Annotated in this window: 50 protein-coding genes, 1 pseudogene and 1 riboswitch (2 of these 52 cut by a window edge); of the genes and pseudogenes, 29 read left to right on the forward strand and 22 right to left on the reverse strand. The window is 47.5% G+C overall.

Annotated elements, in window-relative coordinates; all coding sequences use genetic code 11:
* Nucleotides 1–771: the 3' portion of an EamA family transporter RarD gene (gene rarD, locus OA57_RS09005; protein ID WP_034616616.1), read on the forward strand. 96 nt of this gene lie to the left of the window's left edge; only the last 771 of its 867 coding nucleotides appear in the window; the start codon falls outside the window, past its left edge; it ends in the stop codon at nt 769–771.
* 53 nt (nt 772–824) lie between these two features.
* On the opposite strand, the gene dnaJ is transcribed toward rarD, so the two are convergent.
* Nucleotides 825–1949, reverse strand: coding sequence for a molecular chaperone DnaJ (gene dnaJ, locus OA57_RS09010; protein WP_034616619.1), 1125 nt, complete (start codon nt 1947–1949; stop codon nt 825–827).
* A gap of 231 nt (nt 1950–2180) precedes the next feature.
* Nucleotides 2181–4094 (reverse strand): molecular chaperone DnaK, encoded by a 1914-nt coding sequence (gene dnaK / locus OA57_RS09015; protein WP_034616622.1) that lies wholly within the window; start codon nt 4092–4094, stop codon nt 2181–2183.
* 279 nt (nt 4095–4373) lie between these two features.
* Here dnaK and OA57_RS09020 point away from each other — a divergent pair, with 279 nt between their 5' ends.
* From OA57_RS09020 to bioB, 7 genes are all read left to right on the forward strand, one after another.
* Nucleotides 4374–5792: a YdgA family protein gene (locus OA57_RS09020; RefSeq protein ID WP_034616625.1), complete on the forward strand. Its 1419-nt coding sequence runs from the start codon at nt 4374–4376 to the stop codon at nt 5790–5792.
* Between the two features lie 257 nt (nt 5793–6049).
* Nucleotides 6050–6502 (forward strand): RrF2 family transcriptional regulator, encoded by a 453-nt coding sequence (locus OA57_RS09025; protein WP_034616628.1) that lies wholly within the window; start codon nt 6050–6052, stop codon nt 6500–6502.
* Between the two features lie 9 nt (nt 6503–6511).
* Nucleotides 6512–7327 (forward strand): PPK2 family polyphosphate kinase, encoded by an 816-nt coding sequence (locus OA57_RS09030; protein ID WP_034616631.1) that lies wholly within the window; start codon nt 6512–6514, stop codon nt 7325–7327.
* Nucleotides 7328–7372: 45 nt separating this feature from the next.
* A riboswitch (TPP riboswitch) is annotated at nt 7373–7488 on the forward strand.
* Between the two features lie 56 nt (nt 7489–7544).
* Nucleotides 7545–8543, forward strand: coding sequence for a thiamine ABC transporter substrate binding subunit (thiB, locus tag OA57_RS09035; RefSeq protein WP_052122458.1), 999 nt, complete (start codon nt 7545–7547; stop codon nt 8541–8543).
* A 9-nt stretch (nt 8544–8552) separates the two neighbouring features.
* Nucleotides 8553–10166 (forward strand): thiamine/thiamine pyrophosphate ABC transporter permease ThiP, encoded by a 1614-nt coding sequence (gene thiP, locus OA57_RS09040; RefSeq protein ID WP_034616634.1) that lies wholly within the window; start codon nt 8553–8555, stop codon nt 10164–10166.
* Nucleotides 10138–10770: a thiamine ABC transporter ATP-binding protein gene (thiQ, locus tag OA57_RS09045; protein ID WP_034616637.1), complete on the forward strand. Its 633-nt coding sequence runs from the start codon at nt 10138–10140 to the stop codon at nt 10768–10770. The genes thiP and thiQ overlap by 29 nt, the downstream gene beginning before the upstream one ends.
* A gap of 77 nt (nt 10771–10847) precedes the next feature.
* Entirely contained in the window at nt 10848–11858 is a 1011-nt protein-coding gene (bioB, locus tag OA57_RS09050; protein WP_034616639.1) for a biotin synthase BioB, read from the forward strand.
* A gap of 80 nt (nt 11859–11938) precedes the next feature.
* On the opposite strand, the gene OA57_RS09055 is transcribed toward bioB, so the two are convergent.
* Nucleotides 11939–12541 carry a peroxiredoxin C gene (locus tag OA57_RS09055; protein ID WP_034616641.1) on the reverse strand — a complete coding sequence of 201 codons (603 nt, stop codon included), beginning with the start codon at nt 12539–12541 and terminating at the stop codon, nt 11939–11941.
* Nucleotides 12542–12831: 290 nt separating this feature from the next.
* Between OA57_RS09055 and metC the strand changes: the two genes are divergently transcribed.
* On the forward strand, nt 12832–14034 hold the full coding sequence (gene metC / locus OA57_RS09060) for a cystathionine beta-lyase (RefSeq protein WP_034616644.1): 1203 nt from the start codon (nt 12832–12834) through the stop codon (nt 14032–14034).
* Nucleotides 14035–14101: 67 nt separating this feature from the next.
* Here metC and OA57_RS09065 read toward each other — a convergent pair whose 3' ends face one another.
* The 4 genes from OA57_RS09065 to pspB are packed head-to-tail and all read right to left on the reverse strand — an operon-like array spanning nt 14102 to nt 17266.
* Nucleotides 14102–15196 (reverse strand): TIGR01620 family protein, encoded by a 1095-nt coding sequence (locus OA57_RS09065; RefSeq protein ID WP_052122459.1) that lies wholly within the window; start codon nt 15194–15196, stop codon nt 14102–14104.
* A gap of 15 nt (nt 15197–15211) precedes the next feature.
* Nucleotides 15212–16633 carry a YcjX family GTP-binding protein gene (locus OA57_RS09070; RefSeq protein ID WP_034616648.1) on the reverse strand — a complete coding sequence of 474 codons (1422 nt, stop codon included), beginning with the start codon at nt 16631–16633 and terminating at the stop codon, nt 15212–15214.
* A gap of 11 nt (nt 16634–16644) precedes the next feature.
* Entirely contained in the window at nt 16645–17019 is a 375-nt protein-coding gene (gene pspC / locus OA57_RS09075; RefSeq protein WP_034616650.1) for an envelope stress response membrane protein PspC, read from the reverse strand.
* A gap of 10 nt (nt 17020–17029) precedes the next feature.
* Complete coding sequence (pspB, locus tag OA57_RS09080) at nt 17030–17266, reverse strand: envelope stress response membrane protein PspB (RefSeq protein ID WP_034616652.1); 237 nt, start codon at nt 17264–17266, stop codon at nt 17030–17032.
* A 138-nt stretch (nt 17267–17404) separates the two neighbouring features.
* On the opposite strand from pspB, the gene OA57_RS09085 reads away from it, so the two are divergent.
* The 5 genes from OA57_RS09085 to OA57_RS09105 are packed head-to-tail and all read left to right on the forward strand — an operon-like array spanning nt 17405 to nt 22872.
* Nucleotides 17405–19114 (forward strand): ABC transporter substrate-binding protein, encoded by a 1710-nt coding sequence (locus tag OA57_RS09085; protein ID WP_152596743.1) that lies wholly within the window; start codon nt 17405–17407, stop codon nt 19112–19114.
* A gap of 2 nt (nt 19115–19116) precedes the next feature.
* A complete protein-coding gene (locus tag OA57_RS09090) occupies nt 19117–20082 on the forward strand; it encodes an ABC transporter permease (RefSeq protein WP_034616654.1) in 966 nt (321 codons plus the stop codon).
* Nucleotides 20072–20965 carry an ABC transporter permease subunit gene (locus tag OA57_RS09095; RefSeq protein WP_034616657.1) on the forward strand — a complete coding sequence of 298 codons (894 nt, stop codon included), beginning with the start codon at nt 20072–20074 and terminating at the stop codon, nt 20963–20965. The genes OA57_RS09090 and OA57_RS09095 overlap by 11 nt, the downstream gene beginning before the upstream one ends.
* An 11-nt stretch (nt 20966–20976) precedes the next feature.
* Entirely contained in the window at nt 20977–22032 is a 1056-nt protein-coding gene (locus OA57_RS09100; RefSeq protein ID WP_034616660.1) for a peptide ABC transporter ATP-binding protein, read from the forward strand.
* Nucleotides 22033–22035: 3 nt separating this feature from the next.
* Complete coding sequence (locus tag OA57_RS09105) at nt 22036–22872, forward strand: peptide ABC transporter ATP-binding protein (RefSeq protein WP_034616663.1); 837 nt, start codon at nt 22036–22038, stop codon at nt 22870–22872.
* A 109-nt stretch (nt 22873–22981) separates the two neighbouring features.
* Here OA57_RS09105 and OA57_RS09110 read toward each other — a convergent pair whose 3' ends face one another.
* Nucleotides 22982–23275, reverse strand: coding sequence for a YfcZ/YiiS family protein (locus OA57_RS09110; RefSeq protein WP_034616666.1), 294 nt, complete (start codon nt 23273–23275; stop codon nt 22982–22984).
* 221 nt (nt 23276–23496) lie between these two features.
* On the opposite strand from OA57_RS09110, the gene OA57_RS09115 reads away from it, so the two are divergent.
* The 3 genes and pseudogenes from OA57_RS09115 to OA57_RS12975 all read left to right on the forward strand — a co-directional run.
* Nucleotides 23497–24804 (forward strand): porin, encoded by a 1308-nt coding sequence (locus OA57_RS09115; RefSeq protein WP_034616669.1) that lies wholly within the window; start codon nt 23497–23499, stop codon nt 24802–24804.
* 80 nt (nt 24805–24884) lie between these two features.
* On the forward strand, nt 24885–25412 hold the full coding sequence (locus OA57_RS09120) for a methylated-DNA--[protein]-cysteine S-methyltransferase (protein ID WP_034616673.1): 528 nt from the start codon (nt 24885–24887) through the stop codon (nt 25410–25412).
* 183 nt (nt 25413–25595) lie between these two features.
* Nucleotides 25596–25694: pseudogene (locus tag OA57_RS12975) on the forward strand (hemagglutinin); the annotation flags it as partial.
* Nucleotides 25695–26126: 432 nt separating this feature from the next.
* On the opposite strand, the gene rlmC reads toward OA57_RS12975, so the two are convergent.
* The 5 genes from rlmC to hinT are packed head-to-tail and all read right to left on the reverse strand — an operon-like array spanning nt 26127 to nt 29938.
* Nucleotides 26127–27341 carry a 23S rRNA (uracil(747)-C(5))-methyltransferase RlmC gene (gene rlmC, locus OA57_RS09130; protein ID WP_034616679.1) on the reverse strand — a complete coding sequence of 405 codons (1215 nt, stop codon included), beginning with the start codon at nt 27339–27341 and terminating at the stop codon, nt 26127–26129.
* Complete coding sequence (gene nagZ, locus OA57_RS09135) at nt 27334–28371, reverse strand: beta-N-acetylhexosaminidase (protein ID WP_034616683.1); 1038 nt, start codon at nt 28369–28371, stop codon at nt 27334–27336. The genes rlmC and nagZ overlap by 8 nt, the downstream gene beginning before the upstream one ends.
* Entirely contained in the window at nt 28371–29195 is an 825-nt protein-coding gene (locus tag OA57_RS09140) for a phosphotransferase (protein WP_034616686.1), read from the reverse strand. Before OA57_RS09140 ends, nagZ begins: the two co-directional genes overlap by 1 nt.
* A gap of 4 nt (nt 29196–29199) precedes the next feature.
* Nucleotides 29200–29562, reverse strand: a complete 363-nt coding sequence (locus OA57_RS09145; protein ID WP_034616689.1) for a YcfL family protein — start codon at nt 29560–29562, stop codon at nt 29200–29202.
* 25 nt (nt 29563–29587) lie between these two features.
* Complete coding sequence (gene hinT / locus OA57_RS09150; protein ID WP_034616692.1) at nt 29588–29938, reverse strand: purine nucleoside phosphoramidase; 351 nt, start codon at nt 29936–29938, stop codon at nt 29588–29590.
* A 382-nt stretch (nt 29939–30320) separates the two neighbouring features.
* Here hinT and focA point away from each other — a divergent pair, with 382 nt between their 5' ends.
* The 9 genes from focA (at nt 30321) to purA (ending at nt 41891) form a co-directional block, all read left to right on the forward strand.
* A complete protein-coding gene (gene focA / locus OA57_RS09155; RefSeq protein ID WP_034616694.1) occupies nt 30321–31175 on the forward strand; it encodes a formate transporter FocA in 855 nt (284 codons plus the stop codon).
* An 80-nt stretch (nt 31176–31255) separates the two neighbouring features.
* A complete protein-coding gene (gene pflB / locus OA57_RS09160) occupies nt 31256–33538 on the forward strand; it encodes a formate C-acetyltransferase (RefSeq protein ID WP_034616697.1) in 2283 nt (760 codons plus the stop codon).
* 120 nt (nt 33539–33658) lie between these two features.
* Nucleotides 33659–34399, forward strand: coding sequence for a pyruvate formate lyase 1-activating protein (pflA, locus tag OA57_RS09165; protein WP_034616700.1), 741 nt, complete (start codon nt 33659–33661; stop codon nt 34397–34399).
* Between the two features lie 160 nt (nt 34400–34559).
* On the forward strand, nt 34560–35492 hold the full coding sequence (locus OA57_RS09170) for an aminoimidazole riboside kinase (protein WP_034616703.1): 933 nt from the start codon (nt 34560–34562) through the stop codon (nt 35490–35492).
* A gap of 18 nt (nt 35493–35510) precedes the next feature.
* Nucleotides 35511–36962 (forward strand): glycoside hydrolase family 32 protein, encoded by a 1452-nt coding sequence (locus OA57_RS09175; protein ID WP_034616705.1) that lies wholly within the window; start codon nt 35511–35513, stop codon nt 36960–36962.
* A 17-nt stretch (nt 36963–36979) separates the two neighbouring features.
* A complete protein-coding gene (locus OA57_RS09180) occupies nt 36980–37999 on the forward strand; it encodes a substrate-binding domain-containing protein (protein ID WP_152596746.1) in 1020 nt (339 codons plus the stop codon).
* Between the two features lie 213 nt (nt 38000–38212).
* The gene (gene hflK / locus OA57_RS09185; protein ID WP_034616710.1) at nt 38213–39535 is read left to right on the forward strand and encodes an FtsH protease activity modulator HflK; all 1323 of its coding nucleotides are present in this window, start codon (nt 38213–38215) and stop codon (nt 39533–39535) included.
* Nucleotides 39535–40422, forward strand: a complete 888-nt coding sequence (gene hflC, locus OA57_RS09190; RefSeq protein ID WP_034616713.1) for a protease modulator HflC — start codon at nt 39535–39537, stop codon at nt 40420–40422. The genes hflK and hflC overlap by 1 nt, the downstream gene beginning before the upstream one ends.
* A 173-nt stretch (nt 40423–40595) precedes the next feature.
* Nucleotides 40596–41891 (forward strand): adenylosuccinate synthase, encoded by a 1296-nt coding sequence (gene purA, locus OA57_RS09195; RefSeq protein ID WP_034616715.1) that lies wholly within the window; start codon nt 40596–40598, stop codon nt 41889–41891.
* Nucleotides 41892–41980: 89 nt separating this feature from the next.
* Here purA and OA57_RS09200 read toward each other — a convergent pair whose 3' ends face one another.
* From OA57_RS09200 to OA57_RS09225, 6 genes are all read right to left on the reverse strand, one after another.
* Nucleotides 41981–43486: a PTS transporter subunit EIIC gene (locus tag OA57_RS09200; RefSeq protein ID WP_034616717.1), complete on the reverse strand. Its 1506-nt coding sequence runs from the start codon at nt 43484–43486 to the stop codon at nt 41981–41983.
* A gap of 107 nt (nt 43487–43593) precedes the next feature.
* Nucleotides 43594–44472: an N-acetylneuraminate lyase gene (gene nanA / locus OA57_RS09205; protein WP_034616720.1), complete on the reverse strand. Its 879-nt coding sequence runs from the start codon at nt 44470–44472 to the stop codon at nt 43594–43596.
* Between the two features lie 19 nt (nt 44473–44491).
* Nucleotides 44492–45358, reverse strand: a complete 867-nt coding sequence (locus OA57_RS09210) for a MurR/RpiR family transcriptional regulator (protein WP_034616723.1) — start codon at nt 45356–45358, stop codon at nt 44492–44494.
* Between the two features lie 23 nt (nt 45359–45381).
* Nucleotides 45382–45852, reverse strand: a complete 471-nt coding sequence (nanQ, locus tag OA57_RS09215) for an N-acetylneuraminate anomerase (protein WP_034616726.1) — start codon at nt 45850–45852, stop codon at nt 45382–45384.
* The gene (locus OA57_RS09220) at nt 45852–46745 is read right to left on the reverse strand and encodes an N-acetylmannosamine kinase (protein WP_034616729.1); all 894 of its coding nucleotides are present in this window, start codon (nt 46743–46745) and stop codon (nt 45852–45854) included. The genes nanQ and OA57_RS09220 overlap by 1 nt, the downstream gene beginning before the upstream one ends.
* Nucleotides 46746–46761: 16 nt before the next feature.
* Nucleotides 46762–47448, reverse strand: coding sequence for an N-acetylmannosamine-6-phosphate 2-epimerase (locus OA57_RS09225; protein WP_034616732.1), 687 nt, complete (start codon nt 47446–47448; stop codon nt 46762–46764).
* 231 nt (nt 47449–47679) lie between these two features.
* Here OA57_RS09225 and ansA point away from each other — a divergent pair, with 231 nt between their 5' ends.
* Together ansA and OA57_RS09235 are read left to right on the forward strand one after the other, a co-directional pair.
* Complete coding sequence (gene ansA, locus OA57_RS09230) at nt 47680–48690, forward strand: asparaginase (RefSeq protein WP_034616734.1); 1011 nt, start codon at nt 47680–47682, stop codon at nt 48688–48690.
* 127 nt (nt 48691–48817) lie between these two features.
* On the forward strand, nt 48818–50254 hold the full coding sequence (locus tag OA57_RS09235; RefSeq protein ID WP_034616737.1) for an alanine/glycine:cation symporter family protein: 1437 nt from the start codon (nt 48818–48820) through the stop codon (nt 50252–50254).
* A gap of 162 nt (nt 50255–50416) precedes the next feature.
* Here the strand turns inward: OA57_RS09235 and lpdA are convergent, their stop codons facing one another.
* From lpdA to aceE, 3 genes are all read right to left on the reverse strand, one after another.
* Complete coding sequence (gene lpdA, locus OA57_RS09240; protein ID WP_034616739.1) at nt 50417–51841, reverse strand: dihydrolipoyl dehydrogenase; 1425 nt, start codon at nt 51839–51841, stop codon at nt 50417–50419.
* Nucleotides 51842–51928: 87 nt separating this feature from the next.
* Complete coding sequence (gene aceF, locus OA57_RS09245; protein ID WP_034616741.1) at nt 51929–53815, reverse strand: pyruvate dehydrogenase complex dihydrolipoyllysine-residue acetyltransferase; 1887 nt, start codon at nt 53813–53815, stop codon at nt 51929–51931.
* 23 nt (nt 53816–53838) lie between these two features.
* Nucleotides 53839–56502, reverse strand: coding sequence for a pyruvate dehydrogenase (acetyl-transferring), homodimeric type (gene aceE / locus OA57_RS09250; protein ID WP_034616744.1), 2664 nt, complete (start codon nt 56500–56502; stop codon nt 53839–53841).
* 407 nt (nt 56503–56909) lie between these two features.
* Here aceE and rimO point away from each other — a divergent pair, with 407 nt between their 5' ends.
* On the forward strand, nt 56910–57671 hold the 5' portion of the coding sequence (gene rimO, locus OA57_RS09255; protein ID WP_034616746.1) for a 30S ribosomal protein S12 methylthiotransferase RimO. The gene runs 576 nt beyond the window's last position; only the first 762 of its 1338 coding nucleotides appear in the window; its start codon is at nt 56910–56912; its stop codon lies beyond the right edge, outside the window.

Raw genomic sequence — 57671 nt, forward strand, 5'->3', positions numbered from 1 at the left:
TCGCTCGGTTTCCGTATTTTATTTATGTTTCCCGCCGTATTGCTCGTGCTGTTTTTATTTAAACAACGGCAACGGGTTATCACGCATGTACAACGCTTCAAACAACAACCGTGGTTATGGCTGGTTGTGGTGTTCAATGCCTCAATGATGGGCTTCCAAATGTGGCTCTATCTGTGGGCGCCGAATAACGGAAGTGCGGTTGAAGTCACCGTCGGGTATCTATTATTGCCTTTGATACTGGTTGCCTTCGGCAAATTTCTGTTCAAAGAATCAATTTCCCGTTACAAAGCGTTAGCCATTCTATGCGCCGCACTGACGGTACTGTCGAATATTCTGCTGACCGGAAAAATGTCGTGGGAAAGCCTCGCTGTCGGCTTGGGCTATGCATTGTATTTCGTCAGTCGAAAATGGTTTAAGATGAACGATCTGGCAACATTTACTTTAGAAATGGCACTGTTATTTCCGATCTGCCTGTATATGGTCTTACACGTCAATATTGATTCGGCTGCAAAGCTGAATCCGCATATTTATCTACTGATTTTTTTACTCGGCATGATCAGCAGTGTCGCCTTTATTGCTTACATTCTCGCCAGTAACTGGCTGCCGATTAATTTATTGGGGCTTCTCGGTTATGTCGAAACCGTTGCCATGCTGTTTATTTCACTCTATATCGGCGAAAGGATACCATCGGCGTCTTATCCGCTGATTCTGGGCTTGTCGATGGCAATGCTGTTGCTGATGTATGACGGGTTTAGTGCGGTGAAAAAGTAAAAGTGCGGTCGACTTTCGTTAACCGCACTTCACCTTAGCAAGATCGAAATACTCTATTTCGTCAAATCATCAAAAAACTTCTTCACGCCGTCAAGAAAAGTGGAAGATTTAGGGCGATGTGTGCCGGCGCCTTCCAGACTCTCTTCCAGTTGTTTCAACAAGGTTTTCTGTTCTTCGTTTAATTTGACCGGAGTTTCGATAATCACTTTACAAATTAAATCCCCTGCATAGTGGCTACGGGTCGAGGTCACGCCTTTGCCGCGCATTCTGAACAGCTTACCGGTTTGCGTTTCCGCCGGAATTTTCAGTTTCACCCGTCCGTCCAGTGTCGGCACTTCAATTTCACCGCCCAATGCCGCCATGGTGAAGCTGATCGGCACTTCACAATACAGATTGTTGCCGTCACGCTCAAAAATCTGATGATCCTTAACATGAATCACGACATACAAATCCCCTGCCGGCGCACCGTTTTCTCCCGCCGCCCCTTCGCCGCTCAAGCGCAATTGGTTGCCGCTGTCGACACCCGGTGGAATTTTGACCGATAAACTTTTAGCTTTATGTACTCGCCCGTCGCCATGGCATTTACTACAAGGTTTTTCAATTTTTTTACCGCTGCCGTGACAAGTCGGACACACTTGTTCCGTAACAAAAAAGCCTTGTTGACGGCGGACCCGCCCCGCACCGTGGCAGGTCGGGCAGGTTTCCACTTTGGAACCTTCCTGCGCCCCGCTGCCGTGGCAGCTGTCACATTCCGCCAAGGTGTTGATTTTAATATCTTTGGTTGTGCCTTTAACCGCTTCTTCCAGCGTAATTTCCAGATCATAACGCAGATCATCACCACGCACGACTCGCTGACGGCCGCGTCCGCCGCCGCCAAACATATCACTGAAAATATCGCCGAAAATGTCGCCGAAATCCGCACCGCCAAAGCCGCCGCCCGCACCGCCTCCCTGTTCAAAAGCGGCGTGCCCGTATTGATCATAAGCCGCTCTTTTTTGTGCGTCGGTCAACACTTCATAGGCTTCTTTGACTTCTTTAAATTTGCCTTCGGCGTCTTTGTCATCGGGGTTGCGGTCAGGGTGATATTTCATCGCAAGACGTTTATACGCCTTTTTGATCTCTTTCTCTTCGGCATTGCGGGCAACACCCAATACTTCATAATAATCACGCTTTGACATAATAATTCCGTTCGTTTGTCTCAGTTTTCTGTGTAATTTAAATTCGCAAAAATAAGGCGCTGAAACGCTGCCTTTTCACCGTTGCGATAGCCTCAACCGCACTTTCGTGTGGATGTTGCGGTACAGTTTATCTACAATATTCTTATTTATATGTGCAAAAGGGCGATGATTACTCGTCGCCCTGAGTTATTTAAAGAAAAGGGTTTTTCCTTTCTTTCCGTGTCATACAAGTTACTTGTCTTTCACTTCTTCGAATTCGGCATCGACCACATCGTCGCCGCCTTTGCCTTGTTCAGCTTGGGCTTGAGCCTGTTGCTGTCCGGCTTGCGCTTGGCTTTGTGCCGCCGCAATCAATTTTTCGGAAGCTTGGATTAAGGCTTGTGTTTTCGCTTCGATCACATCTTTGTTTTCGCCTTTCGCTGCGGTTTCCAGTTCGCTGACCGCACTTTCGATCGCCGCTCTGTCTTCGGCACCTAAAGCTTCACCGGCTTCTTCCAACTGTTTACGGGTTGAGTGAACCAGATGATCCGCCTGATTGCGAGCCTGTACCAATTCTTCAAATTTACGATCCGCTTCGGCATTCGCTTCGGCATCACGCACCATTTGTTGAATTTCGTCATCACTCAAACCGGAAGAGGCTTTGATCGTAATTTTTTGCTCTTTACCCGTGCCTTTGTCTTTGGCGGAAACGTGTAGGATACCGTCGGCATCAATGTCGAAAGTCACTTCGATTTGCGGCATACCGCGCGGTGCCGCCTGAATTCCTTCCAGATTGAACTGCCCCAGCGATTTATTGTCACCGGCACGTTTACGTTCACCTTGCAATACATGAATGGTCACCGCACTTTGATTATCTTCCGCTGTCGAGAACACTTGGCTGTGTTTGGTCGGAATCGTGGTGTTTTTCTCGATCAGTTTGGTCATCACGCTGCCCATGGTTTCGATACCCAATGACAACGGTGTCACGTCAAGCAACAATACGTCCTTCACATCACCGGCCAATACACCGCCCTGCACCGCCGCACCGATTGCCACCGCTTCATCCGGATTCACGTCTTTGCGAGGTTCTTTACCGAAGAATTCCGCCACTTTTTGCTGAACCAACGGCATACGAGTTTGTCCGCCGACTAAAATCACATCATCAATTTCAGACACGCTCAAATCGGCGTCTTTCAACGCAATACGCACCGGCTCTAGAGAGCGCTGTACCAACTCTTCTACCAAAGATTCCAATTTGGCACGGGTCAATTTGATGTTCAAGTGTTTCGGACCGGTCGCATCTGCGGTGATATACGGCAGGTTGACATCGGTTTGTTGAGCGGAAGACAATTCGATTTTCGCTTTCTCGCCCGCTTCTTTCAAACGTTGCATTGCTAACGGATCGTTACGCAGATCGATACCTTGCTCTTTCTTGAATTCATCAACCAGATAATTGATCACTCGGTTATCAAAGTCTTCACCACCTAAATGAGTATCCCCATTGGTCGCCAACACTTCAAAGGTTTTTTCGCCGTCAACATCATCAATTTCGATGATGGACAAGTCAAAAGTACCACCGCCCAAATCGTAAACTGCAATGGTGTGGTTGCCTTTGTCTTTATCCAGACCGTATGCCAACGCTGCCGCCGTCGGTTCGTTGATGATACGTTTGACTTCCAAACCTGCGATACGACCGGCATCTTTGGTCGCCTGACGTTGTGCGTCATTAAAATATGCCGGCACGGTGATAACCGCTTCAGTCACTTTCTCGCCCAAGAAATCTTCGGCGGTTTTTTTCATTTTTTTCAAGACTTCGGCAGAAATTTGCGGCGGCGCCATTTTCTCGTCTTTCACCGATACCCACGCATCGCCGTTGTCTGCTTTAACAATGTCAAACGGCATAATGTTTACATCACGTTGTACTTCTTCATCGGTAAAACGACGACCGATTAAACGCTTAATCGCAAACAGTGTATTTTTCGGGTTGGTGACCGCTTGACGTTTTGCCGGCTGTCCGACCAACGTTTCACCGTCTTGTGTATAGGCAATAATTGACGGGGTTGTACGATCCCCTTCCGCATTTTCAATTACACGCGGTTTATCACCGTCCATCACTGCAACACATGAGTTTGTTGTACCCAAGTCAATACCAATAATTTTTCCCATTTTGTTTCTCCTGTTAAATCTGAAATGCTTTAACGAATTGCTTCGATGCTGTTAAGATGCGGACTAAAAATCGGATTTCAACTCTGTTTTGAAAATATTCTTAAAATTTGTTGCCAACCGCGCTTAATCCATCGCCTGTTGCACTAAATAAGGCTGAAAAAAGAAAGTTCAAGGGAAAACCGCACTTTTTGTTAAATTTATTGCCTGATAAAAATCAAACATGGCATAATCCCGCCATCTGTTAATTTTTTAAACACGTTTGACACGCAAGGAAACCCTATGAAAAAATCTTCTTTAGCCATTGCTACTATTGCCGTTATCGCTGCGGCGTGGGCAGGCGGAACTTGGTACTCGGGCAAAGTTCTGGAAGAGAAATATCCTCTTTATATTCAACAAAACAACGAAAGAAACGCCAATTTCCTGTTAAACGGTGAATACCGCCTTGAACTCAAAAACGCTAAACTGGTTCGCGGCTTTTTCACCACTGAACTGGAAGATCGACTGATTATCACGAAATTATCCGACAACACACAATATGTCATACCGTTCAAAAGCGTTGCCGAACACGGTCCGTTTCCACTCTCCCGTTTAACCTCACTACGTTTGGCGCCGGTGATGACCGCCGCTCACAGTGAAATCAGTGAAGATCCGTCAATTGCCGATCTGTTTAAAGCCTCAAAGGGTATCCCGCCAATCGTCAGCGATTTCACCATCAGCTACAGCGGACAACTCAAGCAACACACCACTATTGCCGCCTTTGATTACCAAGATGCGGATATTACCCTCAATAGCACGCAAGCCAAGATTGAAAGCGACACTAATCAAAAAGGCATTGGCTTGGTTAAAATTGCGCTGGACAAACTGAACCTCAATCTCGCCACAAAGGGAAATGCTCTGACGCTGAATAAACTGAACGTACATTCCGATTTAACGCCGACATCATGGGAATTTTTGCCGAGCGGGAAACAGATTATCACCTTGGAATCACTCGATTCTCAATCTGCAAACGGTGAAAAAAAGGTAGAATTGCGTAATATCAAACTGGATTACAATACCGCACTTTCCGGCGATTTCGCCGATTTCACCTTCAAAAACAGCGTTGAATCCGTCACGTTCAACCAACAACCGCTGGGTAATATCGAATTAAATGTCGCGCTTAACCATCTAAAAGCGGAAACCGTCAATCAAATGGCGGAAATAGCCGGTAAAGAAACCAATCCTGACATTGTAGAGCAACAATTGTCGTCTTTAGGCTTAACGCTGCTGCAAAACCAACCGGCACTCCACATTCAACCGTTTAACCTGAAAAACAGTGCCGGCGAAAATAAGCTGACCTTTGATGTGGCGCTGTCGAAAGAAGATCCTTCCGTCGGTCTGATGCAAGGTAAAATCCTGTCATTATTTGACCAACTGACGTTAAATGCCGACATCAGCAAACCGGCTACAGAGCAATTGTTGCTCTCAGTGGCACAAATCGGCTCTTCGATACCACTATCCGAACAGGAAATTACAAACCTAAAATTCAATTTGGAATCGGAGTTGGACAAATCGGTACAACAAAACATACTCTCGACTTCCGATAACCAACACTATCAAAGTAAACTGATTTTGGAAAACGGCGAGCTGAAACTGAACGGTGAAGTCATTCCGGAAAAAGACATTGCGCAAAGTTTGTTGATGATTATCATGGGACGATAGTAAACCTTTCGCCCGTATCCGTCATTTATCCCCAAAGTGCGGTTTCACAACCGCACTTTTTTATGCTCATTCTACTTATCCGTTTGTCGTTATCCGCCATGACATCTAAACTCCGCTAATCATCTATTTTTTGGAATCCCAATCACAAAAATCACACCAAGTACGCTATTTCTACAAACCATTTTGACAATAATCAACCCCGCTCGGATTTCTTATGCTAAAATCGCAGCAAAATTCCCACTTAGAGAAGAATAATAATGAAGCTAAGTAAATTTACCGACTACAACCTACGGGTTTTAATCTATCTGGCACTCAATAATGATCGGCTCTGCACGATTCAGGAAATTGCCACGGCGTATCAAATTTCTGAAAACCACTTGATGAAAGTGATTCATCATTTGGCAAAACAACAAACGATTTTATCTCGACGCGGCAAAGGCGGCGGCATTCAGCTGGCCCGTCCGCCGCATGAAATCAATTTGGCGCAGGTCATCCGCAATGCGGAGGGCGATGACTGGCTGGTAAAATGCCGTGATCACGGTGTGGTCTGCTGTATTGCACCGGCTTGCAAATTGCCGTCAATCTTCGAACAAGCACTGGAAGCGTTTTATCAGTATCTTTCGCAATATTATTTGGACGATGTCTTAAAACGACCGGAGCTGCTGACAAAGCATCTCATGGTATCACCGAGCAATCATATGCTTAATTAAGGGGGAACGATGGCATTCGATATTGAACACTACCGTATTGATGGAAAAAAGCCCTTTAATATTAATACGTTTTCTACTAACGGCAAAAAAGAAATTGCCGAAAGCAAAGAAAAGCGTAATGCCATTCTCACCGCCCTCTCGCCGGAGTTGGATCGCTTGCAGGATTTGCTGTACGCCGAACATCAACGCAAAATTCTGATTGTACTGCAAGGCATGGATACTTCAGGGAAAGACGGGACGATTCGCGCCGTATTTCAAAGTGTTGATCCCTTGGCGGTGCGGACAGCCTATTTTAAAGCGCCGACCACCAACGAGCTGGATCGCGATTATCTTTGGCGAGTGCATAACGTAGTGCCGCGCCGTGGAGAAATGGTGATTTTTAACCGCAGCCATTATGAAGATGTATTGGTGACCAAAGTAAAAGGTTGGATCAATAACGAAGAAGAAAAGCGCCGTTTACAGCATATTCGGGATTTTGAGCGCCTGTTAACCGAAACTGGCACGGTGATTCTCAAATTCTTTTTACATATCTCCAAAGACGAGCAGAGAACCCGTTTACAAGAGCGGTTGGACAATCCGGAAAAAAACTGGAAATTCAATCTCGGCGACCTTGACGACCGCAAGTTGTGGGACGATTTTCAACAACAATACCAACGGGTCATCAACAAAACCGCCACCGACTATGCGCCTTGGTATGTGATTCCGGCGGATTCCAAATCCGCCCGTAACGTGATTATCATGAAAATTCTGCTGCAAGTCCTTAACGGGCTGAATATGCAGTATCCGAAAGTCGATACCGAAGGCTGGCCCGACACCATTGAATGACAAGATTATTGCTTTTCTTTCCCCTGTCTTTTGGATAAGATAGGCTTGCGCTCATCGGGGTGCATTACCTTGCTCGTTTTGGCGGCAATGGTAGCGCTGAGAAATACCCGTTGAACCTGATCTGATTAGTAGCAGCGAAGGGATTTGAGAATGCGTTTTTCGTTAATAAACCGCCCTCTGATCCTTTCTTGTCTTATGATGCAAAAAGGATTTCTTGATGCCCGATTTAATCAAAACAACTATTATCGCCACATTTTTTCTGACTTTCGGCAGTACCTCCTTCAGTACGGAAAAACCGACACTGACCGTTTACAGCTACGATTCCTTCACCTCCGAATGGGGCCCCGGTCCGAAATTGAAACAAGCATTTGAGCGTCAATGTCAATGCAACCTCGAATTTGTACCGTTTGCAGACGGTGTAACGATGTTTAACCGCCTGCGCTTAGAAAACAACGGCAGCAAGGCCGATGTCGTGATCGGGTTAGACAATCACTTGTTGCAAGAAGCCGCCGAATCGGGGTTATTTGCCGCAAACAGCGTTGATTTAAGCCCGTTGGCACTGCCGATCGAATGGTCAGACCGCACTTTCGTCCCCTATGATTACGGACAGTACGCTTTTATTTATGATCGGAACAAACTCAAAAATCCGCCAAAAAGTTTAACCGAACTGGTTGAACGTCAAGACTTGAATATTATTTATCAAGATCCGCGCACCAGCACCGTCGGCCGTGGTTTACTGGCATGGATCAATGCCGTTTACCCGCCGGATCAAGTCGCACAGGCATGGCAAACGCTGGCGAAACACACGGTAACGGTCGGCAAGGGCTGGTCGGAAACTTATGGCGCATTCCTGAAAGGCGAAGCCGATCTCGTGCTGAGTTATAACACCTCGCCGCTTTACCACCAAATTCACGAACAAAAAGGCAACTATATTGCTGCCGAATTTGCCGAAGGGCATATCGTGCAAATTGAACTGGCCGCCACATTGAAAAACAGTCGGCAACCTGAATTGGCTGATCGGTTTTTAGCTTTTTTGATCAGCCCTGATGCACAAAAAACCATTGCCCTGCACAATATTATGCTGCCGGTGATCAACACCGACATTGAACCGCACTTTGATCAATTCACGCCGGCAAAAACCCTGAAAGTGCCTTTCCCTGATAAAAACAGCAGCACCTTGCAAATCCGGCAGTGGCAACATGCGTTAAGCCAATAACCGTTAAGCATGATTAAATCTCGTCTTTCCCTCAGCGATTGTCTGCCCGGTCTGGCAGTCGTGGGGGTTTTATTGCTGTTTTATGCCAACAGCTTATGGCAATTGCTGCAACACAGCTTGCCCGACACGTGGCAAGCCTTATTCAAAGATCCCTATTTTTGGCATATTCTCAAATTCAGTCTGTGGCAAGCGCTGTTGTCTGCGCTGCTCTCGGTAGTTATCGGGCTATTCACCGCCCACGCCTTGTTCTACCGTTCGTTTTACGGCAAGCGCTGGCTGCTGAAAATCTTTTCATTGACATTTGTGCTGCCGGTGTTGGTTGCGGTGTTCGGTTTAATCGGCATTTACGGCCTGTCCGGCTGGCTGACATCGCTGCTTGATTGGCTGAATATCGGTTGGCGGCCGAACTTTTACGGCTTAAACGGCATTCTGATTGCGCACCTGTTTTTTAATTTACCGCTCGCCGGCAAAATTTTCCTGCAAACGCTACACAGTATCCCGCACCAACAGCGACAATTGGCGGCACAGTTGAATATTCGCAACGGCAATTTTTTTCGTTTAATCGAATTTCCCTATTTGTGCCAACAACTGGCTGCGGTATTTTGTCTGATTTTTATGCTGTGTTTTACCAGTTTTGCCATTGTGCTGACACTCGGCGGCGGACCGAAATACACCACCTTGGAAGTGGCGATTTTTCAAGCCATCACCTTTGATTTTGATCTGGGAAAAGCAGCAACACTGGCATTAATCCAGTTCGGTCTTTGTTTTATCCTGTTTCAGGGCAAAATCTATTTTACCCGCCACACCACAACCACAGTCAGTAAACGGCAGCCCGATTACCAACCGCCGCGCCTGAACCGCACTTTTCGCATTATACACACAATCACACTGCTGTTTGTGGCGCTGTTTGTCGGACTTCCGTTACTGAATATCCTTTACAGCGGCTTGAGTTCGCCGGCATTATGGCAAATGTGGCAAAACCCAATGCTGTGGCAGGCAATGGCTTATTCCCTCACCCTCGCGCCTTTGGCTGCACTGCTGGCATTAGTGATGAGCATTGCCCTGCTGTTGACCGCCCGTCGTCTGCGCTGGCACCATTACCGCAAAACCGCCGATAATCTGCTGAATAGCGGAATGATGATTTTGGCAATACCGACACTGGTACTGGCGATCGGGCTGTTTTTACTGTTGCAAAATGTCGGTTTTTCCACCCTACACCTCTTTGTTATCGTGGCATTATGCAATGCGCTGATCGCCATGCCGTTCGTTCTACGGATTTTAGCAACGCCGTTTCAAAATAATATGCAGTATTATGAAAAATTGTGCCAATCCTTAGGTATTCGCGGCTGGACACGCTGGAGAGTGATCGAATGGCAACAGCTGCGCCGTCCGGTTCGCAGCGCATACGCCTATGCCTTTGCCCTGTCATTGGGCGATTTCACGGCAATCGCCCTGTTCGGCAATCAGGATTTCAGCTCGCTGCCACGCCTGTTATACCAACAACTCGGTCACTATCACAGTCAGGAAGCGGATGTCACCGCCCTTATCCTATTACTGCTGTGCGCACTGATTTTCCTGCTTATCGAGAAAAATTATGATTCATCTCAATCATCTGAGCTTTAACTATAATACCTTGCCGATGCGATTTAATCTGCACATTGACGCCGCAGAAAAAATCGCCGTCGTCGGTGCCAGCGGTGCCGGTAAAAGCACGCTGCTGAACCTGATTGCCGGTTTTGAACTGCCCGACAGCGGCGAAATTCGGCTCAACGCTGAAAATCACACCCATAGTCCACCGCACTTACGTCCAGTTTCGATTCTGTTTCAGGAAAACAACCTGTTTAACCATTTAACTGTCGAGCAAAATATTATTTTGGGGTTACAGCCCAATTTGAAAATCACTGCCGAACAACGGCAAAAAGTGCGGGATATTGCCGAAAAGGTCGGTTTGCTTACGTTTCTGTCCCGCCTGCCGGATCAACTCTCCGGCGGACAAAAACAGCGTGTTGCGCTGGCACGCTGTCTATTGCGTGATAAACCGATTTTATTGTTAGACGAACCCTTTTCGGCACTGGATACCGCACTTCGACAAGAAATGTTACAATTGTTGCAACAAATTTGTCAGGAAAAACACCTGACATTGCTGATGGTGACCCACCAACCTCAGGAAGTGGCGAATTTTGTTGACCGCACTTTGCAAATTCACAACGGACGGCTTGTTGATTGAAAAAATGTAAACCTGTTTAATTAAGTCGATATTATCCGTTACCATAACCCGATTTTAAATTGATTAAAGGAAATCGTATGACCATTCAACAAGTTGAATTAAGCCGACTGACACCGCACCCAAGCTTGGAATATTGGTCGGTGTGCAAAGTCGAAGCCTTGTTTGAAACACCATTTTTAGAACTGGTGTACCGCGCTGCGCAAATCCACCGTGAGCATTTCAATCCTCAAGCCGTTCAGCTGTCTACACTGCTGTCGATTAAAACCGGCGGCTGTCCGGAAGACTGCGGCTATTGCCCGCAATCGGCACGTTATCAAACCGGCGTGCAAAACCAGCAATTATTGGAAATTGAAGAGATCGTCGAAAAAGCCAAAATCGCTAAATCACGCGGCGCCGGACGTTTTTGTATGGGAGCGGCATGGCGGGGACCAAAACCGAAAGATGTCGCCAAAATCACCGAAATCGTCAAGGCGGTAAAAGCCTTGGGTATGGAAACCTGCGGCACTTTCGGCTTGTTGCAGGACGGCATGGCGGAACAGCTGAAAGAGGCGGGGTTGGATTACTATAACCATAATTTGGATACCGCACCGGAACACTACAGTGAAGTGATTGGCACACGCCGTTTTGATGATCGGATTAATACCTTGGGCAAAGTGCGGTCTGCCGGGCTTAAAGTCTGCTGCGGCGGTATTGTCGGCATGAACGAAACCCGTAAAGAACGGGCGGGCTTGATCGCCAGTCTTGCCAATTTGGATCCCCAGCCCGAATCGGTGCCGATTAATCAGTTGGTCAAAGTGGAAGGCACGCCGTTGATGGATGCGGAAGATTTGGACTGGACCGAATTCGTACGCACCATTGCCGTTGCCCGCATTACTATGCCGACAAGCTATGTACGGCTTTCCGCCGGGCGGCAAGGTATGTCGGAAAGTATGCAGGCAATGTGTTTTATGGCCGGCGCAAACTCGATTTTCTACGGCGACAAGCTGTTGGTGACCGGCAATCCTGAAGAAGACGGCGATCAGTTACTGATGGCAAAACTGGATTTAGAGCCTGAAACGGAAAACAATAAAAAAACAGCAGCCGATTAACGGCAATGATAACCTGCAAGGTATTTGCCCCAATAAAAAAACCATGCCCTTCGGCATGGTTTTTATTTTCAAACGAAGAATTACAGCGCATCCGCATTTTTCTTCAGGTAGCTGGCAACCCCTTCAGGGTTGTCTTTCATACCTTCTTTACCTTTTTCCCACTGCGCCGGGCAAACTTCACCGTGCTCTTCGTGGAATTGCAACGCATCAACCATACGCAACATTTCATCGATGTTGCGGCCTAACGGCAGATCGTTGACAACTTGGTGACGAACGACACCGTGTTTATCGATCAAGAATGAAGCACGCAACGTAACGCCGGCTTCCGGATGTTCGATACCATATGCTTTGGCGATATCGTGTTTGACATCGGCAACCATCGCATATTGAACTTCACCGATACCGCCTTTGTCGGTCGGCGTTTTACGCCATGCATTGTGGGTATATTGGGAGTCGATTGAGATACCGACCACTTCCACACCACGATCTTGAAATTCTTTATAACGGTGATCGAATGCAATCAGCTCGGACGGACAAACAAAAGTGAAGTCTAAAGGCCAGAAAAACACAACGGCAGGTTTGCCGGAAACATGACGCTTGAAGTTAAAGTTATCAACGATTTCACCGTTGCCCAATACAGCGGCGGCAGTAAAATCAGGGGCTTGACGAGTTACTAATACCATAACATATCTCCTTGAATATTAAATGAATGACTATAAAGTCAGGTGAATTCGGCTAGCACGACAATCCGATTCTATTTTGTTTAAAATCTCAACAACTGTCGTTTTAGTGTGGCTAGTATACCCAATTAAAATTCAAAAGTCGTGAGCAATATCACGTTATTTCAGAAATAGACAAAACCTATTAAATCGGAATAACCGATAAAAAATCACTTGTTTCGATTAAAGATTGATTCAATCGGCAAGAAACATTATCTTAATCCCAACAACATTATGATTAGGAAAACTCGGTTATGTCTGATTCTAGCAAATTAAAAGCCTCTACCCGTCTGGTTCATGCCGGTCGCCGCCCTCGTTATACACAAAACAGTGTCAATCCGGTCATTCAACGGGCTTCATCATTAATCTTCAACAGCCTGCAAGAGAAAAAACAGGCAACACTCAATCGCGCCAACGGCGCATTATTTTACGGACGGCGCGGCACACTGACCCACTTTGCCCTGCAAGAGGCAATGTGTGATTTGGAAGGCGGCGCAGGCTGTGCGCTCTATCCGTGCGGTGCGGCAGCGGTGACCAATGCGATTCTTTCCTTTGTCGGCAGCGGCGATCACCTGCTGATGAGCGGTGCGGCTTATGAACCGACACAAGATTTTTGTAACCATGTCTTGAGCAAATTCAATGTTGAAACCACTTATTATGACCCGCTAATCGGTGCCGATATTGCCAAACTGGTACGCCCGAACAGCAAAGTGCTGTTTTTAGAGTCGCCAAGTTCGTTGACGATGGAAGTGCCGGATATTGCGACGATAGTCAGTGCGGTGCGGGCGGTCAACCCGGAAATAGTGATTATGATCGATAACACTTGGGGCGGCGGCTTGCTGTTTAAGGCACTACAGCACGATATTGATATTTCGATTCAGGCCGGCACTAAATATTTGGTCGGGCATTCCGATGCCATGATCGGCACCGCCGTTGCCAATCCCCGTTGTTGGGATCAACTACGAGAGCATTCGTATCTGATGGGGCAAATGGTGGACGCAGATACCGCTTATGTGACCGCCAGAGGATTGAGAACGCTGGGCGTACGTCTGAAACAGCACCATGAAAGCAGCCTGAAAATCGCAGAATGGCTGGCACAGCGCGATGAAGTGCGGTCGGTATTTCACCCGGCACTGCCGGACTGCCCCGGTCATACATTTTTCAAACGTGATTTCAGCGGCAGTAGCGGCTTATTCTCCTTTGAGTTGAAACAAACCCTCAATCAACAGCAACTGGAAGCGTTTTTCGATCATTTCAACCTGTTTACAATGGCCTATTCCTGGGGAGGATTCGAATCGTTAATCTTGTATAACCAACCGGCAGAAATAGCCCGTATCCGCCCGAATATCGAACGTCGCCTTAACGGCACACTGATTCGGCTGCATATCGGTTTCGAAGATGTGGACGATTTGATTGCCGATTTAACCGCCGGATTTGAGCGTTTAAGTGCAGTTTAAAACACAGATAAGCAGGCATCGAACATTAACAAAATGCAATGCCTGCCGACAATCTCCCAAGTCTGCGTTATAACGGCTCGTGCGTTTTCACATTCTCTGTTGTGCCGAATGTGTTTTCTTTACCAAAAAAGGTGGATTTCACCGTTGCCAGTAATTCTTGGTGAATAATACTCAACCTCGGTTTTTCATCGGCTTGAAAGACCAAAGGGCGGCAAAATTCCATGGTTTTGATCCCCAATCTGGCGGTCAACAGCCCGACCCCGAGCCCCTGCGCGGCACGGGCGGATAGCTTGGCCATCAAATCTTTCGACAGCCAATCCATGCCGATATCGTGCACCAATTCGGTCGCACCGGCAAACGCCATATTAATCAGCACCATGCGCAATAAGCGGATACGGCTGAAATAGCCCAATTTAATCCCGTAAAGCTCTGCGATTTTATTGATTAATGCCAAATTGCGCCATGCCACAAAAAACAGATCCACCACCGCCAACGGACTGACACCGACCACGATTGCCGCCTCCGCCGCACTTTTACTCACCAATCGTCGGGCTTTTTGATCAATCTCGCTCAAGACATTTTGGCTGAACAAATAGCTGACTTCCCGAGCATTATGCGCCTCGTTTAACTGTGTTTGCCAACGCTGCAAACGTTGATCCTGCCGATTGAGATCCATATTATCGGCAATCTCCAAACATAATCGGCGGGCTTGCTCGCCGTCCTGCACGTCAAGGCCGACCGCACTTTGAATCAGTACATCCTGACTTTGCTGTTGTAAATTCAGCAAGCGTTTTAATTTCAGTAGACGACGAAATTCGTTGATTAACGTCCAAATCCCCAACATCACCATGGAAAAAGTAACCAGCGCAAAGGCAAGCGAGATCCACTGGTTTTGCTGCCAGCTATCGATTATCCATTGAACCGATTGCGCCACCAGCGCCGTTAAAAACAAGACGGCAGTTGCCGCCAGCGCTTTTTTCCACCAACGCGGTTTCGGTCGGACAATATTGTCAAAACGGCGTTCCGTCTCAAACGATGTTTCCGCCTCAAGATCGGCAAAGACCTCGACATCCGAAAACTCTTTTTTTGTCGCCAAGCTTGGTTGATTATTTTCGTTCGGCTCTGCGCCGTGCGGCAGCGCTTCAAAATATTTTTTAGTCATCCGTTTAACCCAGCCCTAGTTCAATTTATCCGCCAACAGAAACTGTAACACCGTATCCATACGCAAGTGCGGTATACGCTCGTTTTCATCAAGCGGCAACGGTTCAAATTGATCGAATTCAAACCGATTATGCTGCCAAAAATTGGCATTCGGCAAGCGTGTCGGCACACTGCCGGGAAATACCGTCACCATTTTTTTATCATGGCTGCGGACACCCTGCAACGCTTTCACTGTTTTTCCGCCGTCGTTCACCAAAACCGGTTTGGTGGCACGAATCGAGGCAATCGCACTGTATTCGTTTTCCACACCGGCAAAATTGACATGCTGCCCGCCTTCCTGAACCAATTGGCGCATCAAGCTGATCAGATTCGGCAGCTGATCGGCGGTCACATGATCCGCCTTGCTGGCGACAAACAGCAGCTTGTCGATTTGCGGAGAAAACAGGCGGTGAAACAAAGAGCGGTTGCCGTAGTGAAAATTTTTGAATAACTGACGCAAGCTCTCTTTGGTTTCGCCGAATGCCTGTTGGCTGTAATTGAGCGGTGTCAGGCAATCGGCCAAGATAATCTGACGGTCGAATTTGCTGAAATATGTTTCGTAAAAGCGTTTAACAATTTTTTCCCGATAATACTGGTAACGTTTGTTCAACACCTGATAATAACTGTCGCGACCGCTCTTTTGTGTCGTTTGTTGCCACTGCTGCTCTGTTAAATGCAGCAGCGGAAAAAACTGCAACACCGGCGCACCGTCGTATTCGCCCGGCAACACAAAATGTCCGGGCTGAATAAATTGCAGCCCTTGCGCCTTGCAGGCAAACAGATAATCGGTGTAGCTTTTCGACAAGCGTGCCAACACCTCTTCATCGGCTTTGGCGCTCAAATCCAGCGACTGTACTTGTGAAAGCCAGTCTTGTGCCAAATGTTGGCGAACGCCGACATGCAGTTTTTGCAGGCTTTGCGACCACTGTTTGAAATCAATATCCAGCAGGGGTAAATCCAGCAGCCATTCGCCGGGATAATCGAAAATATCGAGATAGAGCGTGCTTTCTTCTTTTAAGTGCCGCAGCAAGCCGGAGCGGTGGCGATAGCGGATTGCCAGCCGAATTTCACCGACGCCGCAAGTGGATTGCGGCCATTTTGGCGGATCCTGCTTCAAACACGCCAGATTCGTCTCATAATCGAAACGCGGAATACTCCAATTTTCCTGTTCAACCCGTTTTACTGCCAAAATCTGTTTATTGCGCGCAGCGGCAAAGAGCGGCAAATGGCTGTTGTCATACTGATCCAATCGCAATAGCTGGTTGACCAGACTGGTGATAAATGCGGTTTTGCCGCTTTGGCTCAAGCCGGTCACGGCCAGACGCAAAGTGCGGTCGAAGCCGCGGTTAACCAGGTCGTTAACATCGCGGCGGATGGATTGTTGAAGACGATTAAACATAATTTTCCGTTTTATTTGTCCTGCCATTTAAATGCCGACGAACGAGTGTAGCTTTCCAGCTGTTCGATGCGCTGCGTCAGCCTGTAAAATTCCCTTTCCATATCCGCCAGTTTTTGATTGGCGGTTGCCCCGGCCTGCCAGGTTTTTTCTTTTAACGGCATTTGTCCGAAAACCGCTTGATCGTTATTTCCAGACTCAAAACCGTCCGTTGCCTTATCCAACAAAATGGCGGCGGCGATATAGGCTATCAATATCACAAAATAGCCGCCGAACAAAAACAGCAGAACGGCAATCAGCCGTACCACCCACGTTTCCAGACCACTCGCTTTTGCCAGCCCGACACACACGCCGGCAATCATGCCCTGTTGCGGATAACGATAAATCATATTTCCCCCCTTACTGCGGCTTGCGCCAATTCGGTTGCCGATAATCAAGCAACGCTTCCAGTTGTTCGACCCGCTGACGTAAGCGGTTTGCCTGTTCATTCAGCTGCTGAATTTTGGTTTTATCCTCCGGGCTGAGCCCCTCCCCTATCTGCCGTTTGCTTTTATAATGCATGTATAACCAAAACGGCAGTACCAATAAGCAAAAAATAAAAGCTGAGATTGACAATAAAATAATATACCAAAACATGATGATTCTCCTTAGCGGATAAAATTCGGCTTAATTCGCCCGTTATGCCGTCCGAGCAACAAAGTACGGAAAGAAAATAGCATTCTCCTGCCAGATAAACTACAATTTAGCGATAGATTATTAAGCTGATATTAAGCGATGCCGTTATTTAACAAAACCCTGTTTTCCGTTTTCGCCTCCATGCTCTTGCTCACGCTACCGCAGAGCCTGTTTGCTGCACCACGCATTCCCGACGAGCTGACGGATAACGGGTTGATTTACTGCACTCACTCTACCGCCTTCTCGTTTAATCCGCAAACGGTTGATGTCGGCACCAGTATGAATGTGGTGACGGAACAGATCTATAACAAGCTGTTTGACATAAAAAATGACAAAAGTAAGAAAATCATGCCGTCGCTCGCCACCGGCTATACCATTTCCCGCGATCGCAAAACGATTCTGATCAATCTGCGCAAAGGCGTGGCATTCCATCATACTGCTTGGTTCACCCCCAGCCGTGATCTGAACGCTGATGATGTGGTCTTTTCGCTTAACCGTGTGTTGGGAAGATTGCATTCTTATCCTACGCCGGAACAGGAGCAACCGAATCGCCGTTATAATCCGCAATATCAAATTTATTATGATTTGGCACGGCAAAACCGCTATCCTTATTTTGACAGTATTGATTTCAACAGTAAAATCGCCAATGTCAGCGCCGTCTCGCCGTATCAAGTAAAAATTGAGCTGAATGCACCGGACTCATCGATTCTGGATCATCTCGCCAGTCAATATGCAGTCATTCTGTCACAAGAATATGCCTTGCAGCTCAGTGCCGATGACAATATCGCCCAATTGGATACGTTGCCGATCGGTACCGGCGCTTATAAAATCAGCGACTATTTCCGCAACCAATATATCCGTTTGTTGCGCAACGATACCTATTGGGGCAAAAAAAGCCATATCAAACATATTGTGATCGATCTGTCCAGCAGCCGTTCCGGCCGACTGGAAAAAATGATGAATCAAGAATGCGATATTATGGCATTCCCCGAAGCCGGTCAGGTCGATAATCTGCTGCGCGACAAAGTGCGGTTCGGCGCCGCCTCGGTCGACGGCATGAACTTGTCGTTTCTGGCATTTAATATGAACCAAACGACAGTACAAAATCCGGTATTACGCAGAGCCGTCGCACAGGCGATTAATCGTGAGCGGATTGTCAAACAAATCTATTTTGATACTGCCGAAGTCGCCAATACGATTATTCCGAAAAGCTCTTGGGCGTCACAATTCAATATGCGCTCGTTCGCTTACCGCTATCAGCCGCAAGCCGCCAACGCCTTTTTGCAGGATAAAAACCTGACGCTTAACTTTTGGGTGTTGACCGATAATCAAGTGTATAACCCCAATCCGGTGAAAATGGCGGAGATGATCCGTTTTGATTTGGCTCAAGCCGGCGTGAATGTCAAAATGAAATACCTGCAACGCAGCGAGCTGGAACACTTATTACTGTCGGGGCAGGACGATTATCATCTGATTCTCGGCGGTTGGCTCGCCGGCAGTCTCGATCCCGACGGTTTCCTGCGCCCGATTCTCAGCTGTCATACCAATAATGCCCATACCAATATTGCCAACTGGTGTTATCCCGAATTTGATCAGGTAATGGATCGTGCATTGCGGACTTCCATGCAGTTATCCCGTGCGCTGGATTACGATATCGCCCAGCAATATGCGCTCAATCAAGTACCACTGATTCCGATTGCCAGTGTCAAACGCATTATGATTTACAATAAGCGCGTACAAAATGTTGCACTCTCTCCGTTGGGAACGATTCATTTCACCGAGCTGAAACTACAGCAGGGGGGGAAATAGATATGCTACTGTTTTTGATTCGCCGCAGCCTGTTGACCTTGATCACACTGATCATTCTGTCGTTAATCAGTTATCATATTCTGATGCGCGATCCGCTAAATACGATTTTGGCCAAACCGCACTTTTACTCCGGCTATTTACCTTATGTACAGCGCTTGCTACACGGTGATTTCGGTATCAGCTATCTTGACGGACAGCCGTTATTGGATCAAATTCTGGCCGTCTTGCCGGCAACCATAGAACTGTGTGTTTTCGCCCTATTTTTTGCCGTTTTGTTTGGTTTGCCGCTGGGCTTTCTCGGCGCATTTTATGCCAAACAATGGCCGGGGAAAACCATTCGTTTCGGCGCCTCATTCGGCATTTCGCTGCCTATTTTCTGGATTGCACCGATAGTATTGTACTTTGCGGCAATCTATCAATGGGAAATTTCCGCAATCGGGCAATACTATCCGTTATACCGGATTGAACCGGTCACCGGCTTTGCCGCCATTGACGTCTGGTTCGGCAATCAAAGCTATCAATTAAAAATCATTCAGAATGTATTTCAGCATTTGGCATTGCCGGTATTGGTATTGATGATAGCCCCATTAATGGAAACCATTCAGTTGACCCAAAACCGTGCCGAAAAAGTATTAAGCGAGAATTACGTCAAAGTCGCTGAAACACGCAGTTGGTCGAAGCCCAAAATCGCCCGTATCATTCTGATCAGAAATACTCTGCCGCCGCTCATTCCGCAGTTGACCCGCAGCTTCACTATGCTGTTGGCGATGTGTATGCTGATCGAAAATATCTTCAGTTGGCCGGGAATCGGTCAATGGCTGATTAATGCGGTGGAACAGCAAGATTATAATGCCATTTCCGCCGGCATGATGATCATCGGGCTGGTGATTATTTTGATTAATATTGTCAGCGGGTTTTTCATGTTTATTTCGGATCCGTTTAATCGTAAGGGTTGGTATGTTAGATAAAGAGCCTGATGAGTTCCGTTTCACATCGCCACTACAGGAAATTTGGCAGCTTTTCCGACGTAACAAGCCGGCATTGCTGTGCGGCTATCTGCTGCTGCTTTTGTTGATGCTGATGCTGTTTGCACCGTTGCTGTCGCCTTACGGCAACAATATACAGTTTGTCGGGCAGGAATTATTACCGCCATCATGGGGAAATCAGGGGCAAATCGCATTCTTCTTCGGTACCGATGATCTGGGGCGTGATTTACTCAGCCGATTGATTATCGGCCTGCGCTATACTTTCGGCGGCGCCTTGATCGTTGCCTTACTGACGTTACTCATCGGCGGTCTTCTGGGCATTATCGCCGGCACCAGCCAAGGCATTAAATCCAATATTCTCGGCCACTTTCTGGACGCCTTTTTATCGATTCCGATCCTGCTGCTGGCGATTATTATCGCCACACTGATGCAGCCAAGCCTGCTGAATGCCATTTTGGCGATTTTATTGGCGTCGCTGCCGTATTTTATTCACCAAGTCTATCTGGCGCTACAAAGCGAAATTCATAAAGAATATGTGTTAATGTTACGTCTCGACGGTGCTTCACGGAGGTATCTGATCAACAAAGTCATGTTACCGAATTTAATCCCGGTTTTTATCCGTTTAACCAGCCGGATTTTTACACTTGCAATTCTCGACATCAGTGCATTGAGTTTTATTGCCTTGGGCGCACAACCGCCACAGCCGGAATGGGGCGCACTGATTCGGGAATATATCGACCTGATTTATCTGGCACCATGGTTATCGGTACTGCCCGGATTGATCCTTATGCTGGTGATTTTAGTGGTATTACTGTTTAGTGACGGATTGGCAAAAGCCGTTGAACGATATTTTCGCAAAATATAGCAGGAAAACATATGGCGCTACTGGATATCCGCAATCTGACCGTTGAAGTCAACACCCCTCAGGGCAAAGTCAAAATGATCGACAACATGAACCTGACCGTGAATGAAGGCGAAGTCTGCGGGCTGGTCGGTGAATCCGGGTCGGGAAAAAGCCTGGTTGCCAAAATTATCTGTAATTCCGCCAAACCGTCATGGAAAATTACGGCGGATCGCTTCCGTTTCAATGATGTCGAATTACTGAAACTCAATCCGGCCAAACGGCGCAAACTGGTCGGAAAAGAGATTGCCATGGTGTTCCAAGATCCGCTTTCCTGCTTGGATCCCAGCCGCAAAATCGGCAAACAACTGATCAACGCTATTCCAGCTTTTTCTTACAAAGGGCAATGGTGGAAGTGGTTCGGCTGGAAAAAAAGACGGGTTATTGAATTGCTGCACCGCATCGGCATTAAAGATCATCGCGACATTATGCACAGCTATCCGTTTGAAATAACCGAAGGCGAGGCGCAAAAAGTCATGGTCGCCATGGCGGTGATCAACCAACCCCGTTTGTTGGTCGCCGACGAACCGACACATGCTCTGGAAGCTACCACCCAATTACAAGTCTTCAAACTGCTGGCCAGCATGAATCAAAACCTGAATACCACAATTTTGTTGACCAGTAACGACATCAAAACGATCAGTGAATGGTGCGACCAATTCACGATCCTGTATTGCGGACAAACCGTAGAAAGCGCACCCAAGCAAGCGATTTTAGAAAAACCGCACCACCCTTATACCGTTTCACTGTTGAATTCCATTCCGGATTTCAGCCAGCCGTTACCGCTAAAAAGCCGACTCAATACGCTAAGGGGCAGTGTGCCGCTGTTAAACAATTTGCCTGTCGGCTGCCGATTAGGGCCGCGTTGCTCTTTCGCACAAAAAAAATGCGTGCAGAAACCGTTACTAAAAAAAATCAAACAACATGAATTTGCCTGCCATTTTCCGTTAAATATTCGCGAACACGGGCATATTCACACACCGGCCGCCTTCACGCCCCTGACCATCAAGACCGATATAAGTGACGATTAAATTATGGCAACTCAACCTCATATTACTAATCATTCGTTATTAATGGTGGAAGATCTCGGCAAAGTTTTCCGTGATCACAACAGCTTTTGGCGATCCGGTTATTTCTCTGCGGTAACCGACATCAGTTTCAGTCTGGAAAAAGGCACAACATTGGCGATAGTCGGAGCAAACGGTTCGGGCAAATCCACGCTGGCAAAAATGATCGGCGGTATCATCAAGCCCAGTAAAGGAAAAATATGGTTTAAAGGGCGTGAATTGCAATTCGGCGATTACCAATCGCGCTGCCGCCATATTCGCATGGTGTTTCAGGATCCCGACAGCAGCCTGATACCGCACTTGAACATCGGACAGATTTTAGATACACCGCTGCGGCTGACCACCAATTGGGACGAAGCGCAACGCAATAAGAAAATTTATCAAACCCTGCGTCTGGTCGGGTTATATGCCGATCACGCCGGTATTCCGATTTATACCTTGTCGCAAAGCCAAAAACAGCGGGTTGCATTGGCAAGAGCGGTCATTCTAGAGCCGGAAATTTTGCTTCTCGATAATGCCCTTGCCTCCATGGACACTTCGGTCAAAACCCAGCTGATCAATCTGTTGCTTGATTTGCAAAAACAGTTGGGCTTGTCTTATATCTATCTGGGACAGCATGTCGGCATCATTAAACATATTTCGGATTATACGCTGGTAATGAATGAAGGGCATATGGTGGAATACGGAACGACACGAGAAATTTTAACCGCGCCGCACAACGATTTTACCCGCCGCCTGATTGAAAGCCATTTCGGACACAGTCTGGACGATACCGCTTGGGAAGCGGATTTTGAGGAAAAATAAAGGCGGATTTCAATGCCCGAAGCATACGCTTGCGATTAAAGCGGATACCGCACTTTGTGAATGGGCGGCACCTTATCACCGCCCTGCTTCATGAATTATCCGGCTTTGACTATCGTGTTGAAAGCTGGAAAATCATGCTTTCCGCCTGACAGCTGAATTCAAAATCCGCTTTCAGCAAATAGCCGCCGTCAACCGCAGAAATACTGCTCTCGATTTTAGCCGGATCACTTTCCGCCGCACGCGCTTTAGCGGTCAGATACTGTAACGCTTCCTGTGCCAAAGCCTCGCTGGCATAAACCTGTTCAAATTGCACACTGCAATCTTCATTGTCAATAATCGTGCCGACATCAACACAGCAGCATACTTTACTCTCTTCCGCTTTGCATTTTTGTTCTGTAGCCATGGTTTTTCTCCAAATATAATAAAAAAAATTGTGTGGTTATTTTAACACATAAAAAAGCAAATGACTGCCTGCACCACTATTATCGACAGATAAAAAGTAATAAATATGCGTTAATATCACATAAATAAAGGAAAACATTTGCGCTCAAGATAAGGATTGATTAGAATTCTTAACATTTTTATAACCCATCAATATTTAATGACTTTTTAATGGATCCCAGTATGTTTAAACTTAACCATATCAGCAAAACCTTACTCGCCGCCACATTTACTCTGTCCGGCGGTTATGCTTCCGCCGCCGCTTTCCAATTGGTTGAAGTCTCCACCTCAGGATTAGGGCGTGCTTACGCCGGTGACGCCGCCATTGCTGAAAACGCCTCGGTTGTTGCGGTCAATCCTGCATTAATGACACAATTCAAGCGCCCTGAAATCTCCGTCGGTGCAATTTATATCGATCCCGATGTTAACTTGAAAGGCACGATTCACACCCCACGCGGCGATGTCAATGCCGATCAGAAAAATATCGCACCTAATGCAATTATTCCGAATATTTATTATATTCATCCGCTCAATGATCGTGTTGCCGTCGGCGGCGGAATCAATGTTAACTACGGGCTGATGACCGAATTTCCCGACAGCTACAATGCCGGTTTTTATGCCGGAAAAACCGATCTGACCGCCATCAATTTCAATTTGAGCGGCGCTTACCGACTCAATGACAACTGGAGCTTCGGTTTGGGCCTCAATGCGGTTTATGCCGATGCCTTAATTGAACGTAATCTGGGCATCAACAGCCAAAACTTTCCGCAGCTCAATTTAAGCAACTCAACCACTGCGGCTCGTTTGGAAGGCAAAGAGTGGGGATACGGCTGGAATGCCGGTGTCGTTTACGAATTCAATGAAGACAACCGTATCGGGGTAGCCTATCACTCCCACGTCGACATTGATTTTAAAGGCGATTATTCCAACCAATTGCCGTTAGTATTTAATAATATTCCACAATTGGTTGATCTGAGGGCCACTAACGGTGCGGTTATTCCGGGGCAATTGACATTAAAATTACCGTCTTATTGGGAAGTGGCGGGTTATCACAAACTGACCGGAAAATTTGCCGTACACTACAGTTATAAATGGACGCGCTGGAGCCGTTTCCAATCGCTGCAGGCCACCGATTCAGACGGTCAGACACTGTTCCACAAAGCTGAAAAATTCAAAGACGCTTCACGGATAGCGTTGGGTGTCAGTTACGATGTGAACGATAAACTGACTCTGCGCACCGGGATCGCCTATGACGAAACCCCGGTTCCGGAAAACTATTTTTCCATTTCCATTCCGGATGCAGACCGCACTTGGTATAGCGTAGGTGCTACCTATCAATTTACTCCGAATCTATCGATGGATATTGCATTCACCCATTTGAAAGCCAGCAAGAATACCTTTAGAGAGCAGGAGCCGAATAAACTTCCGGCAACCTTCACCGCCAGTTCAACGGCAAATCTTTACGGTTTGGCGCTGAATTACCGCTTCTAACTATAACGGGATAAGCTTATAATCAAGGCGTGCAAACCACGCCTTGATTATTATAGCAGACGAAAGCAACGAGGTGATTTATGCCTGTTTTTTACTGTTTTTATGCTTCACCTGTCGGCACGTTGTTGCTGCTGGCAAAAAATGACGCCTTAATTGCCGTTGAATTTGAAAAAGAGCAATCTCCCGCTCAAGCCGATTGGCAACAAGACGACAACCATAACCTACTCATGAAAACAAAAGCCGCATTAACCCGTTATTTCAATGGCGAAGCGGAAACGTTTGCCGACATTCCATTGGCGCCGCAAGGCACTGAGTTTCAGCAGAAAGTCTGGCAGGCATTGCGGCAAGTGTCCTATGGGAAATTCAGCAGCTACGGCGAATTGGCGAACAAAATCAACAACCCAAAAGCACTAAGAGCGGTCGGTGCTGCGGTCGGGCGCAACCCTATCAGCATTATCATTCCCTGCCATAGAATTCTCGGTAAAAACCTAGCACTCACCGGCTTTGGCGGCGGTCTACCGGCAAAACGGCAGTTACTGAAATTAGAGCGAATCGACTATTTGGATCGCGGTATTGAATATGTTAAAGCGAAAAATTTTCGTTATTAGGAAATAAGAGTATGACAAGCTTGTTCAGCAAATACCTCAGCAGAAATAAAATGAAATTTGACAAATGTCAACCATAGAAAACAATTATTGACAATTTAAAGTAAACAGTGTTCTAATACCAAAAATGCGCTATTACTTTTTACCTATATCGATATTAAATGAAAATGAACAGTCAATCGATTTCAAGCAAGCAAGCAAGCAAGCAAGCAAGCAAGCAAGCAAGCAAGCAAGCAAGCAAGCAAGCAAGCAAGCAAGCAAGCCAAACACAATTATTTGGCTTAAACAACACTTTTCTGTCTTTTTTATTTCACTTATTACACATTTACAAACGAAATATCTTCACGCTGATATTTCGTTTTTTTAATCGCAACAATATGCGCTATTTATATTCATTTTTTATGTTATTTCACGCCAAAATCATGACAGTTCCATTCAGCTTGGTCTTTAGTCTGGCAATGTGTATGAGCTAAAACAGCATTGCACAGCAACCCTATACAAAAGATGTCAAGACTGTCAATATTTCACCTTTTACTGCGCAATGCACTATCCCGTCCGAGGTGCAGTTGCCGAGTTTGCCGGAAAAACTGGCGTTGGAAAATAAGCATACGCAAACTGCCAAAAACGATCCCTATACGAAAAGGGCAAATATCACGGTGGTTATTGATAATACACCAAAAAATGACTGCATGAACAAAGAATGAGTCGAGCGTATCACTAATCTGAGCTGTCGGCCTGATATTGCAGCAACAGCAACACTTCGTAGTGAGAGGTATGCGGAAACATATCGAATAACCGCACTTTACTGATGCGATAATTGCGCAATATCTTCAAATCGCGGCTCATACTGACGGCATTACAGCTGGAATAGAGAATAAAAGGCGTGGCAAAATCATTTAAGAATTGTGCTAACGGCTTCCCGATTCCGCGCCGGGGCGGATTAACGATTACCAGCTGTGGTTTCTGCTGTTGTTCGCCTGTTGCGGCAAACGCTGCCGAATCCAGAGATTGAAAATGAACCTCGCGCTGTTCCTGCCGGTTAAAGCCCAATACCTCTGCCGACAAATTGGCACTGGCAATTGCCGAGGCTGAAATTTCAATGCCGGTCAAGCTAAGCGTTTGATTCGGATTCTGCCGTTTTAACGCGGTCAAACAATGCAAGCCAAACCCGCCGACACCGCAAAACAGATCCCATAAACGGCTTATCGGTAACTGCCGCACCCAATCTTGTGCCTGCCGGTAAAGTGCGGTCGCCACCAACGGGTTGGTTTGAAAAAAGCCCTGCGGGCGAATAAATAGCGGAATCCCGTTAAACCGCTCTTCCAGCACCTGTTGTTCGGTCAGAAAAATTTCCTGCTCGCCTTCCAAAATCGCCGCATGTTGCGGCTGAATATTGAGCGAAACCACTGCCAACTGCGGCAAACGCTGTAACAATCCCGCCAATTCACGTTGAATTAACGGCCGTTTATTGTCACTGCGCAAGACGAAACGCAACATAATTTTACCGCTGTAGCGGCTTTCGGTGAGCAAAATATATTTCAACTCACCTTTACGCTTCAACAGGTTATACGGCACTAATCCGGCACGAGCGATAAAATCTTTCAATGGCGGAAATAAGTGTCGGATAGTGTCGGGGTAAAGCGGACAAGCACATAAATCAACCGCACTTTGCGGATCGTCAGGGTCATTGATTATCCCCAGAATCGGGCGTTCGACACTGCCGCTGACCACCATTTTCGCTTTATTGCGAAAACCGCTGCTCGCAGAAGCAAACGGCGGCAGTCGGTCGGCGGTAGTCAAATCAACGGCGGCAAGCTGCTGTTGCAAATGTTGCTGCTTACGGCTCAACTGCTGCGCATACTCCAGCGTCAGCCACTGGCAAGAAGTACACTGCTGCTGTCGGTAATAAACGCACGATAAGCAATCAGACATTTTTCACGTCTAACCAACGTTGCTGTAAATAATCCAAAGTGCGGTTGCTCTCCAACCAACGACTTGTTGCCTGTAATGCACGCCAATCCAGGGTTTTACGTTTGAACAAACGCGTTAACCGCACTTGGCTCTGCTCTGTTGCCTGATGTTGCAACTTATCCAGCACCTGAATCACCCCGTCCCGTTCATTACACAGCAGCAATAAATCACAGCCGGCTTGCAGCGAAGCCTGACAACGTTCAACAAAATCGCCCATGACGCCGGCGCCCTTCATACCCAAATCATCGGAAAAAATCGCACCGTCAAAGTTTAACTGTCGGCGTAGAACCTGTTGCAGCCAATAGGCGGAACCGCTTGCCGGACGGCTGTCGCATTGGCGGTAAATCACGTGCGCCGGCATCACAGCCTGTAGTTTTCCGGCGTGAATCAAGTGTGCAAACGGTTGAATATCCTGCTGAAAAATTATTTCCTGCGGGCGATCGTCAATCGGCGTTTCCAAATGAGAATCGGCAATCACATGTCCGTGTCCCGGAAAATGTTTGCCGGTTGCCGCCATTCCCATTTGCGCCATACCGTCAATAAACGCTTCAGCCAAACGGCAAACAGACCGCACTTCATCACTGAAACTGCGATCGCCGATCGCTTTACTTTGGTGTCCCAAATCCAGCACCGGCGCAAAGCTCAAATCAATGTCCAGTGCCACCATTTCCGCCGCCATCAGCCACCCTGCGTCTTGCGCCAGTTGCTGCTGTTTGAGCGGATCGGTTTCCAGTGCGGCAAAAGCCTGCATGGCAGGTAAGCGGCTGAAGCCGTCTCGGAAACGCTGTACGCGGCCGCCTTCCTGATCGACAGTGATCAAGAGCGGTTTCGACACCCGTTGCCGCAGCGACCGAATCAGCGCCTGTAACTGCCGACGATCATGAAAATTACGGCTGAACAGGATCACGCCGGCCACCAGCGGATGTTGCAGCAATTCGACTTCTTCAGTCGTCAGTTCATAAGATTGCACATCAATCAATAACGCGGACATCAAATTTCCTTCTGATTTTGTTGTAAGCCGTGCACCGACGAAAGATGTTGCCGCACGCACAGCCACAGCCGATTCAATAAAGTCACCCACGGCAAATACAGCGCCACCGATTGCTTAAACAGGCGCTCTTTTTCCAACAGTTTATTATTCTTCAAATAGTGATGCAGAAAATAGCGCTGCTGTGCTTCTGTCAACGGATTATTAGCAAGCATGAACGCTATTTCCAGCGCCGGTTCAGACCAGGCGGCATACTCCCAGTCCAACAGTTTCAACTCACCGTCGGATTGAACGATAAGGTTGTTCAGGTGTAGATCATGATGGCCAATCACTTGAATATCGCTTTCAACAAACGGTTTCATTTGATCTAACTTCATCAGCCAGCAGCCGTGCTGTTCCGACGGCAATTGTTGTAATAGTGAAAAAATACGTTGAATCAGATCAATCTGCGGCAATGGGCTAATTTCGGTCGAATGCAACACCGAAAAATGGTGTAACTGCTGTAAACAATCCGCTAACCGCAGCAAGTGCGGTTCACTCCACACCGTTGGTGATTCGCCTTCAGTCCAATGCTGTACTAAAAAATGTTCGTCTTGATAAAACACCGACGGCACAAACGGCAATAGTTGCAAACCGAACAGTAAATCCGCTTCAAATTGCCGGTTTGATCCCAAATTCAGCAGATAATGCGGTTGCAAACGCAATAAAAACCGCCGCTGACCCGCCAATTCCACACAATAAGAGCAGCCGCTCAACCCGTCAAGCAATCGGTATGATGTGATGTCGGACGGCCAGAAATCGGCCTGTAAAATTTGGGATAACGGCATGAAATCAACGTGTTCCTTTAACATAAATGCGATAATTCAGGCTATTGACGGTCGGTTTTTCCAAGCCGATTTGTTCCGTCTGCTGCGGTTGCAGTGACAATTGCGCCCATTGCGGCGGCTGCGACCAATCACTAAGTTGAGTAACACCGTCTTTATCATACCAAGTAATCCGGTATTGCAATGTCAATAATTGTCGGCTTAAATTGGTCAAACTCAGCCGTGTCGCACCGGCATTCACGTCCGTCACCGGCGCAATAGCGGAATCGATATTCACAATCGGCCGACTATCCGCCAAATAGCGGGGAGGAGAGCCGGAACAAGCCGCCAGAAACAGACTGACGCTTAAAACAGAAAAAAAACCTTTCATCGCTGTTGTCTCTCTTGTTTCCGATTTATTTTGCCAACATAGCACCCAATTGCTTGCCGCCAAGCAAATGCATATGCAAATGGAAAACCTCTTGGCCGCCATGTTGGTTACAGTTCACAATTAAGCGGTATCCGTCCGTGTCTATCCCCTGCGCTTTGGCTATTTTTGCCGCCGCCACAAACAAGCGCCCAAGCGCCTGTTCGTCTGTCGGCGAAACATCGTTTACCGTCGGAATCAGGCGATTCGGAATAATTAAAATATGGGTCGGCGCTTGTGGTGAGATATCACGAAAAGCGGTCACCAGCTCGTCTTGATATACAATATCCGCCGGAATTTCACGACGGATAATTTTACTGAAAATCGTTTCTTGCGGCATCACTGTTCTCCTTTATTTACATCGCCGGACTGGAAGCAAGAATAATGAAGTTGATCGGTTTTAGCAAGTGGGTTGTCGCCCTCATCAATCTTCCTCTCGCTATACCGTAAATGATATCTCGCCCGCTTGCATGATCTCGCGCCTAAAAAGTGAAAATTTGATCTTTTATGTCTTTTTTCGTTAAAAAACACCCCTTAAATTTTACCTTGTATTAACATTATTACAGCCTTGCAACACCTGAATTTGATCTATATCACAGTTTATGAGATAACATAAAACAAGCCTTTAAAATAATTTGTTTGTCTATCGGCAAAAAATTATAATACTCAAAAAAAATAACAAATCTTAAAAAAGTTTTTAGTTTCGAGGACAAGATTCAAACATGAGCGCAGAAACAAACCATTCCTCCAATATGCTGAATCCGGCACAGGTTACCACGGTTGCCATTAATGCCGGTGCTTATAAAGCCCGAAAAAATCAGTTTTTATCGTTTATGTCGGCAATCCCCGCCGGTGCATTTATTGCCATTGCATTCGTGTTTTACGCCACCACACAAACCGGCGCTGCCGATGTTGCCTGGGGCATGGCGAAATTTGTCGGCGGAATTGTGTTTTCGCTTGGTATTATCATGGTGATTGTGTGCGGAAACGAATTGTTCACCTCATCAACCATGACCGTTTTAGCACGTGTCGAAAAAAAGATCACTACTTACCAAATGTTGAAAAACTGGGTGGTCGTATACGGCGGCAATTTTGTCGGCAGCCTGTTTATTGTCGCCTTAGTATGGTTCGGCGGGCAAACCATGACGGCAAACGGACAGTGGGGATTGGTGATTCTCAATACCGCCCAGCACAAAATTCATCACACTTGGATTCAAGCGTTCAGTCTGGGGATTTTTTGTAATATTATGGTGTGTATCGCCGTGTGGATGGCCTACTCCGGCAAAACGTTAACCGACAAAACCTTGGCCGCCATTCTGCCGATTGCAATGTTTGTCGCATCCGGCTTTGAGCACTGTGTCGCCAATATGTTTATGATTCCGATGGGTATTGTAACGGCACACTACAGCAGTCCTGAATTTTGGCAGGCATTGGGCGTGAATGCGGCGCAATATGCCGATTTAGATATAGCGCATTTTATTGTTAAGAATTTAATCCCGGTGACGCTGGGGAATATCGTGGGTGGTGCGGTTTGCATTGCCTTAATGCAGTGGTTTCTCAATCGGGAACACCATTAATCGTTTTATCCGGTCGGCAGCAAGTGCGGTTCTGCCGACACCCTTTTTCAACTTCTGTTTAAAATAAGGAATGTATTGATATGACACAATTAACTGAACTTCAACAACAAGCCTGGGCCGGTTTTAAAGACGGTGACTGGCAACAAAACGTCAATGTACGTGATTTTATCCAATTAAACTACACCCCGTATGAAGGCGATGAAGCGTTCCTGGCCGGCGCGACAAAAGCGACGACCGCACTTTGGGACAAAGTGATGGAAGGTATCAAGGAAGAAAACCGCACTCACGAACCATTGGATTTCGACACCGATTTACCGTCTACCATTACCTCCCACCCTGCCGGTTATATCCAACAAGATTTGGAAAAAATCGTCGGTTTACAAACCGATGCTCCGTTGAAACGTGCGATTATTCCGTTCGGCGGAATCAAAATGGTAGAAGGCTCTTGCCAGGTTTACGGTCGTCAGCTGGATCCGCAAGTGAAAAAAATCTTCACCGAATACCGTAAAACCCACAATCAGGGCGTATTCGATGTATATACTCCGGATATTCTTCGTTGCCGCAAATCCGGTATTCTGACCGGTCTGCCGGATGCTTACGGCCGTGGCCGTATCATCGGTGACTATCGCCGTGTTGCGCTGTACGGTATTGACTTCCTGATGGCGGATAAATTCAAGCAATTCGGTTCATTGCAAGCCCGTTTAGAAAGTGGCGAAGATTTGGAAATGACCATTCAATTGCGTGAAGAAATCGCCGAACAGCACCGTGCTTTGGGTCAAATCAAGCAAATGGCCGCCTCTTACGGCTATGATATTTCCGGCCCGGCAACCAACGCCCGTGAAGCGGTACAATGGACTTATTTCGCTTATTTGGCGGCGGTAAAATCCCAAAACGGTGCGGCAATGTCTTTTGGTCGTGTCTCTTCATTCTTGGATATTTATATCGAACGTGATCTGAAAGCCGGTAAAATTACCGAAGAAGACGCACAAGAATTAATCGACCATTTAGTGATGAAACTGCGTATGGTACGTTTCCTACGCACACCTGAATACGATCAATTGTTCTCCGGCGACCCGATTTGGGCAACCGAATCATTGGCCGGTATGGGGCTGGACGGCCGCACATTGGTTACCAAAAACAGCTTCCGTTTCCTGAATACACTGTACACCATGGGGCCGTCACCGGAACCGAATATGACGATTCTCTGGTCCGAACAGTTGCCTGACGGTTTCAAACGTTATTGCGCCAAAGTATCTATCGACACCTCATCGGTTCAATACGAAAACGATGATTTAATGCGTCCGGATTTCAATAACGATGACTACGCCATCGCCTGTTGCGTCAGCCCGATGATCGTCGGCAAACAAATGCAGTTCTTCGGCGCCCGTGCCAACCTGGCAAAAACCATGTTGTATGCCATCAACGGCGGTATCGATGAAAAACTGAAAATGCAGGTCGGCCCTAAATCCGAGCCGATCACCGCCGATGTATTGGAATACGATGATGTCATGGCGCGTTTGGACAATTTTATGGACTGGCTGGCAGTGCAATATGTCACCTCCCTGAACATCATTCACTATATGCACGACAAATACAGCTACGAAGCATCGCTGATGGCGTTGCATGATCGTGACGTTTACCGCACGATGGCTTGCGGTATCGCAGGCTTGTCTGTGGCTGCCGACTCATTGTCCGCCATCAAATATGCCAAAGTAAAACCGATTCGTGATGAAGACGGTATTGCCGTTGACTTCGAAATCGAAGGCGAATATCCTCAGTTCGGTAACAACGACAGCCGTGTAGACGATATTGCCTGTGATCTGGTTGAACGTTTCATGAAGAAAATTCAAAAACTGAAAACCTACCGTAATGCGGTTCCGACCCAATCGGTATTGACCATCACTTCCAACGTGGTTTACGGCAAAAAAACCGGTAATACCCCTGACGGCCGTCGTGCCGGTGCGCCGTTCGGACCGGGTGCGAACCCAATGCACGGTCGTGACCAAAAAGGTGCGGTTGCGTCATTGACTTCGGTTGCCAAGCTGCCGTTTGCCTACGCCAAAGACGGTATTTCTTATACTTTCTCAATCGTACCGAACGCACTGGGTAAAGATTATGAAGCACAAAAACGCAATCTGGCGGGCTTAATGGACGGCTATTTCCACCATGAAGCCACCATCGAAGGCGGTCAACACTTAAACGTCAATGTCATGAACCGCGAAATGTTGTTGGACGCAATGGAAAATCCGGATAAATATCCGCAATTGACGATCCGTGTTTCCGGTTATGCGGTGCGTTTCAACTCGCTGACCAAAGAACAGCAAAAAGACGTGATTACCCGTACCTTTACACAAACCATGTAATCCTGGTTTAATCCGTTATCCAAGCCTCTTGCCTCCAAGCAAGAGGCTTTATTTTTATCGCAAAGTGCGGTTGTTTCGGGTAAAATTAACCGCACTTTTACTCTAATTTGTTGGATTTTTATGACGATCAAAGCACGAATTCACTCTTTCGAATCCTGTGGCACGGTGGACGGGCCGGGAATCCGTTTTATTCTGTTTTTACAAGGCTGTCTGATGCGCTGTAAATACTGCCACAACCGTGATACTTGGGATCTGGACGGCGGCAAAGAAATTACCGTGGACGAGCTGATGAAAGAAGTGGTGACCTATCGTCATTTTATGAATGCCTCCGGCGGCGGCGTCACGGCGTCCGGTGGGGAAGCGATTTTACAGGCGGAATTTGTGCGTGATTGGTTTCGTGCTTGTAAAGAACAAGGCATTCACACCTGTTTGGATACCAACGGTTTTGTACGCCGCTATGACGAAGTGATTGATGAGCTACTGGACGTAACGGATTTAGTGCTGCTGGATTTAAAACAGCTTGACGATACCATTCATCACAATCTGATTGGGGTGCCGAATAAGCGGACGCTCGAATTTGCACGCTATCTGCAAAAACGCAATCAACGCACTTGGATTCGCTATGTCGTCGTCCCCGGTTATACCGATGACGACCATTCGGTTACGCTGTTGGGCGAATTTATCAAAGACATGCAGAATATCGAAAAAATCGAACTATTGCCTTATCACCGTTTGGGGCAACACAAATGGGAGGCGATGGGCGAAAAATATGAACTGGAAGATGTGATGCCGCCGAACAAAGAAAAAATGGATCATATCCAAGCGATACTCTCCAAATATCACAGCAACGTGATCTACTAATTTTTCCATATCAAAAAACGATAAATTTGTCCGGCAATATTGTCGTTTTTTAGATCCCGATCACAGTTTGACCAGCCTAAACCGCACTTTGATTGCCAGACTAAACCGTTTTAGCTAAAATTTCGATCAATAATTCCGCTAAGTAAAAAAAGGAAACGGTATGAGACAAAAAGTGTGGGTATTAGGCGATGCGGTTGTGGATTTAATTCCTGACGGCGAACACCACTATTTAAAAGCGGCCGGCGGCGCACCGGCCAATGTTGCCGTCGCAATTGCCCGCTTGGGCGGCAGAAGTGCCTTTATCGGTCGGGTCGGCGACGATCCGCTAGGTCGGTTTATGAAAACCACGCTTAACCGTGAGAATGTCAATACCGAATTTATGCTGCTTGATCCGCAACACCGCACGTCCACTGTGATTGTCGATTTAAGCGAGCACGGCGAACGCAGTTTCACCTTTATGGTCAATCCGAGTGCGGATCAATTTCTACAAACCGATGATGTGCCGCAATTCAATCGCGGCGAATGGCTACACTGCTGCTCTATCGCGTTATTAAACAACCCGTCGCAACAAGCGACACTGAGCGCCATGCAACAAATCAAACAAATCGGCGGCATGGTGTCATTTGATCCCAACCTGCGCGAATCCTTATGGGAAAACGTGGAAATTATGCGTATGACGGTGATGCAGGCAGTCGAACTTGCCGACGTACTGAAATTCTCGCATGAAGAATTAACCCTGCTGACGGAAACCGAAACGTTAGCACAGGCGCTGAAAACCATGAGCGACTACTATCCCGAAAAACTGATTATCGTCACCTTAGGCAAAGACGGGGCTTTAGTACACCTGAACGGTGATCAGCAATTGATCAGCGGCAAAGCCGTGCGGTCGCTAGACACCACCGGCGCAGGCGATGCGTTTGTCGGCGGCTTACTGGCCGGATTGTCACAGACTGAGAACTGGCGGCAATGGGACAAATTAATCCCGATTATCCGGCAGGCAAACGCTTGCGGCGCACTCGCCACCACTGCGAAAGGCGCGATGGCGGCACTACCCGATCAAACGCAGCTGGAGCACTATTTACAACAACGTTAACCGCCACAAGGATTTTTTATGTTGATCTTTAATCAAGGAAAATACAAAAGCCTGCTTGCCGCCGAAGAAGGAGAGCTGACTGCCGTTGCCGCACGGGTTGCAGAGGATCGGGATTTCCGTCCCGCTTATCACTTAACCGCCCCTTTCGGCTTGATTAATGATCCCAACGGGCTGGTTTTCGACGGTGAGCAATACCATATTTTCTGCCAATGGTATCCTTATGATGCCATGCACGGCATGAAGCACTGGCTGCATTATACTACCCCTGACTTTCAGCAATTCACACCGGCAGAGCCGCTGATTCCGAGCGAAATGTTCGAATCACACGGCTGCTATTCCGGCGGCGCTTTGCCGATAGACGACTATATTGCGGCATTTTATACCGGCAACACGCGGCGCAGCAGTGACAACCAACGTATCCCTTATCAAAATCTGGCCGTTTTCAGCCGTGAGGGTGAGCTGCTGGATAAATACCCGCTGGTTACCTGTGCGCCCGCCGGATATAGCGAGCACGTCCGCGATCCAAAACCGTATCTCACTGCCGAAGGCAAAGTGCGGTTCATTTGCGGCGCACAACGCACAGGTTTAAGCGGCACGGCAATCATATTCGAAATGGACAACCTCAATACCCCGCCTCGTTTACTCGGCGAACTGAAGCTATCCGATTTTGACAACCGCAATATTTTTATGTGGGAATGCCCTGATTTATTGAAAATCGGCGACAAGGATCTGTTTATTTGGTCGCCGCAAGGCAAAAAACGTGAAACGTATCAATTCCAAAACAATTACCATGCAACCTGTGTGATCGGCAAATTGGATAATCTGAATTTTGCCGTGGAACACTTCGCCGAGGTGGATTACGGCTTTGATTTCTATGCGCCGCAAACCTTTGCCGGGACGAATAATCGCCAAAGTGCGGTCATGCTTGGTTGGATAGGGCTGCCGGATTTGCAATACCCGACCGATAAATACGGTTGGCATTCCGCCCTGACCATGCCGCGCCGCTTAAGTTTACAAAACAACCGCCTCTATCAAAAACCACTTGAGCACTATTATCCGCAAACCCCGACCGCACTTTTGATAGAACGAGAAATGCAGATTGATCATCTGGATTGTGCTTATCTCGGTTTCAATGCCGAACAACGGGATTTCCGACTAGAACTGTTCCGTAACGACAAAGGGCAACAGCTCACCCTCAGTTATCAGGCGGGGATTCTCTGTCTGGATCGCAGCAACAGCGAACAAACCCCGAGTATGTTGGCGTTAGGCGAAAAACGTTATTGCGAAATTGCCCATTTGCAGCAAGTCGACATTTTTATCGACCGTTCGATCATTGAGATTTTCCTCAACGACGGCGAAAAAGCCCTGACATCGCGTTTTTTCATTCCAAACCGACGCCATACGCTAAGTGTCTCCCGCCCGCTGAAAATCCTGAGCGGGGCAATAAAACCGATTGAATATATCGGCTAAACATAACGATTGACATGATGAACCTAAAACATAAACGTTGTACGCTGAACGATATTGCCGAACTCAGCGGTGTTTCCAAAACAACCGTCAGCATGGTGCTGAACGGACGAGCCGATGAATTTCGGATAAAAGCAGAAACCAGACAAAAAATTCTCAGTATTGCACAGCAACACCACTATCGGGCAAATATCTATGCCAAAGCCCTGCAAGCACAGCGCACCAACACCATTGGTCTGGTTATTCCCGATTTTTCCAATTTCGGTTTTGCCCAAACCAGTAAAATTTTGGAAAGGCTATGCCGTAACAACGGGTTACAGCTGATTATCAGTTGTTCCGACGAGCAACCGCAGCAAGAAGCCAAGGCCATCGAAAATTTGCTGGAACGGCAAATCGATCTGTTGATCACCACGCCGACGCAACAAAGCAAACGCTGTTATCCTCACTTGGACACCCTTCCGAGCCTTCAACTGGATCGAGTAATCAAAGATGCCGATCACGTCCCCTATGTCATCACCGATGACCAAAGTGCGGTTGCGGAAATGGTCAGCGGCATGATTGAAAAGCATCAATTGAGTGAATTCCATTACCTCGGCGGCTTACTGCAATTGACGCCGAGCGAAGCCCGTTTGCAAGGCTTCAAGTGCGGTCTGCAACAAGCCGGACTGCCGCTGCAGGCAGACTGGATTCACCATCGCGATTATCGTGCCGAATCCGGTTACATCATGATGCAGCAATTGCTGCAACACGCCGGACGCCTGCCGCAAGCGATTTTTGTCGCCTCTTACGGTCTATTGGTCGGCGTACTGCGTTTTCTCAACGAACATCAACTCTTGAATCAATTGAGCAGCCGGCAACTGCACTTGGCGACATTTGACGATTATGAATTGCTGAACTGCCTGCCGTTTAACATCAATTCTATCCGGCAAAATCACGAGCAGATCGCTAATCAGCTGTTCGCCTCTATCCTGAATTTGTTGGACAAAAAGCCAAGCGAAAATAAAATTATACCGGCCGAACTCTGTTGGCGTGACCAATAACAACATCCGACCGCACTTTTATGCAAACGCAAAACGACAGACAGCATACCAATCCCGCCGCCCGTCCGAGCGAAACCGAGCCGGCAAGTGCCGACACTAAAAAGACTGGCAATCCTACACGTAAATGATACAATCGAAAACTGTTTTGGTTAGCAGTTTGTTACAACCTTTTTGTAACAGCGCTTATTTTTAACTGACGGAGAAATCGATACTATGTCGTGGAGTGGTTCTGATAACAACCATCATGCAGATCAAGACCCTTGGGGCAAGCCGGGGCAAAGCGGGCAAAAAAAACCTGAAAAAGATCAAGATTGGCACAACAATCCCGAGCCGGATAACCAACAAACCGATCAACGCAACAAACAACAAGGCCCGCCGGATTTGGAGGAAATGTTCAATAACCTATTGAAAAAAATGGGCGGTGGCGGTCGAGGCGGTAAATCAGGCAATAGCCCGTCGTTTAGCGGTTTGGGCAAATTATTACCGATTGTCGCCATTATCGCCGTCATCATCTGGGCCGTCAGTGGTTTCTATACCGTCAGGGAGGCGGAACGCGGTGTTGTCCTGCGCTTCGGCAAAGTCAATGCTATCGTACAACCCGGCTTGAACTGGAAACCGACTTTTATCGATCAGGTCATTCCCGTTAATATAGAACGCATCAGCGAGCTGAAAACTCAAGGCAGTATGCTGACCCAAGATGAAAACATGGTCGTGGTGGAAATGACGGTGCAATATCGGGTCAATAATCCTGAAAAATACTTGTTCAGCGTCACCAATGCCAATGACAGCCTGTCACAAGCAACCGACAGCGCATTGCGTTATGTTATCGGTCATATGACGATGGACGATATTTTGACCACCGGTCGTTCCGTGGTGCGGGAAGATACTTGGCGCTATTTGGAAAATATCGTGAAGCCTTATGATATGGGGCTTGAAGTAATTGATGTCAACTTCCAGTCCGCCCGCCCGCCTGAACAGGTGAAAGATGCCTTTGACGATGCGATCAAAGCGCAGGAAGACGAACAACGCTTTATCCGACAAGCGGAAGCCTATGCCCGTGAAGCCGAGCCGATCGCCCGCGGTGACGCACAGCGTATCATTGAGCAGGCCACCGCCTATAAAGAACAAGTGGTTCTGGATGCGCAAGGGGAAGTCGAACGTTTCCAACAACTGTTGCCGGAATACAAGCTGGCACCGGAATTGATGCGTGAACGTCTGTATATTCAGGCTATGGAAAATATTATGGCGGAAACGCCGAAAGTCATGCTGGATTCCGGCAGCGGCAACAATTTGACCGTTTTACCTTTAGAGCAATTGCTCAAGCAGAAAAAAGTGGCTGAAAGTGCGGTTGCCAACAGCGACGAACCTCAAGCCAAAGGCGCCAGCTCGAATACGGCGTTGTCCGGTCAAAACCCGCAAAGCGGCAATCCGCCGGCGCGCGCCCGTCAGAGCTCAAACAACAATGAAAGCGGCTATATCGGCACACAACAAGATGAACGCAATGACAGCAGTACTCGCCAAGGGAGATTCGAATAATGCGTAAGTTTTTATTACCTGTCATTATTTTGATGGCAGCCATTCTTTATTCCAGCATTGTGGTGATCAATGAAGGCTCACGCGGCATCATGTTGCGCTTTAACAAAGTACTGCGTGATTCCGATAATAAAGTCAGCATTTATAATCCGGGCATTCATTTTAAAATTCCGTTTATCGATACCGTTAAAGTGCTCGATGCACGGATCCAAACACTGGACGGACAAGCGGATCGCTTTGTTACGGTCGAAAAGAAAGACTTGTTGGTCGATTCTTACGTCAAATGGCGAATCAGTGATTTCGGCCGTTTCTACACCAGTACCGGCGGCGGCGATTACACGTATGCCGATAACCTGCTAAGACGCAAAGTGAACGACCGTTTGCGTTCTGAAATCGGCTCAAGAACCATTAAAGACATTGTTTCCGGTACGCGCGGCGAGTTGATGACCGGAGCCTTGAATGCGTTGAATACCGGCGCCGACAGTTCTTCCGATTTAGGGATTCAAGTAGTTGACGTACGGGTAAAACAAATCAACTTGCCGCAAGAAGTCTCTTCTTCGATTTACCAGCGAATGCGTGCCGAGCGTGATGCCGTTGCCCGTGAACACCGTTCGCAAGGTCGTGAAAAGTCTGCCTTTATCCAGGCTGATGTTGATCGCCGCGTTACCGTTATTCTGGCAACCGCCAGTAAAACCGCACAGGAACTGCGCGGTAGTGGCGATGCAACAGCGGCAAAAGTGTATGCCGATGCCTTCCGTAACGAACCGGAATTTTTCAGTTTTATCCGCAGCTTGAAAGCCTATGAAAAAAGCTTCAAAAATTCAGGTAATATGATGATTTTGAAACCGGGCAGCGACTTCTTCCGCTACATGCAACCCGAAGCAGAATAAAACAAACAAGATTATTGACCAAGCCCTACTGATGTTAGGGCTTTTATTTTCTACTTGAAAACGGACAAAAAGTCGCATTTTAACCGCACTTTGATTGTAGTTATCAGCGGAAAATAGTAAAGTAAACAGTTGCGAATACATCCATCTTCAAATCTTAAAAGGTAAAAATTATTATGGGGAAAAGTGTTGTTATCCTAGGCGCCCAATGGGGGGACGAAGGTAAAGGTAAAATTGTTGACCTGTTAACCGATCGCGTGAAATACGTGGTGCGTTATCAAGGCGGTCATAATGCCGGTCATACCTTGATCATTAATGGTGAGAAAACCGTTTTGCGTCTGATTCCGTCAGGTATTCTGCGCGATAATGTCACCTGCTTGATCGGCAACGGCGTCGTACTTTCCCCTGCTGCTTTGTTACAGGAAATGGGCGAACTGGAAAATCGCGGCGTTAATGTGCGTGAACGTCTGCTAATTTCCGAAGCCTGTCCGTTAATTTTGCCTTACCATGTTGCCATGGATCACGCCCGTGAAGCCGCGCTGGGTAAAAAAGCCATCGGCACCACCGGCCGTGGTATCGGTCCGGCTTATGAAGACAAAGTCGCTCGTCGCGGCTTGCGTGTCGGCGATCTGTTCAACCGAGAAACCTTTGCCGAAAAACTGAAAAATATTCTGGAATACTACAATTTCCAACTGGTCAACTACTACAAAGTGGAAGCGGTCGACTATCAAAAAACCTTAGATGATATTTTTGCCGTCGCCGATATCATCACGGCGATGGTTGCCGATATCCCGACAATTTTAGATAAAGCCCGCCAAAACGGCGACAATATTCTGTTTGAAGGCGCACAAGGCACCATGTTGGATATCGACCACGGCACTTATCCTTATGTCACCAGCTCCAACACCACTGCCGGCGGTGTGGCGACCGGCGCCGGTTACGGCCCGCGCCACCTTGACTATGTACTGGGCATCATCAAAGCCTATTGCACGCGTGTCGGCGGCGGTCCGTTCACAACGGAACTGTTCGACGACATCGGGGCGGAAATTGCCAAAAAAGGCAACGAATTCGGTGCCGTCACCGGTCGCCCTCGTCGTTGCGGCTGGTTTGATGCGGTTGCGGTGCGCCGTGCCGTTCAGCTAAATTCCATTTCCGGCTTCTGTATGACCAAACTGGACGTTTTAGATGGTTTCGATGAGTTAAAAATCTGTGTTGCCTACAAAATGCCGGACGGTTCAATTATCGAATATGCCCCAAGTGCGGCTGAAAATTGGGAAAATGTCGAACCGATTTACGAAACCTTGCCGGGCTGGTCGGAAAACACCTTTGGCGTGACCGATGTAAACCAACTGCCACAAACCGCACGCGACTACATTAAACGTATTGAAGAAGTGACCGGTGTTCCGGTCGATATTCTTTCTACCGGCCCCGATCGGGTTGAAACCATGATTTTGCGTGATCCGTTTGCTTAAAATTAATCTCGCTTAAAATTAGAAATCCCTTGTATTTTAAATGCAAGGGATTTTTATTTTATTACAGCTGCTTAAATTAAACTTTCAACTCAATCTTCCAGCCCCAAAATCTGGTTCACTTCGCTTTTATACAGAACCGCTTTAGCACCGAAAATCGCTTGTACGCCGCCGCCGACTTCGAGTACGTCTATCGCACCGATTTTCTTCAACGCCTGTTTATCGACTTTTTTCACATCTTTTAATGCCACCCGCAAACGAGTGATGCAGGCATCAACGTGTTCGATATTCTCTTTGTCGCCAAGTGCGGTGATGATTTTTACCGCATTTTCATGCAGATTACCTTGCGCGGTAACCGCACTTTCCGTTTCCTGCGTTCGGCTTTCATCGTCCCTTCCCGGTGTCATCACATTGAATTTCACGATTAAAAAACGGAAGGTGAAGTAATACAACATCGCCCAAGGAATACCGACTAACACCACACGAATCCAGTTGGTTTTAACATCGCCCTGCAAAATACCGAACAGCAGGAAATCAATAAATCCGCCGGAAAAGGTGTTACCAATGGAAATATTGAGGATATCGGCAATATAGAACGACACGCCGTCAAAAAACGCATGGATAACATATAACCAAGGTGCCACAAACAAGAACATGAATTCAATCGGTTCGGTAATACCGGTTAAAAATGACGTCAGGGCAACGCCTAAAAATAAGCCGCCGAATAATTTACGCTGCGCCTTCGGTACGCAGTGGTACATCGCCAAACACGCCGCCGGCAACCCGAACATCATGGTGTCAAACCGTCCTGCAAAGAAGCGTGTTCCTTCGGTAAACAGACCTTGATGATTCGGATCGGCCAATTGGGCGAAAAAGATTTTTTGTGCACCGACAACCGCACTTCCAGCCACCTGCTCCACACCGCCCAGCTCGGTATACCAAAACAGCGGGTAGATCATATGGTGTAAGCCGATTGCACCGGACAAGCGCATCAAAAAGCCGTAGAAGAAAGTGCCGATCGCGCCCATTTCGGCAATGCTTTCGCCGGCACTGACCAGCCGGCCTTGAAATGTCGGCCAGACCAGAAAGAAGAATACACCGACAAAAATCGCAGCAAATGCGGTAACAATCGGTACGAAACGCGAACCGCCAAAAAAACCGAGCATTTGCGGCAGTTGGATATTGTGATAACGGTTATGCAAGCCGACGGCTATCAGCCCCATGACCAACGCACCGATAACACCGGTGTCGATACCGCTTGCATCCGGCGTAAAAATGCTGAGCAATGCACTGATCGTACCTGCCATAATCAAATAACCGACCACCGCCGCTAACGCCGCCGTGCCTTTATCCCGATTAGCCAGCCCGATACCCAAGCCTATACACAATAATAGTGCCAAATTGGCAAACACTACCGTTCCGGCAGCCGCCATCACTTGAAAAATACTTTGCAATAAGTCATTATTCAAGATCGGATAAGCCAAGACCGTGGTCTGATTGGACAATGCACCACCAATCCCAAGCAGCAAACCTGCCGCCGGTAAAATCGCAATCGGCAACATAAATGCTTTACCGATTTTTTGTAACGTTTTAAACATCATGTTCTCCTTTAATACGGAACAAAGTAAAACAAAAAGATGAACCCCGCAGCACAGGGCTCATCTTTCATATTAACGACTTAGCAAATATCTGCAAGTGCGGTCAATTACAAGTATTTTGCTTTTAACTCTTTGGCCACGGCAATTTGTGCTTCGGTCAATTCTTTCGTCATCGGTTCACGGCAGTAGCCGGCGTCCACGCCCTCAAGTTTCAGCAACTCTTTGATGGTCAAATACAGACCGTTACCTAAAATACCTTCGATCAAATCATTGGTCACATGCTGAATTTCCAATGCTTCCTGAATTTGTCCGGCCTGTGCCTTTTCAAAGATTTGACGGGCACGAATACCGTTGACGTTAAAGGTGCTGCCGATAGCGCCGTCCACACCCAATACGGCGGCAGGCAGCATCATTTCATCGAAACCTGCCCAGATTAAGTGGTTTGGATAGGCTTTTTTCAGGCGTTCCAACAGATAGAAATCGCCGGCAGTAAATTTCACACCGATGATTTTTTCATTTTCATACAGTTCGCCGAATTGCGCCACACCGATATTGACACCGGTCAGGAACGGGATCGAGTAGACGATCATGCGATTGCCGGTGGCTTCGATAATGGTATTATAGAAGTGTTTAATTTCCGGGAAGCTGAATTTGTAGTAGAACGGCGTCACGGCGGATAAACAATCATAACCCAATTCAGTGGCATATTTTCCCAACTCTACCGCTTCTTTCAGATTGACGCTGCCGACTTGGGCAATCAAGGCGATTTCATCTTTTGCTTCGTCTTTGGCAATGCGGAAAATCTCTTTTTTCTCTTCGGTAGACAACATAAAGTTTTCACCGGTGCTGCCGCCGACATACAAACCGTCAACCTTCATTTTATCAATATTGTGGCGAACGATTTGGCGCAACCCTTTTTCATTCACCGTGCCGTCCGCATTGAATGAAACCAATAATGCGCTAAAAATACCGTTTAAATTTTTCATGAAATCTCCTGTGAATAGATTATTTAATTCGTTGTTCAAGAATAACGTTTAGTGTTTTTTGTTTTTTGTTCATTGAATTGTCGGGCTCTGCCTGTACCAGCAAAGCGTAGATCAAATCCATAACAAATAACTGGGAAATCTTGGTTCCGATCGAATCGCCCTGCAACTGCCCTTGCCGATTGCCGTTGATCAATACATAATCCGCCACTTCGGTAATCGGCGAGCGCAAATTATGGGTGATTGCAATCGTTTTGGCACCGTTCGATTTAGCAATTTTCAACGCTTGTGCGGTTTCAACCGAATATCCGGAATGGCTGATGCCGATGACAATATCGTCTTTGTTCATCAACGATGCCTGCATATACATAAAATGGTTATTGGTCAGGGCGTCAACCTGTAAGCCGATTCGCAAAAATTTATGTTTGGCATCTTCTGCCGTCAGCCCCGAAGAGCCGACACCAAAGACAAAAATACGCTTTGACTGACGAATGGCGGTCACCACTCTTTCCAACTCGTCAAAATCGAGTAAATTGATGGTTTCGGTTAACACGTTACTGAGTGCCGCCTGCATTTTGAATGCGATTTCGCTCGGGCCGTCTCCACGTGCAATATCCGTATCCAGCAACGAGCCGTTCTCTTTATTCTGGGTTGCCAACTCAATCGCCAAATCCAGTTTAAAATCGGTATACCCCTTGAACCCCAGCGTACGGCAGAAACGAATAAATGTCGCTTCGCCGACATCCAGTTTCTCCGCCACTTCGGATAACGAACACTGATTCAGTAAATCCGGCGAGGTCAGAATAGCCGAAGCAATCCGCTTTTCCGTTTTGGTCAGGCTGCTTTGCAGCGCCCCTATGGTATCTAAAATTTTTCCACCCTGATTCATAGCCTATGCTCCTTTCAAATGGTTTACAGCAAAGTATATGGGATTTTAACCACCAGTTTCTTCACCGTGCCCGATTTTCCGTCGATATTGCACCCCGGTTTATGCGCTTCATAAGGAAAGAATACGGCAAACATGCCCGGTTTCAACACCACACTGTTTTTATCTTTGATTTGCTGTGCGCTCAGCTGATAATCATCTTCTTCCTGATAATCTTCATAAGCACTCAAATCCGGATTGCCGACACCGTATTCAATCAGCTCCGAACCTGAAATCAATAACTGTACGTCCAGATAGCGATGATGCAGCTCAGCCTTTTTACTGTCGGCTTCCGCTGTCTCAAACTCCATGACATTCATAAAAATATCCGCTGTAATATCATGTCGCCCCAACGTCAATGCCGCTAAATCCTGTCTATTCAAATAGTCGCAAATTTCTGCAATCACACTCGGTAAGCCGAAATTCACATTGTCTTTGTTCAAATCTGCCAAAATCATTATTTCTCTTCCTTATAGGTCGTTAAACTGTCCTGCATCCACAGTGCGGCGCCGAGTAAGCCGGCATCCTGCCCGCAAATTGCCGGCACCACATCAGCCTGATAAAAGTGCGGTAATTGTTGCAGATATTGCCGCACCAGCGGTAAATACCCCTCTGCCAGCCCGACACTGCCGCCAAGCACCACCCGTTGAATATCATTGCCAATCACCAAATCCGCAATCAAACCGGTAAGTGCATGGGCTGAGCGTTGTATCAGCGCCACGGCTTCCGGCACGCCTTGGCGAAAACGCGCGAACACTTCTTTCGGCTCACACGGATTCGCCCATTGTGCCGCTGCGGCTTCGATTGCCCGTCCCGACGCAATCGCTTCCACACAACCACGCCGCCCGCAACCGCACATCGGCCCGTTTGGATCCGCCAGCGTATGCCCGATATGTCCTGCAACGCCATTCGGCCCGATTTGGAGTTGTCTATTCAAAATAATACCACCTCCGACTCCGGTTGAAACGGTGATAAACGCAAAATTTACGCTTTTTTCACCCGAAACACGATATTCCGCATACGCCGCCGCCTGCACGTCATTCAATAAACCCACCGGACAGGCAGTGTATTTGGCAATCGTATCCAGTAGCGGAAATTCAGCCAACCCCCCCAGATTTTTCGGGTTAAGTGCGGTCAGAACACCATTATTGATGATTCCGGTGGAGGCAACGGCGACGGCATCAAACTTGCCGTCATACTGTTGCATAATTTCTGCCAGAACAGTCGCCATGCGTGTTGCGGCTTCTGCTTGCGGTGTTTTAATCTGCTGACGCTGCGTGATTATTTGATCGGTTACTAAGGCACTGGCAATTTTTGTACCGCCGATATCTATCGCCAAACAACATTTCATGCTTGCCTAACCTCTGTTATTTTACCGCTTTAATTTCATTGACAAACCAACCCACGATATGCTCCAGACGTGTCAATGCCGAACCGACCGTCACCGAATACGCACCGTTTTTAATCGCCAACGCCGCCAGTTCCGGCGTATTGTAGCGCCCTTCCGCCATCACTCGGCAGCCCGCCGCCTTCAAATCCTGTACCAATTTGACATCCGGCTCCGACGGCACTTCCCCGCCGGTGTAACCGGACATAGTGCTGCCGATTAAATCAACGCCTAAATTCCGGCAATACATGCCTTCTTCAAAATTGGCGCAATCCGCCATGGATAAGCAACCCATTGCGTTAATTTGGGCAACCAACGCATCACGTGTTTCAGGACGAATTCTGTCCGTGCCGTCAAAGGCAATAATATCGGCGCCGGCTGCGGCAAGCGCTTCGACATCATGCAAAAACGGGGTAATCCGCACCGGACTGTCCGCCAGATCACGTTTTACAATCCCGATAATCGGCACTTTCACTTTGCTGCGAGTCGCTTTTACGTTTTCAATCCCTTCAATTCGTAATCCGGCAGCCCCGCCAATCACCGAGGCTTGTGCCATAGCAGCCACAATTTCCGGTGAATCCATAGGGCCGTCATCTACCGGTTGGCAGGAGGCAATTAATCCCCCCTCCAGCATGGCCAATATTTGTTCTTTTGTAAGTTTTGACATTTTGACTCCATCTACGGAAAATTTAACGAATATAAACTTCACAAAGCATAGAGTAATACTTCATATCAAACAGAACAAGTAAAATCATTGCAAAATGCGATCCAAGTCATAATTTCACCGCCAGAAAAGCGTTATGTACTCAGATAGAAAAATAAAACGGCATTCGACCGCACTTTTCATCGGAAAAGCCTTATAATCATCATCGGTTTTCAGGCTCACATCGGGAATAATATGAATAAAAAATCGATTTACATCGCTTATACAGGCGGAACCATCGGAATGAAACCCTCCAAACACGGCTATGTGCCGCAGCCGGGGTTTATGAGTAGTTACCTGTCTTCTCTGCCTGAATTACAACGTCCGGAAATACCGCACTTTACCGTCCATGAATACCCCGACCTGATCGACTCCGCCAATATGACCCCCGATCACTGGCAGCAAATTGCCGATGACATCAAAAAACACTATAACCATTACGATGCCTTTATCATTTTGCACGGCACCGATACGATGGCTTACACCGCCTCCGCGCTCTCTTTTATGTTTGAGAATCTAACCAAACCGGTGATCATCACCGGCTCGCAAATCCCGATTTCCGGCTTGCGTTCCGACGGATTGAGCAATTTATTGAATTCGCTTTATCTGGCGGCAAATTATCCGATTAGTGAAGTTACCCTGTTTTTCAACAACAAATTATTACGCGGTAACCGCAGCACAAAAAGCCATGCAGACGGTTTCGATGCATTTTCATCACCCAACTATCCGGCTCTGATTGAGGCCGGCATCACGATTTCAGTCAATCACTCGGCACTCGATCTCGTGCCGCGCGGCGAATTTAAATTACGTCATATCACCCCGCAGCCGATCGGTATTGTCATGCTCTATCCCGGTATTTCGCCCGATGTCATTCGCAATGTTTTACAACAGCCGGTCAATGGCTTGATTCTGCTGACATTTGGTATCGGCAACGCCCCCAGCACGCCCGAAATCCTGTCATTACTGCAACAGGCTTACGATGATAATATTATTGTGCTGAATCTGACCCAATGCTATGCCGGTAAAGTCAACATGGAAAGCTATGCCACCGGCAATGCTCTGGCAAATGTCGGCGTGATCAGCGGCTATGATATGACGGTGGAAACGGCGCTGGCAAAACTGCACTATTTGCTTAGTCAGGATTTGGAGATTCATGCCGTTCGCCATTATTTGCGGCAAAATTTACGGGGAGAACTCACACTTTGATCAATCCGACGGTACTCAAGTGCGGTTTGGCATTGACTTCTGACCGCACTTTGCTAGTATGCTTGCGCTGAACTGCTTATTCCATTTTATTATTTAAAATAATATAAAAAAATATTACAGGAAATTTATGGACGCTATACATACTTTATTTAATACGATTGATACGCTCACTTGGGGCTGGGCATTAATTCCGATGCTGATTATTTTCGGTCTGTTTTTCACCGTTGTCAGCGGTTTCGCCCAATTCAAATATTTTCGGCGCATGTTTAAATTCCTGCGCACCGGTGATACGCCAAACAGTCCGAAAGCCATCAGCGGGCGTCAAGCACTGTTCGTTTCCATCGGCGGTCGTGTCGGCGGCGGTAATATTGCCGGTGTTGCAGTGGCGATTTCTATTGGCGGTCCCGGTGCGGTCTTCTGGATGTGGGTTGTGGCATTGGTCGGCATGATGACCAGTATCGTCGAATGTACCTTGGCGCAGCTCTATAAACACAAAACCGCAGACGGTCACTTTCGGGGCGGCTCCGCGCGTTTTATTCTGCATGGTTTGGGGGAAAAATACCGCTGGATGGCGGTTGCCTATTCCATTTGTTTGATGCTGTCTTTTTCCATCGGCTTTAACGCCTTCCAAGGCAATACTGTTGCCGGCGCCGTTCTCGACAGCCTAAACATCGAGCGGATGTGGACGGGAATTGCCCTGGCTATTATCGGCGGTATCATCATTTTCGGCGGTATCACCCGCATTTCGAAAGTCTCGGATATCATTATCCCGATTATGGCATTTGTTTATATCTTTATGGCATTAGCCGTTATTGTGCTGAATATCGCCGAAATTCCGGCCTTAATCGTTACTATCGTTAAAAATGCGTTCGGCATTGATTCCGTCGTCGGCGGCGGTATGGGGATAGCCATCGCACAAGGTATGCGCCGCGGCTTATTTTCCAATGAAGCCGGCTTAGGCTCGGTTCCCAATGTTGCCGCCACCGCTCACGTCAGCCACCCTGTCAGCCAAGGCATTGCGCAGTCGTTATCGGTTTTTATCGACACCATCATTATCTGTAGCTGTACCGCCTTTATTATTTTGCTGGGCAATGTGTATGAGCCGGGTGCGGCGATTGACGGCGTTGTTCTAACCCAACAGTCTTTGGTCAGCCACTTCGGTGAATGGGCGAAATATTTACTCACATTCTCCATTCTCTTGTTTTCGTTCAGTACCATTATTTACAACTACTATTTAGGCGAAAATGCACTGAGCTTTTTATTCTATGGCAAAAAAGAGCAATTCCCGATTCTGCTGCTGCGCTGTATCGTGATTGTGGTGCTGTTCCTCGGCGCCACCGCCCCCGGTGCGACGGCAGTCTTCTTCTTCTCCGATCCGCTAATGGGAATTCTGGCGCTACTCAACCTGCTGGCTTTGATTATGCTGTTTCCACAGGTTATGCGCTTATTGAACGATTATCGCCAACAATTGAAACAGGGCGTTGAAGAACCTGTTTTCAACCCTGATCAGTTCACTGACTTGGATATTGACCGCGAAGCCTGGAAAGTGCAGAAGCAGAAATAACCCGTTAACCTTAACACGATAAAAGTGCGGTGTGAGATTCTTTCATACCGCACTTTTTTATTCGGCACTTAAAAACCGTCAACCGTTTTGGGAATAGCGGATACAAAAAAGCCTCTTTGTCATCAAAGAGGCTTTTAACCGTTTTAGTTATTCAAACTAAAACTATTTTTTCTTTTTGGCTTTGGCATTCGGCAAATCGGTGATTGTGCCTTCAAACACTTCCGCCGCTAAGCCGACCGATTCATGCAATGTCGGGTGAGCGTGGATAGTTAATGCCAAATCTTCCGCATCACACCCCATTTCGATTGCCAAGCCGATTTCGCCCAACAGCTCACCGCCGTTAGTGCCGACAATCGCCCCGCCGATAACACGGTGGGAATCTTTATCGAAAATCAGTTTGGTCATGCCGTCGGCACAATCGGACGCAATCGCACGACCTGACGCCGCCCAAGGGAATGTCGCCACTTCATAATTGATACCTTCGGCTTTACATTCTTTCTCGGTTTTGCCCACCCAAGCCACTTCCGGCTCGGTATAAGCGATTGACGGGATAACTTTCGGATCGAAGTAATGTTTTTTACCGGCGATCACTTCTGCCGCAACATGGCCTTCGTGTACCCCTTTATGCGCCAACATCGGTTGACCGACCACATCGCCGATAGCGAAAATATGATCCACATTGGTGCGCATTTGTTTGTCGGTCGGAATAAAACCGCGTTCATCAACATGGACACCGGCAACGCCGGCATCGATCAGTTTGCCGTTCGGTGTACGACCGATGGCAACCAATACCGCATCATAACGGCGGGTTTCATTGGCGGCTTTGCCTTCCATTGAAACATAGATACCGTCTTTTTTCGCTTCTACTGCCGTCACCTTAGTTTCCAACAACAAATTAAATTTGCTGCTGATACGTTTGGTATAAATTTTGACAATATCTTTATCCGCCGCCGGAATTACTTGATCAAACATTTCCACCACATCGATTTTGGAGCCCAGTGCATGGTAAACCGTACCCATTTCCAAGCCGATGATACCGCCACCCATGATCAACAGATTCTCAGGTACGCTTTTCAGCTCCAGAGCATCGGTTGAATCCCAGATACGCGGATCGTCATGCGGAATAAACGGCAACTGGATCGGACGGGAACCGGCCGCAATAATTGCGTGTTCAAATTTGATGGTAACATCTCCCTCTTCACCGGCAACGATGATCGAATTAGCACCGGAAAATTTACCGTAGCCATTGACGACCTGTACTTTGCGCATTTTCGCCATGCCGGCCAAACCGCCGGTCAACTGGTTGATCACTTTTTCTTTCCAGCCGCGAATTTTCTCGACATCGGTACTCGGCTCGCCAAACACAATACCATGTTCCGCCAACGCTTTGGCTTCTTCAATCACTTTGGCGACATGCAATAACGCTTTGGACGGAATACAGCCGACATTCAAACAAACACCGCCCAGCGTAGAATAACGTTCTACAATCACCGTATCCAAGCCCAAATCGGCACAACGGAATGCGGCGGAATACCCCGCCGGACCGGCGCCCAACACCACAACCTGTGTTTTAATCTCTTTACTCATGATAACCTCTTTTATTTGGTTTAGTGCAACCGCACTTTACACGAATTCAACGGCGTCTCTTGATGGAACAAGAGACGCAGGCAATGCTTACATGACCAAACGACGCAAATCGGACAGCACACCGTTAATAAAGGTGATGAATCTCGCCCCGTCGGCACCGTCAATCACGCGGTGATCGTAAGATAGCGACAACGGCAACATCAAACGCGGAGTGAAATCTTTTCCGTTCCAAACCGGTGTCGTTTCAGATTTAGACACTCCCAAGATTGCCACTTCCGGCGCATTAACGATTGGCGTGAAATGCGTGCCGCCGATGCCGCCCAAGCTTGAAATAGTGAAACAACCGCCTTGCATATCCGAAGCCGTCAGTTTGCCGGCGCGTGCTTTTTTAGAGATTTCGGCAAGTTCACGTGATAATTCAATGATGCCTTTCTTGTTGACATCACGGAACACCGGCACGACCAAGCCGTTAGGCGTATCCACCGCCACACCGATATTGATATATTTTTTCAGCGTCAGGCGTTGTGCGTCTTCAGAGATTGAGCTGTTGAAGCGTGGATAAGCTTCCAACGCTTTGGCAGCGGCTTTCATGATAAACACTAACGGTGTGATTTTCACATCCAGTTTTTGTTTTTCCGCCAACACATTTTGTTCTTTGCGGAACGCTTCCAAATCGGTGATATCGGCTTTATCCCATTGGGTTACGTGTGGAATCATGACCCAGTTGCGGTGTAGATTTGCGCCTGAAATTTTTTGGATACGACCCAATTCCACTTCTTCCACTTCACCGAATTTACTGAAGTCCACTTTCGGCCACGGCAGTAAGCCTAAACCGGAACCTGCCGGTGCGGCCCCCGCTGTTGCCGGAACGGAACCGGATTCAACCAGTTGAATTGCATTCTTGACATAAGCCTGAACGTCTTCTTTCAGAATACGCCCTTTACGTCCCGTACCTTTGACTTTATCCAGATTGACACCGAACTCCCGTGCCAGACGGCGTACAACCGGCGTTGCATGTGCAAATACCGCACTTGCCGTCACCTCTTGCTGTGAGCTTGCCGCCTGTGCCGGTGCGGCGGCTTCTGTTTTAGCCGGAGCTGCCGCTGCTTGAGTTTGTGCCGGTGCGGATTCTGCCGCTGCCGCACCTGCGACTTCAAAACGCATGATTAACGAGCCGGTCGACACTTTATCGCCCGCTTTCACCAAGATTTCTTTCAATACGCCGCCAAACGGTGCGGGCACTTCCATAGAAGCTTTATCGCCTTCAACCGTAATCAAGGATTGCTCTTCAACAATGTTGTCGCCGACACTCACCATAATTTCGGTGACATTCACTTCATCGCCGCCGATATCCGGCACATTGACATCGACAATCGATGGCGACGCACCGGCGGTCGGCGCAGATGCCGAAGCTTCCGCCGTTGTAGTCGCTGCTTCGCCGCCGTTCGCCGTTTCAAAACGCATAATCAACGAGCCGGTCGACACTTTATCACCGACCGCAACTAAAATTTCTTTTACCACACCGGCAAACGGTGCCGGCACTTCCATTGAGGCTTTATCGCCTTCAACGGTCAGCAACGACTGCTCTTCGCTAACACTGTCCCCGACTTTCACCATAATTTCCGTCACGTTGACTTCATCACCGCCGATATCCGGCACGGTAACATCAACAACCGCACTTACGGCCGGCGCGGAAGTTTGAGCCGGCGCAGCTTCCGCTTTTGCAGTCTCAGGTGCGGTCTCAGCACCTTCAAAAACCATCATTGGCGAGCCGGTCGACACTTTATCACCGACTTTAACCAAAATTTCTTTCACCACACCTTTTTCCGGTGACGGTACTTCCATAGAAGCCTTGTCGCCTTCCACGTTAATCAAGCTTTGTTCCACTTCAACGCTGTCGCCAACGTTTACCATAATTTCGGTAACTGTCACTTCATCGCTACCGATATCCGGTACTTGAATTTGTTTAGACATGATATTTCCTTCTCTAATGACAATTAAGCATACAACGGATTGATTTTGTCTGCGTCAATGCCGTATTTTTTGATGGCATCCGCAACCACTTTCATCTCAACCACACCTTGTTTCGCCAACTCGGTCAAAGCGGCAACCACGACATAATGTGCATTCACTTCAAAGTGTTCACGCAAATTCTCACGGCTGTCGGAACGACCGAAGCCGTCAGTACCTAATACGCGGTAGCTTTGTGCCGGAATGAACGGACGCACTTGCTCTGCAAACAGTTTCATGTAATCGGTCGCAGCAATAGCCGGCGCATCATTCATGACTTGGGCAATATACGGTAAACGCGCTTTCTCCGTCGGGTGCAATAAATTCCAACGGTCTGCATCCGCCCCTTCGCGAGCGACTTCGGTAAATGAGGTAACACTGTATACGTCGGATGTAACCCCGTATTCGTCCGCCAACAATTTCGCCGCCTCACGGACATAACGCAGAATAGCGCCTGAGCCCATTAACTGCACTTTGCCTTTGCCCTGACCGGTAACGGTTTCAAATTTATAAATCCCTTTACGGATTCCTTCTTCCGCCCCTTTCGGCATCGCCGGTTGGTCGTAAGTTTCGTTCAAGGTGGTAATGTAGTAATACACATTCTCTTGTTGCGGCCCATACATACGGCGCACCCCGTCCTGCATAATCACGGCAACTTCATAAGCAAATGCAGGGTCATAAGAGATACAGTTCGGAATGGTCAACGATTGAATGTGACTGTGGCCGTCTTCATGCTGCAACCCTTCCCCGTTCAGTGTGGTACGCCCCGAAGTTCCGCCGATCATAAAGCCGCGCGCTTGCTGATCGCCTGCCGCCCACATTAAATCGCCGACACGCTGGAAACCGAACATCGAGTAGTAAACAAAAAACGGAATCATCGGCATATTGTTAGTACTGTAAGAGGTTGCCGCTGCCAACCAAGACGACGTCGCCCCCAGTTCGTTGATACCTTCCTGCAATACCTGTCCGTCAATCGCTTCACGGTAGTAAGCAACCTGCTCCCTATCTTGCGGCGTATAGTTTTGACCGTGCGGATTGTAGATCCCGATTTGGCGGAATAACCCTTCCATGCCGAAAGTACGTGCTTCGTCGGCAATAATCGGCACAATGTGTTTGCCGACGGATTTGTTTTTCAACAAAACGTTCAATGAACGCACAAATGCCATCGTGGTTGAAATCGGACGCGCCTGTGCTTCGAACAATTGTGCAAACTCTTCCAGCTCCGGCACTTGCAGATCAACCGTAAAGCGCGGTGAGCGTTTCGGCAGATAACCGTTCAAGGCTTGGCGCTGTTGATGCAGGTATTTATGCTCTTCCGAACCTTCTTCAAATTTGATATACGGTAGTTTTTCCACATCTTCATCGCTTAATTCGATAGAGAACTGGTCACGCACATGGCGTACGCCGGACATATCCATTTTCTTCACTTGGTGGGCAATATTTTTGCCTTCCGCCGCTTCTCCCATGCCGTAACCTTTAATGGTTTTCACCAACATCACGACCGGTTTGTCTTGTACCTTTTTCGCTTTATTGAATGCCGCGAACACTTTAATCGGATCATGACCGCCACGGTTCAACGCCCAGATTTCGTCATCCGTCATATCGGCAACCAGCGCTTCGGTTTCAGGATAGCGACCGAAGAAGTGTTTACGCACATAAGCGCCGTCTTTCGATTTGAAGGTCTGATAATCGCCGTCCACGACTTCCATCATCAATTGTAACAATTTGCCTGATGTATCGCGTTGCAACAGACGATCCCAACGGCGTCCCCAGATAACCTTGATTACTTCCCAACCTGCGCCGGTAAACAAGCCTTCCAGTTCCTGAATAATTTTACCGTTACCGGTGACCGGACCGTCCAAACGCTGTAAGTTACAGTTAATGACGAACACCAGATTGTCCAAATGCTCACGTGCCGCAAAAGAGATTGCTCCGCGAGATTCCACTTCGTCCATCTCGCCGTCGCCCAAGAAAGCGTATACGGTTTGATCCGCCGTGTCTTTCAACCCGCGATGATGCAGATATTTCAGGAAACGTGCCTGATAAATGGCATTAATCGGTCCTAAGCCCATAGAAACGGTCGGGAACTGCCAGAATTCCGGCATTAATTTCGGATGAGGATAAGAAGAAAGGCCTTTGCCGTGTACTTCCTGACGGAAATTGTCCAGTTGCTCTTCCGTTAAGCGTCCTTCCAAGAATGCTCGAGAGTAGATTCCCGGCGAAATGTGACCTTGGAAAAATACTAAATCGCCGCCGTTTTTCTCGGTTGCCGCTTTAAAGAAATGGTTAAAACAAACTTCATAAATGGTTGCTGAAGACTGGAAAGACGCCATATGACCGCCCAGTTCCAAATCTTTCTTGGAAGCCCGCAATACCATCATCATCGCATTCCAGCGAATCGCACCGCGAATACGTCTTTCCAAATCCAAATTGCCCGGATAATTCGGCTCTTCACTGGTCGGAATGGTATTGACATATTCGGTATTGATGCCGCTTGGCAGAGAAACGCTGTTGGCTCTGGCGCGTTGCATGATTTGTTCGATAATAAATTGGGCACGCTCAACCCCTTCTTCACGGATTACAGAATCGATTGCCATCAGCCAATCATTTGTTTCAACTGCATCCACGTCATGTTTAACCGTTTCGGACATGGTAATTTCCTTTTTGTTGATTAAAAAACATCTGGAACCGGTATCTCACTACCGAATCCTCCAGCTCCCAAGTAAGTCATTAAAAAAGAAAGGCATTTCAAACTTACTCTAGTTTCTTTAAGAATTTGTAATAAAAATGCTAAAAATTATCTTATCTAATATAGCTCAAAATCAGACAAATATTAATCCTTTCCGTTAAAATATCTCTCGATCCTTCAACTTTTTTGATAAAAATGTTAATTTTTTCATATTCTAACACCGCACTTTATACGCTGAAGCACAAGACCGTTGCTGAAAGATAGCCTTTTTATCGCAAATTCTATACAATCGGCACAATTTTTTGTGTTCCGCTGACGACAAACGCATTGTTGAGTCGGCTATATTTTTTTGAAATGTTGAGAAATGAGATGAGCAACACCCCTAATATTGGTTTTTTAAGCCTTGGCTGTCCTAAGAATCTGGTTGATTCGGAACGTATTCTGACTGAATTACGCAGCGACGGCTATAACATTGTCCCCAGCTATGACAACGCGGATTTAGTCATTGTCAACACCTGCGGCTTTATCGACAGTGCGGTACAAGAATCGTTGGAAGCTATCGGCGAAGCGCTGGCGGAAAACGGCAAAGTAATCGTCACCGGTTGCCTTGGCGCCAAAGAAGATCAAATTCGAGAAGTCCACCCGAAAGTGCTGGAAGTGAGCGGACCGCACAGCTATGAAGCCGTGTTACGCCAAGTACACAAATATGTCCCGAAACCGGAGTACAATCCGTTTTTACATCTGGTCCCGAAACAAGGGGTGAAACTGACACCGAAACATTACGCCTACCTGAAAATCTCGGAAGGCTGCGACCATCGCTGCACGTTTTGCATTATTCCGTCAATGCGCGGCGATCTGGACAGCCGCCCGATAGGCAGTGTATTAGACGAAGCCAAGCGTCTGGCGGATGCCGGTGTGAAAGAGCTATTGGTGGTGTCGCAAGACACCTCAGCCTATACCTTGGACAAAACTAAAAAAGACAAAAACAACATTGCCTTTTGGAACGGAATGCCGATCAAAAATGATCTGCTTTCCCTCTGTGAACAATTGTCGCGTTTAGGCATCTGGGTGCGCCTGCACTATGTGTATCCGTATCCGCACGTCGACAAGCTGATTCCGTTAATGGCGGAA

Source organism: Chelonobacter oris (assembly GCF_000772535.1).
GTDB classification, from domain to species: domain Bacteria; phylum Pseudomonadota; class Gammaproteobacteria; order Enterobacterales; family Pasteurellaceae; genus Chelonobacter; species Chelonobacter oris.

Bases quoted from the DNA above. Each gene is read 5' to 3' on its own strand.
- dnaJ (WP_034616619.1), bottom strand. From the start codon at position 1,949: ATGTCAAAGCGTGATTATTATGAAGTATTGGGTGTTGCCCGCAATGCC.
- dnaK (WP_034616622.1), bottom strand. From the start codon at position 4,094: ATGGGAAAAATTATTGGTATTGACTTGGGTACAACAAACTCATGTGTT.
- OA57_RS09020 (WP_034616625.1), top strand. From the start codon at position 4,374: ATGAAAAAATCTTCTTTAGCCATTGCTACTATTGCCGTTATCGCTGCG.
- OA57_RS09025 (WP_034616628.1), top strand. From the start codon at position 6,050: ATGAAGCTAAGTAAATTTACCGACTACAACCTACGGGTTTTAATCTAT.
- OA57_RS09030 (WP_034616631.1), top strand. From the start codon at position 6,512: ATGGCATTCGATATTGAACACTACCGTATTGATGGAAAAAAGCCCTTT.
- thiB (WP_052122458.1), top strand. From the start codon at position 7,545: ATGCCCGATTTAATCAAAACAACTATTATCGCCACATTTTTTCTGACT.
- thiP (WP_034616634.1), top strand. From the start codon at position 8,553: ATGATTAAATCTCGTCTTTCCCTCAGCGATTGTCTGCCCGGTCTGGCA.
- thiQ (WP_034616637.1), top strand. From the start codon at position 10,138: ATGATTCATCTCAATCATCTGAGCTTTAACTATAATACCTTGCCGATG.
- bioB (WP_034616639.1), top strand. From the start codon at position 10,848: ATGACCATTCAACAAGTTGAATTAAGCCGACTGACACCGCACCCAAGC.
- OA57_RS09055 (WP_034616641.1), bottom strand. From the start codon at position 12,541: ATGGTATTAGTAACTCGTCAAGCCCCTGATTTTACTGCCGCCGCTGTA.
- metC (WP_034616644.1), top strand. From the start codon at position 12,832: ATGTCTGATTCTAGCAAATTAAAAGCCTCTACCCGTCTGGTTCATGCC.
- OA57_RS09065 (WP_052122459.1), bottom strand. From the start codon at position 15,196: ATGACTAAAAAATATTTTGAAGCGCTGCCGCACGGCGCAGAGCCGAAC.
- OA57_RS09070 (WP_034616648.1), bottom strand. From the start codon at position 16,633: ATGTTTAATCGTCTTCAACAATCCATCCGCCGCGATGTTAACGACCTG.
- pspC (WP_034616650.1), bottom strand. From the start codon at position 17,019: ATGATTTATCGTTATCCGCAACAGGGCATGATTGCCGGCGTGTGTGTC.
- pspB (WP_034616652.1), bottom strand. From the start codon at position 17,266: ATGTTTTGGTATATTATTTTATTGTCAATCTCAGCTTTTATTTTTTGC.
- OA57_RS09085 (WP_152596743.1), top strand. From the start codon at position 17,405: ATGCCGTTATTTAACAAAACCCTGTTTTCCGTTTTCGCCTCCATGCTC.
- OA57_RS09090 (WP_034616654.1), top strand. From the start codon at position 19,117: ATGCTACTGTTTTTGATTCGCCGCAGCCTGTTGACCTTGATCACACTG.
- OA57_RS09095 (WP_034616657.1), top strand. From the start codon at position 20,072: ATGTTAGATAAAGAGCCTGATGAGTTCCGTTTCACATCGCCACTACAG.
- OA57_RS09100 (WP_034616660.1), top strand. From the start codon at position 20,977: ATGGCGCTACTGGATATCCGCAATCTGACCGTTGAAGTCAACACCCCT.
- OA57_RS09105 (WP_034616663.1), top strand. From the start codon at position 22,036: ATGGCAACTCAACCTCATATTACTAATCATTCGTTATTAATGGTGGAA.
- OA57_RS09110 (WP_034616666.1), bottom strand. From the start codon at position 23,275: ATGGCTACAGAACAAAAATGCAAAGCGGAAGAGAGTAAAGTATGCTGC.
- OA57_RS09115 (WP_034616669.1), top strand. From the start codon at position 23,497: ATGTTTAAACTTAACCATATCAGCAAAACCTTACTCGCCGCCACATTT.
- OA57_RS09120 (WP_034616673.1), top strand. From the start codon at position 24,885: ATGCCTGTTTTTTACTGTTTTTATGCTTCACCTGTCGGCACGTTGTTG.
- rlmC (WP_034616679.1), bottom strand. From the start codon at position 27,341: ATGTCTGATTGCTTATCGTGCGTTTATTACCGACAGCAGCAGTGTACT.
- nagZ (WP_034616683.1), bottom strand. From the start codon at position 28,371: ATGTCCGCGTTATTGATTGATGTGCAATCTTATGAACTGACGACTGAA.
- OA57_RS09140 (WP_034616686.1), bottom strand. From the start codon at position 29,195: ATGCCGTTATCCCAAATTTTACAGGCCGATTTCTGGCCGTCCGACATC.
- OA57_RS09145 (WP_034616689.1), bottom strand. From the start codon at position 29,562: ATGAAAGGTTTTTTTTCTGTTTTAAGCGTCAGTCTGTTTCTGGCGGCT.
- hinT (WP_034616692.1), bottom strand. From the start codon at position 29,938: ATGCCGCAAGAAACGATTTTCAGTAAAATTATCCGTCGTGAAATTCCG.
- focA (WP_034616694.1), top strand. From the start codon at position 30,321: ATGAGCGCAGAAACAAACCATTCCTCCAATATGCTGAATCCGGCACAG.
- pflB (WP_034616697.1), top strand. From the start codon at position 31,256: ATGACACAATTAACTGAACTTCAACAACAAGCCTGGGCCGGTTTTAAA.
- pflA (WP_034616700.1), top strand. From the start codon at position 33,659: ATGACGATCAAAGCACGAATTCACTCTTTCGAATCCTGTGGCACGGTG.
- OA57_RS09170 (WP_034616703.1), top strand. From the start codon at position 34,560: ATGAGACAAAAAGTGTGGGTATTAGGCGATGCGGTTGTGGATTTAATT.
- OA57_RS09175 (WP_034616705.1), top strand. From the start codon at position 35,511: ATGTTGATCTTTAATCAAGGAAAATACAAAAGCCTGCTTGCCGCCGAA.
- OA57_RS09180 (WP_152596746.1), top strand. From the start codon at position 36,980: ATGAACCTAAAACATAAACGTTGTACGCTGAACGATATTGCCGAACTC.
- hflK (WP_034616710.1), top strand. From the start codon at position 38,213: ATGTCGTGGAGTGGTTCTGATAACAACCATCATGCAGATCAAGACCCT.
- hflC (WP_034616713.1), top strand. From the start codon at position 39,535: ATGCGTAAGTTTTTATTACCTGTCATTATTTTGATGGCAGCCATTCTT.
- purA (WP_034616715.1), top strand. From the start codon at position 40,596: ATGGGGAAAAGTGTTGTTATCCTAGGCGCCCAATGGGGGGACGAAGGT.
- OA57_RS09200 (WP_034616717.1), bottom strand. From the start codon at position 43,486: ATGTTTAAAACGTTACAAAAAATCGGTAAAGCATTTATGTTGCCGATT.
- nanA (WP_034616720.1), bottom strand. From the start codon at position 44,472: ATGAAAAATTTAAACGGTATTTTTAGCGCATTATTGGTTTCATTCAAT.
- OA57_RS09210 (WP_034616723.1), bottom strand. From the start codon at position 45,358: ATGAATCAGGGTGGAAAAATTTTAGATACCATAGGGGCGCTGCAAAGC.
- nanQ (WP_034616726.1), bottom strand. From the start codon at position 45,852: ATGATTTTGGCAGATTTGAACAAAGACAATGTGAATTTCGGCTTACCG.
- OA57_RS09220 (WP_034616729.1), bottom strand. From the start codon at position 46,745: ATGAAATGTTGTTTGGCGATAGATATCGGCGGTACAAAAATTGCCAGT.
- OA57_RS09225 (WP_034616732.1), bottom strand. From the start codon at position 47,448: ATGTCAAAACTTACAAAAGAACAAATATTGGCCATGCTGGAGGGGGGA.
- ansA (WP_034616734.1), top strand. From the start codon at position 47,680: ATGAATAAAAAATCGATTTACATCGCTTATACAGGCGGAACCATCGGA.
- OA57_RS09235 (WP_034616737.1), top strand. From the start codon at position 48,818: ATGGACGCTATACATACTTTATTTAATACGATTGATACGCTCACTTGG.
- lpdA (WP_034616739.1), bottom strand. From the start codon at position 51,841: ATGAGTAAAGAGATTAAAACACAGGTTGTGGTGTTGGGCGCCGGTCCG.
- aceF (WP_034616741.1), bottom strand. From the start codon at position 53,815: ATGTCTAAACAAATTCAAGTACCGGATATCGGTAGCGATGAAGTGACA.
- aceE (WP_034616744.1), bottom strand. From the start codon at position 56,502: ATGTCCGAAACGGTTAAACATGACGTGGATGCAGTTGAAACAAATGAT.